69 protein-coding genes (2 of these 69 only partly in view) are annotated in these 53,413 nt (G+C 50.8%); 38 read left to right on the forward strand and 31 right to left on the reverse strand.

From position 1 onward, the window contains the following. The 3 genes from ACJJI8_RS10155 to ACJJI8_RS10165 form a co-directional block, all read left to right on the forward strand. Positions 1 to 140 carry the 3' end of an MlaA family lipoprotein gene (locus ACJJI8_RS10155; RefSeq protein ID WP_444934937.1) on the forward strand. Its footprint begins 763 nt before the window's first position, so only the last 140 of its 903 coding nucleotides appear in the window; the start codon falls outside the window, past its left edge; it ends in the stop codon at positions 138 to 140. A 38-nt stretch (positions 141 to 178) separates the two neighbouring features. Beyond that, the gene (locus tag ACJJI8_RS10160; RefSeq protein WP_413664484.1) at positions 179 to 1,357 is read left to right on the forward strand and encodes a PP2C family protein-serine/threonine phosphatase; all 1,179 of its coding nucleotides are present in this window, start codon (positions 179 to 181) and stop codon (positions 1,355 to 1,357) included. 220 nt (positions 1,358 to 1,577) lie between these two features. Beyond that, a complete protein-coding gene (locus tag ACJJI8_RS10165; protein ID WP_282934161.1) occupies positions 1,578 to 2,096 on the forward strand; it encodes an STAS domain-containing protein in 519 nt (172 codons plus the stop codon). A gap of 43 nt (positions 2,097 to 2,139) precedes the next feature. Here ACJJI8_RS10165 and ACJJI8_RS10170 read toward each other — a convergent pair whose 3' ends face one another. Genes ACJJI8_RS10170 through dusA form a run of 3 tightly spaced genes read right to left on the reverse strand, consistent with a single transcriptional unit; the run spans position 2,140 to position 4,596 of the window. After that, the gene (locus tag ACJJI8_RS10170) at positions 2,140 to 2,598 is read right to left on the reverse strand and encodes a tellurite resistance TerB family protein (protein WP_282934160.1); all 459 of its coding nucleotides are present in this window, start codon (positions 2,596 to 2,598) and stop codon (positions 2,140 to 2,142) included. After that, a complete protein-coding gene (tal, locus tag ACJJI8_RS10175) occupies positions 2,579 to 3,574 on the reverse strand; it encodes a transaldolase (protein ID WP_444912162.1) in 996 nt (331 codons plus the stop codon). The genes ACJJI8_RS10170 and tal overlap by 20 nt, the downstream gene beginning before the upstream one ends. Positions 3,575 to 3,618: 44 nt before the next feature. Further along, positions 3,619 to 4,596, reverse strand: coding sequence for a tRNA dihydrouridine(20/20a) synthase DusA (gene dusA / locus ACJJI8_RS10180; protein WP_444934938.1), 978 nt, complete (start codon positions 4,594 to 4,596; stop codon positions 3,619 to 3,621). Between the two features lie 42 nt (positions 4,597 to 4,638). Between dusA and ACJJI8_RS10185 the strand changes: the two genes are divergently transcribed. After that, positions 4,639 to 5,889 carry a tyrosine-type recombinase/integrase gene (locus ACJJI8_RS10185; RefSeq protein ID WP_444934939.1) on the forward strand — a complete coding sequence of 417 codons (1,251 nt, stop codon included), beginning with the start codon at positions 4,639 to 4,641 and terminating at the stop codon, positions 5,887 to 5,889. Here ACJJI8_RS10185 and ACJJI8_RS10190 read toward each other — a convergent pair. From ACJJI8_RS10190 to ACJJI8_RS10265, 16 genes are all read right to left on the reverse strand, one after another. Then, positions 5,807 to 6,061 (reverse strand): pyocin activator PrtN family protein, encoded by a 255-nt coding sequence (locus tag ACJJI8_RS10190; RefSeq protein ID WP_444934940.1) that lies wholly within the window; start codon positions 6,059 to 6,061, stop codon positions 5,807 to 5,809. The two genes, ACJJI8_RS10185 and ACJJI8_RS10190, sit on opposite strands and share 83 nt — an antisense overlap. A 17-nt stretch (positions 6,062 to 6,078) precedes the next feature. Beyond that, a complete protein-coding gene (locus ACJJI8_RS10195) occupies positions 6,079 to 6,993 on the reverse strand; it encodes a hypothetical protein (RefSeq protein ID WP_444934941.1) in 915 nt (304 codons plus the stop codon). Next, on the reverse strand, positions 6,990 to 7,655 hold the full coding sequence (locus ACJJI8_RS10200) for a hypothetical protein (RefSeq protein WP_444934942.1): 666 nt from the start codon (positions 7,653 to 7,655) through the stop codon (positions 6,990 to 6,992). The genes ACJJI8_RS10195 and ACJJI8_RS10200 overlap by 4 nt, the downstream gene beginning before the upstream one ends. Further along, entirely contained in the window at positions 7,655 to 8,101 is a 447-nt protein-coding gene (locus ACJJI8_RS10205) for a hypothetical protein (RefSeq protein ID WP_444934943.1), read from the reverse strand. Before ACJJI8_RS10205 ends, ACJJI8_RS10200 begins: the two co-directional genes overlap by 1 nt. Beyond that, positions 8,088 to 8,423, reverse strand: coding sequence for a hypothetical protein (locus ACJJI8_RS10210; RefSeq protein ID WP_444934944.1), 336 nt, complete (start codon positions 8,421 to 8,423; stop codon positions 8,088 to 8,090). Before ACJJI8_RS10210 ends, ACJJI8_RS10205 begins: the two co-directional genes overlap by 14 nt. An 81-nt stretch (positions 8,424 to 8,504) precedes the next feature. Beyond that, positions 8,505 to 8,759 (reverse strand): hypothetical protein, encoded by a 255-nt coding sequence (locus ACJJI8_RS10215; RefSeq protein WP_444934945.1) that lies wholly within the window; start codon positions 8,757 to 8,759, stop codon positions 8,505 to 8,507. A gap of 60 nt (positions 8,760 to 8,819) precedes the next feature. After that, positions 8,820 to 9,665 carry a DUF2303 family protein gene (locus ACJJI8_RS10220; RefSeq protein WP_444934946.1) on the reverse strand — a complete coding sequence of 282 codons (846 nt, stop codon included), beginning with the start codon at positions 9,663 to 9,665 and terminating at the stop codon, positions 8,820 to 8,822. A gap of 59 nt (positions 9,666 to 9,724) precedes the next feature. After that, a complete protein-coding gene (locus ACJJI8_RS10225) occupies positions 9,725 to 10,078 on the reverse strand; it encodes a YfdP family phage-associated protein (protein WP_444934947.1) in 354 nt (117 codons plus the stop codon). A gap of 89 nt (positions 10,079 to 10,167) precedes the next feature. After that, the gene (locus tag ACJJI8_RS10230; RefSeq protein WP_444934948.1) at positions 10,168 to 10,455 is read right to left on the reverse strand and encodes a phage antirepressor KilAC domain-containing protein; all 288 of its coding nucleotides are present in this window, start codon (positions 10,453 to 10,455) and stop codon (positions 10,168 to 10,170) included. Next, complete coding sequence (locus ACJJI8_RS10235) at positions 10,452 to 10,610, reverse strand: hypothetical protein (protein WP_444934949.1); 159 nt, start codon at positions 10,608 to 10,610, stop codon at positions 10,452 to 10,454. The genes ACJJI8_RS10230 and ACJJI8_RS10235 overlap by 4 nt, the downstream gene beginning before the upstream one ends. Then, positions 10,610 to 10,918: a DUF6378 domain-containing protein gene (locus ACJJI8_RS10240; protein WP_444934950.1), complete on the reverse strand. Its 309-nt coding sequence runs from the start codon at positions 10,916 to 10,918 to the stop codon at positions 10,610 to 10,612. The genes ACJJI8_RS10235 and ACJJI8_RS10240 overlap by 1 nt, the downstream gene beginning before the upstream one ends. Then, positions 10,915 to 11,217, reverse strand: a complete 303-nt coding sequence (locus tag ACJJI8_RS10245) for a DUF7673 family protein (RefSeq protein ID WP_444934951.1) — start codon at positions 11,215 to 11,217, stop codon at positions 10,915 to 10,917. The genes ACJJI8_RS10240 and ACJJI8_RS10245 overlap by 4 nt, the downstream gene beginning before the upstream one ends. Further along, positions 11,214 to 11,396, reverse strand: coding sequence for a hypothetical protein (locus tag ACJJI8_RS10250; RefSeq protein ID WP_444914662.1), 183 nt, complete (start codon positions 11,394 to 11,396; stop codon positions 11,214 to 11,216). Before ACJJI8_RS10250 ends, ACJJI8_RS10245 begins: the two co-directional genes overlap by 4 nt. Next, positions 11,393 to 11,734 carry a LuxR C-terminal-related transcriptional regulator gene (locus ACJJI8_RS10255; protein WP_444934952.1) on the reverse strand — a complete coding sequence of 114 codons (342 nt, stop codon included), beginning with the start codon at positions 11,732 to 11,734 and terminating at the stop codon, positions 11,393 to 11,395. The genes ACJJI8_RS10250 and ACJJI8_RS10255 overlap by 4 nt, the downstream gene beginning before the upstream one ends. Before the next feature lie 207 nt (positions 11,735 to 11,941). Further along, entirely contained in the window at positions 11,942 to 12,553 is a 612-nt protein-coding gene (locus ACJJI8_RS10260; RefSeq protein ID WP_444934953.1) for a hypothetical protein, read from the reverse strand. A 225-nt stretch (positions 12,554 to 12,778) separates the two neighbouring features. After that, the gene (locus tag ACJJI8_RS10265) at positions 12,779 to 13,453 is read right to left on the reverse strand and encodes a LexA family protein (RefSeq protein WP_444934954.1); all 675 of its coding nucleotides are present in this window, start codon (positions 13,451 to 13,453) and stop codon (positions 12,779 to 12,781) included. Between the two features lie 96 nt (positions 13,454 to 13,549). Between ACJJI8_RS10265 and ACJJI8_RS10270 the strand changes: the two genes are divergently transcribed. Together ACJJI8_RS10270 and ACJJI8_RS10275 are read left to right on the forward strand one after the other, a co-directional pair. Next, positions 13,550 to 13,819, forward strand: coding sequence for a transcriptional regulator (locus ACJJI8_RS10270; RefSeq protein WP_444927161.1), 270 nt, complete (start codon positions 13,550 to 13,552; stop codon positions 13,817 to 13,819). Positions 13,820 to 13,955: 136 nt separating this feature from the next. Beyond that, a complete protein-coding gene (locus ACJJI8_RS10275) occupies positions 13,956 to 14,168 on the forward strand; it encodes a hypothetical protein (protein WP_444919092.1) in 213 nt (70 codons plus the stop codon). A 17-nt stretch (positions 14,169 to 14,185) separates the two neighbouring features. Here the strand turns inward: ACJJI8_RS10275 and ACJJI8_RS10280 are convergent, their stop codons facing one another. Both ACJJI8_RS10280 and ACJJI8_RS10285 read right to left on the reverse strand, forming a co-directional pair. Further along, complete coding sequence (locus tag ACJJI8_RS10280; RefSeq protein ID WP_444919093.1) at positions 14,186 to 14,368, reverse strand: hypothetical protein; 183 nt, start codon at positions 14,366 to 14,368, stop codon at positions 14,186 to 14,188. A 176-nt stretch (positions 14,369 to 14,544) separates the two neighbouring features. Beyond that, entirely contained in the window at positions 14,545 to 15,672 is a 1,128-nt protein-coding gene (locus tag ACJJI8_RS10285) for an ISAs1 family transposase (protein WP_444932648.1), read from the reverse strand. A 103-nt stretch (positions 15,673 to 15,775) separates the two neighbouring features. On the opposite strand from ACJJI8_RS10285, the gene ACJJI8_RS10290 reads away from it, so the two are divergent. The 24 genes from ACJJI8_RS10290 (at position 15,776) to ACJJI8_RS10405 (ending at position 36,198) form a co-directional block, all read left to right on the forward strand. Continuing rightward, a complete protein-coding gene (locus ACJJI8_RS10290; protein WP_444934955.1) occupies positions 15,776 to 15,985 on the forward strand; it encodes a hypothetical protein in 210 nt (69 codons plus the stop codon). Then, positions 15,957 to 17,948, forward strand: a complete 1,992-nt coding sequence (locus ACJJI8_RS10295; RefSeq protein WP_444934956.1) for a terminase gpA endonuclease subunit — start codon at positions 15,957 to 15,959, stop codon at positions 17,946 to 17,948. The genes ACJJI8_RS10290 and ACJJI8_RS10295 overlap by 29 nt, the downstream gene beginning before the upstream one ends. After that, entirely contained in the window at positions 17,949 to 18,164 is a 216-nt protein-coding gene (locus ACJJI8_RS10300; RefSeq protein ID WP_252472065.1) for a DUF6148 family protein, read from the forward strand. Beyond that, on the forward strand, positions 18,164 to 19,645 hold the full coding sequence (locus ACJJI8_RS10305; protein ID WP_444934957.1) for a phage portal protein: 1,482 nt from the start codon (positions 18,164 to 18,166) through the stop codon (positions 19,643 to 19,645). The genes ACJJI8_RS10300 and ACJJI8_RS10305 overlap by 1 nt, the downstream gene beginning before the upstream one ends. A 9-nt stretch (positions 19,646 to 19,654) precedes the next feature. Further along, positions 19,655 to 21,706: a ClpP-like prohead protease/major capsid protein fusion protein gene (locus ACJJI8_RS10310; RefSeq protein WP_444934958.1), complete on the forward strand. Its 2,052-nt coding sequence runs from the start codon at positions 19,655 to 19,657 to the stop codon at positions 21,704 to 21,706. An 85-nt stretch (positions 21,707 to 21,791) separates the two neighbouring features. After that, positions 21,792 to 22,163 (forward strand): capsid cement protein, encoded by a 372-nt coding sequence (locus ACJJI8_RS10315; protein WP_444934959.1) that lies wholly within the window; start codon positions 21,792 to 21,794, stop codon positions 22,161 to 22,163. Between the two features lie 7 nt (positions 22,164 to 22,170). Further along, positions 22,171 to 22,470, forward strand: a complete 300-nt coding sequence (locus tag ACJJI8_RS10320; protein ID WP_444934960.1) for a head-tail joining protein — start codon at positions 22,171 to 22,173, stop codon at positions 22,468 to 22,470. Positions 22,471 to 23,361: 891 nt separating this feature from the next. Beyond that, positions 23,362 to 23,700 (forward strand): hypothetical protein, encoded by a 339-nt coding sequence (locus ACJJI8_RS10325; protein WP_444934961.1) that lies wholly within the window; start codon positions 23,362 to 23,364, stop codon positions 23,698 to 23,700. Positions 23,701 to 24,146: 446 nt separating this feature from the next. Beyond that, on the forward strand, positions 24,147 to 24,395 hold the full coding sequence (locus ACJJI8_RS10330) for a hypothetical protein (protein WP_444934962.1): 249 nt from the start codon (positions 24,147 to 24,149) through the stop codon (positions 24,393 to 24,395). A 709-nt stretch (positions 24,396 to 25,104) separates the two neighbouring features. Further along, a complete protein-coding gene (locus tag ACJJI8_RS10335; RefSeq protein ID WP_444934963.1) occupies positions 25,105 to 25,242 on the forward strand; it encodes a hypothetical protein in 138 nt (45 codons plus the stop codon). 173 nt (positions 25,243 to 25,415) lie between these two features. Continuing rightward, positions 25,416 to 25,736: a hypothetical protein gene (locus ACJJI8_RS10340; protein ID WP_444934964.1), complete on the forward strand. Its 321-nt coding sequence runs from the start codon at positions 25,416 to 25,418 to the stop codon at positions 25,734 to 25,736. Positions 25,737 to 25,979: 243 nt separating this feature from the next. Beyond that, positions 25,980 to 26,372, forward strand: coding sequence for a phage tail terminator protein (gene gpU / locus ACJJI8_RS10345; protein ID WP_444934965.1), 393 nt, complete (start codon positions 25,980 to 25,982; stop codon positions 26,370 to 26,372). Positions 26,373 to 26,423: 51 nt separating this feature from the next. Further along, positions 26,424 to 26,903 (forward strand): phage tail tube protein, encoded by a 480-nt coding sequence (locus ACJJI8_RS10350; RefSeq protein WP_444934966.1) that lies wholly within the window; start codon positions 26,424 to 26,426, stop codon positions 26,901 to 26,903. A gap of 10 nt (positions 26,904 to 26,913) precedes the next feature. Continuing rightward, on the forward strand, positions 26,914 to 27,273 hold the full coding sequence (locus ACJJI8_RS10355; RefSeq protein WP_444934967.1) for a phage tail assembly chaperone family protein, TAC: 360 nt from the start codon (positions 26,914 to 26,916) through the stop codon (positions 27,271 to 27,273). Between the two features lie 20 nt (positions 27,274 to 27,293). Beyond that, positions 27,294 to 27,557 carry a phage tail assembly protein T gene (locus ACJJI8_RS10360; RefSeq protein ID WP_444919120.1) on the forward strand — a complete coding sequence of 88 codons (264 nt, stop codon included), beginning with the start codon at positions 27,294 to 27,296 and terminating at the stop codon, positions 27,555 to 27,557. Between the two features lie 16 nt (positions 27,558 to 27,573). Further along, positions 27,574 to 29,844 carry a hypothetical protein gene (locus ACJJI8_RS10365; protein ID WP_444934968.1) on the forward strand — a complete coding sequence of 757 codons (2,271 nt, stop codon included), beginning with the start codon at positions 27,574 to 27,576 and terminating at the stop codon, positions 29,842 to 29,844. Next, the gene (locus ACJJI8_RS10370; protein WP_444934969.1) at positions 29,844 to 30,434 is read left to right on the forward strand and encodes a DUF2460 domain-containing protein; all 591 of its coding nucleotides are present in this window, start codon (positions 29,844 to 29,846) and stop codon (positions 30,432 to 30,434) included. Before ACJJI8_RS10365 ends, ACJJI8_RS10370 begins: the two co-directional genes overlap by 1 nt. Next, on the forward strand, positions 30,431 to 31,363 hold the full coding sequence (locus ACJJI8_RS10375; protein ID WP_444934970.1) for a phage/gene transfer agent baseplate hub protein: 933 nt from the start codon (positions 30,431 to 30,433) through the stop codon (positions 31,361 to 31,363). Before ACJJI8_RS10370 ends, ACJJI8_RS10375 begins: the two co-directional genes overlap by 4 nt. A 1-nt stretch (position 31,364) precedes the next feature. Continuing rightward, positions 31,365 to 31,799 (forward strand): NlpC/P60 family protein, encoded by a 435-nt coding sequence (locus ACJJI8_RS10380; protein ID WP_444934971.1) that lies wholly within the window; start codon positions 31,365 to 31,367, stop codon positions 31,797 to 31,799. Further along, the gene (locus ACJJI8_RS10385; RefSeq protein ID WP_444934972.1) at positions 31,787 to 32,704 is read left to right on the forward strand and encodes a hypothetical protein; all 918 of its coding nucleotides are present in this window, start codon (positions 31,787 to 31,789) and stop codon (positions 32,702 to 32,704) included. The genes ACJJI8_RS10380 and ACJJI8_RS10385 overlap by 13 nt, the downstream gene beginning before the upstream one ends. After that, positions 32,701 to 33,591 carry a hypothetical protein gene (locus tag ACJJI8_RS10390; protein ID WP_444933609.1) on the forward strand — a complete coding sequence of 297 codons (891 nt, stop codon included), beginning with the start codon at positions 32,701 to 32,703 and terminating at the stop codon, positions 33,589 to 33,591. Before ACJJI8_RS10385 ends, ACJJI8_RS10390 begins: the two co-directional genes overlap by 4 nt. 1 nt (position 33,592) lies before the next feature. Further along, a complete protein-coding gene (locus tag ACJJI8_RS10395; protein WP_444934973.1) occupies positions 33,593 to 34,174 on the forward strand; it encodes a hypothetical protein in 582 nt (193 codons plus the stop codon). A 7-nt stretch (positions 34,175 to 34,181) separates the two neighbouring features. Continuing rightward, positions 34,182 to 35,741 carry a phage tail protein gene (locus tag ACJJI8_RS10400; protein WP_444934974.1) on the forward strand — a complete coding sequence of 520 codons (1,560 nt, stop codon included), beginning with the start codon at positions 34,182 to 34,184 and terminating at the stop codon, positions 35,739 to 35,741. A 16-nt stretch (positions 35,742 to 35,757) separates the two neighbouring features. Beyond that, positions 35,758 to 36,198 carry a DUF2793 domain-containing protein gene (locus ACJJI8_RS10405; RefSeq protein WP_444934975.1) on the forward strand — a complete coding sequence of 147 codons (441 nt, stop codon included), beginning with the start codon at positions 35,758 to 35,760 and terminating at the stop codon, positions 36,196 to 36,198. Between the two features lie 20 nt (positions 36,199 to 36,218). Here ACJJI8_RS10405 and ACJJI8_RS10410 read toward each other — a convergent pair whose 3' ends face one another. After that, the gene (locus ACJJI8_RS10410; RefSeq protein WP_444934976.1) at positions 36,219 to 36,923 is read right to left on the reverse strand and encodes a hypothetical protein; all 705 of its coding nucleotides are present in this window, start codon (positions 36,921 to 36,923) and stop codon (positions 36,219 to 36,221) included. Positions 36,924 to 37,591: 668 nt separating this feature from the next. Here ACJJI8_RS10410 and ACJJI8_RS10415 point away from each other — a divergent pair. Then, the gene (locus ACJJI8_RS10415) at positions 37,592 to 37,921 is read left to right on the forward strand and encodes a DUF2793 domain-containing protein (RefSeq protein WP_444934977.1); all 330 of its coding nucleotides are present in this window, start codon (positions 37,592 to 37,594) and stop codon (positions 37,919 to 37,921) included. Between the two features lie 791 nt (positions 37,922 to 38,712). Here ACJJI8_RS10415 and ACJJI8_RS10420 read toward each other — a convergent pair. The 3 genes from ACJJI8_RS10420 to ACJJI8_RS10430 all read right to left on the reverse strand — a co-directional run bounded on the left by ACJJI8_RS10420 (position 38,713) and on the right by ACJJI8_RS10430 (position 40,794). Then, on the reverse strand, positions 38,713 to 38,973 hold the full coding sequence (locus ACJJI8_RS10420) for a hypothetical protein (RefSeq protein WP_444934978.1): 261 nt from the start codon (positions 38,971 to 38,973) through the stop codon (positions 38,713 to 38,715). A gap of 364 nt (positions 38,974 to 39,337) precedes the next feature. After that, on the reverse strand, positions 39,338 to 39,697 hold the full coding sequence (locus ACJJI8_RS10425) for a helix-turn-helix domain-containing protein (RefSeq protein ID WP_444934979.1): 360 nt from the start codon (positions 39,695 to 39,697) through the stop codon (positions 39,338 to 39,340). Between the two features lie 38 nt (positions 39,698 to 39,735). Next, a complete protein-coding gene (locus ACJJI8_RS10430; RefSeq protein ID WP_444934980.1) occupies positions 39,736 to 40,794 on the reverse strand; it encodes an RNA-guided endonuclease InsQ/TnpB family protein in 1,059 nt (352 codons plus the stop codon). A 305-nt stretch (positions 40,795 to 41,099) separates the two neighbouring features. Here ACJJI8_RS10430 and ACJJI8_RS10435 point away from each other — a divergent pair, with 305 nt between their 5' ends. Together ACJJI8_RS10435 and ACJJI8_RS10440 are read left to right on the forward strand one after the other, a co-directional pair. Further along, positions 41,100 to 41,297 (forward strand): hypothetical protein, encoded by a 198-nt coding sequence (locus ACJJI8_RS10435; RefSeq protein ID WP_444934981.1) that lies wholly within the window; start codon positions 41,100 to 41,102, stop codon positions 41,295 to 41,297. A 98-nt stretch (positions 41,298 to 41,395) separates the two neighbouring features. Next, on the forward strand, positions 41,396 to 41,794 hold the full coding sequence (locus ACJJI8_RS10440; protein ID WP_444934982.1) for a LexA family protein: 399 nt from the start codon (positions 41,396 to 41,398) through the stop codon (positions 41,792 to 41,794). Between the two features lie 887 nt (positions 41,795 to 42,681). Here the strand turns inward: ACJJI8_RS10440 and ACJJI8_RS10445 are convergent. Continuing rightward, complete coding sequence (locus ACJJI8_RS10445; protein ID WP_444934983.1) at positions 42,682 to 42,852, reverse strand: helix-turn-helix domain-containing protein; 171 nt, start codon at positions 42,850 to 42,852, stop codon at positions 42,682 to 42,684. A 111-nt stretch (positions 42,853 to 42,963) separates the two neighbouring features. Here ACJJI8_RS10445 and ACJJI8_RS10450 point away from each other — a divergent pair, with 111 nt between their 5' ends. Genes ACJJI8_RS10450 through ACJJI8_RS10460 form a run of 3 tightly spaced genes read left to right on the forward strand, consistent with a single transcriptional unit; the run spans position 42,964 to position 44,561 of the window. Beyond that, on the forward strand, positions 42,964 to 43,656 hold the full coding sequence (locus ACJJI8_RS10450) for a pirin family protein (RefSeq protein WP_444934984.1): 693 nt from the start codon (positions 42,964 to 42,966) through the stop codon (positions 43,654 to 43,656). 16 nt (positions 43,657 to 43,672) lie between these two features. Beyond that, on the forward strand, positions 43,673 to 44,296 hold the full coding sequence (locus ACJJI8_RS10455; RefSeq protein ID WP_444934985.1) for an isochorismatase family protein: 624 nt from the start codon (positions 43,673 to 43,675) through the stop codon (positions 44,294 to 44,296). A 43-nt stretch (positions 44,297 to 44,339) separates the two neighbouring features. Further along, positions 44,340 to 44,561: a hypothetical protein gene (locus ACJJI8_RS10460; RefSeq protein ID WP_444934986.1), complete on the forward strand. Its 222-nt coding sequence runs from the start codon at positions 44,340 to 44,342 to the stop codon at positions 44,559 to 44,561. A gap of 80 nt (positions 44,562 to 44,641) precedes the next feature. Here the strand turns inward: ACJJI8_RS10460 and ACJJI8_RS10465 are convergent, their stop codons facing one another. Both ACJJI8_RS10465 and ACJJI8_RS10470 read right to left on the reverse strand, forming a co-directional pair. Then, entirely contained in the window at positions 44,642 to 45,850 is a 1,209-nt protein-coding gene (locus ACJJI8_RS10465; protein ID WP_444934987.1) for a glycerol-3-phosphate dehydrogenase/oxidase, read from the reverse strand. Next, positions 45,834 to 46,526: a glycerophosphodiester phosphodiesterase family protein gene (locus ACJJI8_RS10470; protein ID WP_444934988.1), complete on the reverse strand. Its 693-nt coding sequence runs from the start codon at positions 46,524 to 46,526 to the stop codon at positions 45,834 to 45,836. The genes ACJJI8_RS10465 and ACJJI8_RS10470 overlap by 17 nt, the downstream gene beginning before the upstream one ends. 460 nt (positions 46,527 to 46,986) lie before the next feature. Here ACJJI8_RS10470 and ACJJI8_RS10475 point away from each other — a divergent pair, with 460 nt between their 5' ends. Next, positions 46,987 to 47,670 carry a fimbrial biogenesis chaperone gene (locus tag ACJJI8_RS10475; RefSeq protein ID WP_444934989.1) on the forward strand — a complete coding sequence of 228 codons (684 nt, stop codon included), beginning with the start codon at positions 46,987 to 46,989 and terminating at the stop codon, positions 47,668 to 47,670. A 61-nt stretch (positions 47,671 to 47,731) separates the two neighbouring features. Here the strand turns inward: ACJJI8_RS10475 and ACJJI8_RS10480 are convergent, their stop codons facing one another. From ACJJI8_RS10480 to ACJJI8_RS10490, 3 genes are read right to left on the reverse strand one after another with little or no spacing between them, the layout of a single operon-like run. Next, complete coding sequence (locus ACJJI8_RS10480; protein ID WP_444895100.1) at positions 47,732 to 48,679, reverse strand: hypothetical protein; 948 nt, start codon at positions 48,677 to 48,679, stop codon at positions 47,732 to 47,734. Next, on the reverse strand, positions 48,666 to 51,179 hold the full coding sequence (locus ACJJI8_RS10485; RefSeq protein WP_444934990.1) for a TcfC E-set like domain-containing protein: 2,514 nt from the start codon (positions 51,177 to 51,179) through the stop codon (positions 48,666 to 48,668). The genes ACJJI8_RS10480 and ACJJI8_RS10485 overlap by 14 nt, the downstream gene beginning before the upstream one ends. A gap of 38 nt (positions 51,180 to 51,217) precedes the next feature. Then, positions 51,218 to 51,745, reverse strand: a complete 528-nt coding sequence (locus ACJJI8_RS10490; protein WP_444912171.1) for a hypothetical protein — start codon at positions 51,743 to 51,745, stop codon at positions 51,218 to 51,220. Positions 51,746 to 52,021: 276 nt separating this feature from the next. On the opposite strand from ACJJI8_RS10490, the gene gltX reads away from it, so the two are divergent. Further along, positions 52,022 to 53,413 carry the 5' portion of a glutamate--tRNA ligase gene (gltX, locus tag ACJJI8_RS10495; RefSeq protein ID WP_444934991.1) on the forward strand. The gene runs 84 nt beyond the window's last position, so 1,392 of the gene's 1,476 nt are visible here — the first part of the coding sequence; the start codon lies at positions 52,022 to 52,024; the stop codon falls past the right edge of the window.

Consider the following 53,413-nt stretch of genomic DNA (forward strand, 5'->3'; position numbering starts at 1 on the left):
ATCGCTATGTACTCTTGCGGGATGCTTACCTGCAGCGCCGCGACTATTTGATTGTCGATGGTGAAATGGATGTTCAAACCGAAGAAGAGGCCGCAGAGGCAATTGATCAGGGTGAAGTGGAAGAGGCTTCCGACTACTGATTTGTCACCTAGGGCAGATAACTTTTTAGAGCCTTTATATGGCCGGCCCCAGTAGCCTGGTGCTTACCGACGATGAGCGCTCCCGCAATTTTTTGCGAGGGGCGCTTTCGCGTTTTGGCTTCCAGGTAAGTGTTGCCAACAACGGGGAAGATGGCATCGGCCAGTTCAGCCCCGGTGCTTTCCATATCGTATTGATTGATCGCTATTTGCCGGATATGAGTGGGCTGGAAGTGTTGCGGCGGATAAAGCGCATAGCCCCAGAAGTGGCTGCAGTAATTATTGCCTCAGACAGTGCTGCCGATGATGTACTCCAAGCGATGCGCCTTGGAGCCAAAGACTACTTGGTTAAACCCCTGGAAGAAGCAGCGGCTATTGATCGTATGATCTGCCGTATCAGCGGTGAAGAAAACCTGGCGAAGCAGAATCGCGAATATAAAGTGACCTTGGAGCGTCGCAACAGTGAACTGCGGGATCATGTCGAGCTGCTGCGCAGAGACCAGGAAGCTGGCCGTTTACTGCAACAGCATTTACTTCCCCGTACCCCCTATCACTACCCCAGCGGTGTGGAAGCATCCTACCGGCTGGTTCCCTCCCTGTACCTGAGTGGTGATTTTGTTGATTACGGCTTGTTCGGTGAGCGCTTTGTAGCCTTTTACCTGGTCGATGTGTCGGGCCATGGTGTCTCTTCTGCGCTGGTTACTGCCCTGATTAAGCACAGTATTATGCATCGCTTGCGGGAGCGCCCCTTATTTGCCCAGCTGGACTCCCTCAGTGATGACTTGTTGGATGTCCTTAATCTGGTCAATGGCGAGTTGTTATCCACAAAATTGGGTAAGCACGCCAGTATGTTTGTCGGGGTTGTGGATAGTAGTGCCCGGCAGTTGCACTATGCCGTCGCCGGGCAAATACCTATGCCGGCCCTGGTAAGTGAGGCAGGTGCAGACTGGTTGCCGGGAAAAGGGCGCCCCCTGGGTATATTTGAACGGGGTGATTGGCAAGTGATGCGTGCTGAGCTGCCGCCCGCTTGGCGCCTGGTCGCTTGTTCCGACGGTGTACTTGAATTATTACAGGGCGATCTGCTCGATAAAGAGGCCCAGCTTTTGCAGGCTATTTCAGAGAGTGGGGGAGAACTCGACAGGCTCTGTCAGTCTCTAAAAATGGATACTTTTGGTGCCCTTCCGGACGATATTACGATTCTCACTTTAGGCCGTCAGTAATGCCTAAAACTTCTATCGATAGTCTTCGACTATGAAGTCGAATTTTGTGCTTTATCGCACTTGTCAGTCTGCATAGTCAGGAGTAAGCTCCGCCCACTTTATGCACAAAATTGCACTAGGCGCCAAAAACGTCAAATGCTATTGTGTTCTCTACCAGTGAACTTTTGCCATCCGCCTGCACTTCTATCAAAAGGTGTATTCGGGTGAGCCAGGGGTTGTTATGCAGTCCGGGCAAATTATGGTTGGGGCCCACCAGGGCATCTACGTCATCAAGTTAGTAGGTGATGTTCGTCTCAACCTTTGTACCTCATTTGATAGCTTTATCGACAACATGTTTGCACGGGGTGACTTTGCCGGAGTGGCATTTGATCTCGGTGGTGCAGAAGGTGTCGATAGTACGACCCTCGGCCTGATGGCGAAGATTGCTATTCGCGCTTTGGAGCGGGGCTGTGATAAGCCGCTGGTATTCTCTGCGGGTAAAGGTATCCGCCATCTATTGGACGCTATGGGCTTTGATTCGTTGGTTGAAATCAGCGATACGGTCCACGATATGAGCGTACCCACCACGCCTTTGGTATGTAATAGCCCCGACGAGTGTGCTGCGCGGGAAAAGGTGCTGGAAGCTCACCGGGTATTGATGAGCATGAACGAGCAAAACGCCGAGACTTTTCGCGACTTGGTGCATACCCTCGAGCGAGAATGCTCCCCGGTTGCCAAATCTTCGGCGCATTATCACTAGCGCTTATTCTCTCCTAATCACCAGTCCTGGAAATCTCCCTTTCTTAGCAACGCTTCATATCCCTCGCTTCGGCGCGTGCCTTGGTGAAGAGTCCGTGTGGCAGATAAATTAGCTCTGCCACCCTGCGAATCAGGTGCTCCTCGAAAGCCTCGATAACATCATCTGAAAAAGCTACCTGCCACATCTGTAAAATCAGCAGGTATTTATCTCTCTCGCTGAACTGTTCATTCACCGCCTGGGTGAACTCGAACAGGGATGTGGCTCTGTCCCGTTGGCCAATAGCTTCACTGACTATTTCTGTGGCACTAGTCTGGTCGAGAGAGTAGTGCTGGCACAGGAGCTGTGTGAGCGTTTCACGCTCACACTCATCGAGCTTTTGATCGACAGTGGCGACCTCGACTAACAGCGCAGCGCTGATCATCCGCACGTCTTTTTCGTCACGTGCTTCAACATCAACGCTATTTCCTATCTGCTCAAACAGTTTACGGATTTGTTGCAGCATGAATTTCCTGCTGTCCCTTTACTCGGTTCTGTAACAATAGCTCTAAACGCTCCTGATCCTTCACGAAGTTCCGGATGCCATCGGCAAGCTTTTCAGTGGCCATGGCATCGCTATTCAATTGAAAGCGGAATTCGGCTTCAGCCAGATCCTGTGTCGGCCGGGATTTGGTTGCGGATACCGGTGGCAGGCCAGCAGCGAGAGGTGCCTCACTGTCCTCCAGGGCCTGTAGTAGCTGAGGGCTGATTGTCAGTCGATCGCAACCAGCCAGGGCCTCGATCTCCCCGGTATTGCGGAAGCTGGCGCCCATCACAATGGTTTTGTAGTCTCGGGACTTGTAGTACTCATAGATATTGCGCACCGAGATTACGCCCGGGTCCTCTTCCGCAGGGAATGACTCGCGGCCGCTGTTGGCGATATGCCAATCGAGGATTCGACCGACGAAGGGGGAGATCAGAGTTACCCCGGCTTCGGCACAGGCAATCGCCTGGGATTGACTGAACAACAAGGTCAGGTTGCAGTGGATTCCCTCGCGCTCCAGTACTGATGCGGCAGCAATGCCTTCCCAGGTCGACGCGATCTTGATCAATACCCGCTCTTTGGCAATACCTGCGCGTTCATAGAGGGCGATCAGGTGGCGTGCGTAATCAATAGTAGCGCGGGTATCAAAGGAGAGGCGAGCATCGACCTCGGTGGATACCACCCCGGGCACCAACTGCAAGATTTCCGTGCCGATGCTGACAGCCAGTTTGATGGCGGCCAGGCGTGCAATATTTTCCGCGTTCGAGCCACCCTGGTGGCTTTCGGCCCACTGAAGTGCCTCGGCGATATGGTTGTCGTACTGAGGTAGCTGGGCGGCCTTAAACAGTAGGGAGGGATTGGTTGTTGCATCTTGAGGACAATATCGGCGAATCGCTTCAATGTCTCCCGTATCTGCTACAACCTGGCTGCGCTGTTTGAGTTGCTCCAACTTGTTCATGGTTCCTCCCTTAATTATTTACTGGTCTACATATTGAAAGCGGTCTAAGCGGCTTGGGTGACCTGGGCCAGTGCCTGTTCAAGCACCTCGGGACCCGCCCCCGGCTTGTGGGCATTTTCGCTCAAATGGCGGCGGAAGCGCCGAGCACCAGGAAGCCCTTGGAATAACCCGAGCATATGCCGGGTGATATGATTCAAGCGCTGTCCGCGCTGCATTTCCTGCTCGATATAGGGCAGCATCTGCTCTACCACCTGGATGGCATCCGGGCCGGTCTCACCGCCAAATAATTGGCTGTCCACCTGGGCCAGGATTGTCGGGGTTTGGTAAGCCGCGCGCCCCAGCATAACACCATCCACGTGGCTTAAATGTTGCTGGCATTCCTCAATTGAATTGATCCCCCCGTTAATAACAATTTGCAGTTGGGGGTAATCTTTCTTCAACTGGTAAACCATGTCGTAATTGAGCGGAGGAATTTCGCGGTTTTCCTTGGGGCTTAGCCCTTTTAGCCACGCTTTGCGCGCATGGACGATAAAGGTATCCACACCGGCATTGGCCTGGGCCTCCACGAAGCGGGTCAGGCCTGGGTAGTCTTCCATATCGTCGATGCCGATACGGTGCTTGACGGTAACCGGAATAGATACCGCTTCCCGCATGGCAGTGAGTCCTGCGGCTACCACATCCGGTTCCGCCATAAGGCAGGCACCAAAACGCCCGGACTGGACTCGGTCACTGGGGCAACCACAGTTAAGGTTGATTTCGCTATAGCCCCACTCCTCGGCGATACGGGCGCATTCAGCCAGTTCTTGAGGGTCACTGCCCCCCAACTGCAGGGCGACAGGTTGTTCAGCTGCATCAAATTGCAAATGTCGCTGTTGGTCACCATGCAGTATTGCCCCGGTGGTCACCATTTCCGAATACAGGCGTGCATGCTTGCTCAGTAGGCGCCACATATAGCGGCAATGGCGGTCGCTCCAATCAAGCAGTGGTGCGGTACAAAAGCGGTGGGAACTAAAATCTGGCATAACTTCTTGATTTTACTGCATTAAACGGAATTGTAGGCGCTTGTGCGCAAGTCTTCAAAGGCGCCTAAAAACCCTGTTTTACCCTGTTTTTCTGATCTGTGTGGTACATTACTGGTACAGGAAAATGCTTGTACCAGTGAGGGAATGATGGCCACGATCAGGGCACGGAAGAATGCCAAGGGGGAGGTGCGCTATACGGCGCAGATCCGAATATTCAGGGATTCAAAGGTAGTGTATACCGAGGCCGAGACGTTCGGCAAAAAGGCCCTGGCTAAGGCGTGGGCGGATAAGCGCGAATCCGAGCTGCGCGACCCTGCTGAATGGCATAAAAGCCAACACCGTGGCATCACTGTCGGCCAGGTTTTACAGACCTATCTTGATGACTTTATTGACGTCGGAAACTTCGGGCGCTCAAAACTCTCCACTATTAAAATGCTGATTAAGCGGCCGGATATTGCAGACCTTGATGCCGTTAATCTGCGCCGATCTGAAATACTGAATTATCTTCGCAGGCGATTAAAAGAGGCCAAACCGCAAACCGTTAAAAATGACATCATGTGGCTGTCTGTTGCATTCAGAGCCGTTGCCGCTAGTCGTGAGTGGCCTGTTGCAGTGGGTGAAGTCAGCACTGCATTTGATCTGGCTGTACAGACGCGCATGGTTGCCAGAGCTGAAAAGCGAGATCGGCGACCGGAGTTAAAAGAGCTGGATACTTTTATCGAATACTGTCGGGCGAGTAGAAAGCTAAAAATGCCTATGGATGAACTAGTGCTATTCGCTATTTTTTCTGCGCGCCGAATGGAAGAAATTACTGAGCTGCGTTGGGACGATTTAGATGAGGAGCGCCAACAAATTCTGGTGCGTGATGCTAAAGATCCGGTGCGGCCTGTTTCTTTCTGGGCGCATTTACCGGATGAAGCGCTAGCAGTTATTCTGCGCCAGCCGCGCAAAGATGAGCGTATATTCCCGTACCTAACAAAGTCGGTGGGCGGGCGCTTTGGTGTGATTAATAAAGTGCTGGGAATTGCCGATTTGCATTTCCATGACTTGCGCCATGAAGCTGCCAGTTATTGGTTTGAGCGCGGCTTGGCAATCCAGCGGGTGGCCCAGATTACCGGCCACCGCACTTGGTCAACACTGCAACGCTATACCCATTTGTATGACTTTGGAGAGGTGGATAAATACGCGGGCTGGAAATATCGTCCTGTACTCAAGCGCTGTTCAGGCGCCGCCAGTCATTCATCGCCTCCTTGCGACATTGATCAATGTGCTCAGCCAGATCATTCGCATTGATTAACCATTCTGACTTCTGTGACCCGCCGCGATAGGCGGGCACAGGCAGCTGATGCAAGCGTGCGCGCTCCATTGCCTTCTTGGGCAACATACCGAAATACTTCTGGCAGCAATCCTTGAGCGGGATATCCACACTGCCGAATTCCGCCATTAATAAAAATACCGTATTCACTGTGGGCTCCTTTCCTTTTATCTCTGCACCAGGGCAAACCCCTGGCCATTGCGTTTGAGTGTGCCCGCCTGTTGCAGGGCGTCGAAAACGGGTTTAACGGTTCTATATCCGCCGGTGATGCCGTTGCTGATGTTGCGCAACACTGGCTCATTACCGAATTCACCGGCGCGGATACGTTGGGCGAGTTCCTGTTGCTTCTCGCTGAGGTGTGCGGTGTAGGCTGGCTGTTGTTCTACTGTTTCATGCTGTTGCAACAGCGTTGCAGACCGTTTACCAACCGTTGCAGCTGCGTTAAACGCTAGTAACGCAACCAATCCCACGATGTCTGTGATGATCGCTAGGGCAAGGAAGCCGATATGCTGAACCTTTGCCGGGTCTGCGTTGAGGGTGCTCGCCAAGCTGCTGAAAGCGCTGTGCGTGCTGGGTGTCTGTTCGATTGTGGATAGCTTTTCTATCAGCTGCGTGCGCTCAGTTTCCAGTGTGGTTAACTGTGCGGCGGTATTAATGGCGCGCTGGCGGTAGCCGTTGTTGGCGTCGGTGTTGATCAGGCCGTTTAGGGTGTTGATCTGCTGTTGCAAACTGTTTAACTGCTGTTGCAACGCTTGGTATTCCTGGCTGTTGCGGGTGCTGCGCTGTTGCTGTTCCTCGCTGTGGGTGGCGAGGAACCCAACGGTTGCGACAATGCTTATCACTACGAGCAGGGGCCACAGGGCGAGCAGGGCATAACCGCTCTTTTGCCCTTGGCTGCGCAACCATAGGCCCAGAGGGGCGAAGCTGAACTTGCACAGCTCCAGCGCCACCGCCGTGGCCCCGGCCACCACCTGTCCGGCGAGAACTGCGGGCATGGATACCCACAGCTGCACAGTAAACACGAGGCTGGTGCCGCAGAAAATTAGGGCGGCGATACCGGTGAGGGATTGCCAGAGTTTCACGCGGCGGCCTCCGCCTGCTGTTCTACTCGACGAAACTCAATAACCCATACCCAGGGGTTTTGGTCCCAGCTGTGGTCGCCGTAAATGGATTTCCACATCCGGCTAAATGCGGTAACTGGATAGCCACCTAAATTGCTATTCTGGTGATACGTTGGCCGCGCTTTAAAGCTGTCTATCCAAGATTGAATCCCTTCAGCATTGGCATCATCGCCGTTTATATCCTGAATGCGCTCGATGCGAACGTTGGTTATTTCTAAGCAGATACGGCTGGCCCAGCGGGGCATGTAGATTGAGGGGCGCCACTTCTCCCCAACCATTGAGCAGTCTTCCCCACATTCGTCCTCATTGAAAGGATTGAAGGGGTAATCGGCTCTATAGGTGACTTTGTTTTGGTGGCTAAGGTGATGTGTTTCACGCACCCATAAGCGGTCACTAGGTTTTCCAAGGGGGCAAGGGATATCCGCATACCCACTTCGCCAAGCTTGGTTAATTACCTGATGCAAGGAGAGTCTAGGGGGCAAACCACCAATTTGTTTGATGGCCTCTTCATCGCTTGCGCCATTAAATGGCTGCGGCTTTATCAGCCTGCGCGTCTGGGTTTTACGGCCATCCAGAATTGCACGCACCATTTCCGCATTAAATAAGATTGGTTTCTCTTTCACTACGCTGCTCTCCCTTTTTCCTGTTTCCGATTCGGAAGAATCTCTGCTTGCCAGCCGTGGTCTTTGTAGTGGTTGGGGTTGGCTTTGTTTTTAATGGTGTCTAATTCCGGGCGTACTAATTCGGCTAGGTCATTAAGGCGGACGCCGTAGGCTTCGAACTCGGTCGAGTCTTTATAGAAATCGCCTTCAGGGGTTTTGCACTCCACAAATACCGTTACCATCCAGTGGTGTTGCCAGTTCAATATTTCATGCTGGTAATCAGCACGGGCGATATCGCCCACGGCGCCGCGTTGGCGGCGGTGGGTGATCTTTAAAATAGGATCGCCATCGGTATCCAGGCCGGTACTGCTGCGCGCAGTGAGGAGCAAACCGGGTAGCCAGCGGTTTACCCGACGGGCGTGCAGGGCGCGTTGGCTCATGGGCTTGCGGGGTTTACGTTTGGGCACTGCTTTCTTCCTTTGGTGGGTGTCCTGCGCAGCGTCCAGTAGAGTCCATGTTTTGCGTTGTGAAGCGATGCGGGTAGATTTCCCTGTCTATACCCTCTTGATGCTCCTCATAGATTTCACGTAACTCCAACCCTTCACGCAGAAGTTCCAGCGCCTCGGCTTTAACTTTCTGTGCCTCGGATTCACAGCCCTTAAAATGGATTTCTATTGAAACTGCCTCGACTGCTTGAATACATAGTCCCAGCTGCTCACTGCCAAGTTGCGGAGCAAGAAGTCCGTAATATTTAATTTTTTTAAGCTTTGCCTTTTGTGCTGGTGTCATCACGTCACTCCCCCATTCCATTGATGTTCTTCTACCCACTTGGCCCGCACTGGGCGGGCTTAGAAAGTTATTGGCTGTGGGTCAGGCGGCGTTTGGTTCTGGGTGAGGGCAGTCTTGGGGTTTGTCCTCGGTGATTTTTTTATCGTCGATACGATAAATTTTTGCGGTGTCGGTTTTCTTATCGAAGATCTGGGCCCAGTGTGTGAATGGGTCTGTTTGGGCAATGCGCTCTACCTCTTGGTAGGCTTCTTCTTTAGTGGCGTAGGAGCGTTTGAAATCTTTGATGCCTCCCATTATTAAGTTATAAGCGCCGGTAAATAATGCGAATCTTTTCATGGGGATATTGGTCCTGTATTTGGGCCCAGTACCTGCGGCCCCGAAATTTATGGTTTGTTGTTAGGGGGAGAAGGAACCTATATAGGTTTCTATTTTTTGTTCGCTAGTATCTTCTGCCGAGAACGCATCAGAGAGTTTGGTTTCAAGCTCTCTGCCCATATCTTCCTGAATTGTTTCAAGGCGCTTAATCCGAACACTGAGCGCAGGGGCTTCGCGCCCAGTAATCACTGAAAGGCGCAAGTCAAAGGTGCGGAGACTAAGGTCGTTGTAAGGGGTGCATTCAAATTTAAAGCCGGCAGGTAAAACTTTCTCGCTGCGGGCCTCGATATTCTCTAGGTCACTGCGGCTGGATTTAAATTCTTGGACTTCGTAATCCTCTTTACGGGAGGACTCAATAGTTAGGTGACGTACTGCTGCGACAGCTTCAGTGATGGGTATTACTTCGCCAGCAGGGGAGTAACAAACAATATTTTCGGCGTAGTCCTCCAGGAACTCCGCCAATTGCTTTTGGCTAAGCTTTTGGCCGTTGATATCCAGGAGCGCTTTGAACTCTGCAGTTTGAACCAGGGTTACTCTAGCGGAGAAGTCAGCGTGCCCTGGCTTGGCATCGGTGCCGAGATTGAAAATAGTTTCAGCAGACATGCTTGCAGGATCGACAAAACACGCAGAATCATTATCTTTGCGGTGATGCAGGGAGTAGGAAATGAAGTCGAGCAAAACAATTGTTCGCATTGCTCCCCGAAACCGGGTTCTCCCTGGCAGATAGTCTTCGAGGTCGAGCAGTTTGAAATCAGTGGGCGTGGCCAAAACAGGTTTTTCAAGCTGCTTGCCATGGATGGCAGCATCAATCGCTGCTATCGCTTGAGACTTCTGAATTTCCTTTACTGCACTTTGGTCCATGGTCATAGATAAATCCTTATTTTCTTTTTGAGTTTTGTGGGTGGGTTAGAGGTTGATGGTTTCTGTTAGCCGTTGCTTTTGAGGGAGGCCACTTTGCCGCTACTGTCTTGATCAAATAGCGGTGGTTGCTTCTGTGGGTGGAAGCTCAGAGCGCCTTTGGTGCCGACGTACATCGGAGTAGATGTGGCATCATCTTGGATGATAGAGCCGCGCATGGTCGGCTTTTTGAATTTCAAGGTGTGCTCAATCTGAACCTGATCACTGTTTTGGATTTTGGATAATTTCAGATTGATACTGACCTCACCCTTTTTCTCGTGATCGGTAACTGCGCCGGCAACATCGCTGAGGATGTGGGCTAGTTTTTCTATAAATACTCCGCCGTCCAAATCGGCAAATACCTGGGTTACGTTTGTGCTCATGGGATGCTCCAAGTTTTTTAAAATTGGGCTCCGTACCGGCAGCCCTAACGGTTACAGCTGACTGATGCGCCTGGGGCGCGGGTAAATTTTTAACTAGCTTCGGGTACGGTTTGTTTTTCGATAAGGTCGCGCATCCAAACCATGCCGTTAGATGTAACTTTGGTATTGATGTAGGGCACTGCCACTGGTCCGCGTTTGTATTGGGCGTTTTGCGCAACGAGCAGGCCCTGTGTTGTGGCGAACTTGGTGGGTGAATTACGCATGGGTTCATGGCTGTGCAACAGGCCGTTATTCCGCATGAGTTCCATTAATTTATTTCTACCCATTCCCAACAGGCGGGCGGCTTGGGTGATGGTGAAAAGTTTTTCTCTGTTCACGCTGCCTCCTGATTTTCTTGTTGTGGGGCTTGGCCTTGGATGGCTTTGGTGAGTGTCGCGATTTGTTTGTGCATTCTCACAATTTCAACTTCTTGCAGCTTCACCTTGGCCAGCAGTTCTTCGTACAGCTCTAAGATTCGGCTGAACTCGTTCATCAGGCTGCTCTGACCTTTGCGGCGGCTTCGCCGGCTAGGCCGAAATAGGCGGCGCCGTCTTCGTAATCGTCCGCTACAAATACACCACTGCTTGCGCGGGACTGTTTGAGCAGGACCATAAACATCCAGCCTTGTTCTTCGGTGAGGGCGGTTCCGTATAGGACATTAAATGCTGATACGGTTTTGGTCATGGAGCGTTCGCCGCCTTCGCTATCGCGCTGCTCTGCACGGTCGCGCATGTGTTGGGCGCCTTTTTCCAGAAAGGCGGGGGCGCTGTAATCCGGTGGGGTAAATTCATTTGTGCTCATGCGGCTTCTTTCCTCTGAATTTCCAAGTGATTCCAGTCGCGGTAGAGGGCGTGGAATTTTTTCTCACCATCCGCAATGACGTTTTCAGGTGATCTGCCGTGGTAGCGCAGATTCATCACGTTGATTGCGTGTTGGAAGTTGTCGCCATCCAGTAACGCAAGGTCTGCTACGGGGACTGAAAAGTCGTAGCTATTCCAGGCGGAAAGCAAAACCAATGCGGCAACTTTGCTGGCTCCAGAATTTCCATTAGCGACGGTGAGCAGGGTTTCCACGCTGTGGGCTGGGTTGTTCTGGTTCATGCGGCATCACCTCCAAACGGTGGCCAGTTGTTATTTACTGGCTTTGCGGTGGTGGGTTTTGGCTGCACTAGGCGGGTGCCAATTTTGTGGACGGCGTTGGCAATATCGATGCGGCGCTTGAGGCGGTCGATATTGTTTTTGCTCATGGCCGTTGGGTGTACAAACACGGTGGCGGTCATGCGAGTCCCTCCAGGTTGTTGCGGATGCGAATGGTTTGTGAAGTAAGGCGGCGTTGGAATCGGGTGCGCAGTTGTTCTTGGTCTGCACCAATTCCGCTAACAATCGTTGCGATCAGGGCGATTTGGATTAATCCGTATTTGATCGCCTTGGCCACGGCGTCGGTGCTGTTGCGGGCGTGCAGTTTGTAAAAACACTCTGCGAGCAGGTTGCTGACGTTCGTCACTGAGCACCGCATCGCCTGGGCGGTTTCCCGGTTTGAGAGCCCTCGGGCGCGATGTGTGAGCGCTTCGGCCTGGCGTGGTGCCAGGGGTCTTAGGTGGCTTGTGGCGGTGTCCATGTTGGGTGCCCTGTCCGTGGTTGGTATACAAACAGTAGCTGAAAGTTAATAATATAGTCAATAGCCAAAAGTTAATATTTAGTTTGATGGTCACTGAGGGAGATTTGAAAGGCTGAGAGTGTGGGGGGGCCGAATGATAGCTGGAGAAGTTATGCCGGCTTGTATAGTAAAGGGCTCGCTTGGTTGTGAGCCCTAATCTTCAAATCATCAATGTTGAGGTTGAGTATTTACAAAGATACTGGGGTTATCTTCGTAGTATGAAAGTGGCGACCAGTTACCGTCATTATTAGCGTCAATGGTCAGGCAGGGATTTCCTGCCCAGTCAGGCTTCGCGGTGGTACCGACTTTTTTTGTAAATCCATAAACATGCTGGCAGCAAATATTGTGGCCTTTTACTTTTAGTGCGCCAGCTACCAGTGTTGCTAAGCCTGGGCTATCGTTGTCTCCTTTTCCGGCAAAGCAAGCCCATAGCACTATTTCACATTGCAGATTGGGTAACAGAAGCCCAATTAATCGATCAGCAATTTTTGTTTGATTAATATGTTCAGATGGATGTGAGTTGCTGCCAAGGATTTTCATTCCAGTGAATGTATGGCCGATTATGTAAATTCTATCGCCGGCCTGGACGGCACTAAGATTAGAAGGGTAAGTTGAACGAGCGCCATCAAAAGCGAAAATGAGACCTATATTTTTTAGAACTGCATGTCCTGGTTGAGGTTGTGGAGCCGCCCCAGGTTGCCCAATTATTGCTGGAATCAGGGGATCTAAAACAGCTTGCCCGTGTCCATCGTTGAATGGATATATTAAGTAGGTAGTCATAGATCTGATCCTTTTTTGGATTAATCTTATCTTTTTGGTTATTTATTTTTTGTATAAGAAAAAGATAGCTGCAATGACCGGGTGGTTAATTACAGTCAATTACGAAAGTTATGAAATAGCAGAAGAAGTGCGTGGTTGATGATGAAAATAGCGGTTTTAAGGTGGCTAAGTTAAAACTTGCTAGCCTTTTTGAGTTTTTAGTGGAATAAAATTAGCAATAATTTTTTAATCAGGAGTATATGAGCCCAGTATAACTCCGCAGAAGCTAACATCCATGCCAGTAATATCCATTGATGGGTAACTAGGATTGATTGGGCGTAGGAAAGTGCGCCCCATATCCTCTGCATAAGTTTTGAAAGTCACCTCATCATTAAGTTTGGCAATTACCCGGCAGCCGTTAGTAAGAGGTTTGTCGGGGTCGACAAAAATAATGGTTCCCTCAGGGTAAGATCGCTGGCCAGGGTAGGGGCTGGTCATGCTATCTCCATAAACCCTTAACGCATAGGCACGGTCTGAATGTGTTGCGGGGCAGGGAAGCCAAGCTTCGGCTTCACCAGGCTCAAGTAAGTCTAAAGCCTCACAAAAAGCTCCTGCCTGTACCCAGCTTATCAGGGGGATTCTCCCTTGAATCCGAGGTCCCTGAGTAACATTGCTTCCCTCCTCAGTATTCCCTTCACCTGGATCTTTACCTGTGCCAGTGAGTAACCAATCAACAGAAACTCCAAGAGTTTCTGCAATTCGTGTTGCGGTGCTCATACGAGGCAGTTTTTCGCCGTTGCGATAGCTCCATATTGTTACGGTGCTCACCTGAAACAGGCGAGCTAATGCCTCCTGCGTGTCTTCTACGCCGGCATGAGTAACTGCCCGTTTAAACCGCTTTGCAAAGTCAGGATGTTTCATAGCGACATGTTAGCTATAAGTTAATTAATTATCGGCTATTGATTTTCAGTAGCTGAAAGTTAATACTCTGGCTTCTGATGACAAGGAGCAGCCGCAATGATGCAGGAAACGACAGATTCTGCCCTAGATATCGCGATCAAGCTGGTCGGATCACAGGCCAATCTTGCAAGGGCCATAGGGGTAACCCCGGTCTTTGTCTCCCAGATGCGTAATGGATTAAAGGCGATACCGCCAAAGCTTTGCTCAAAGATAGAGCTGGCTACTCAGAGGAGGGTTTCTCGGGCCTGTCTTCGCCCTGATGTTTTTGGGCCGTTGGATGATCAGATTGGTGGACAAGCCATGCCAGAAGTTCGGCAGGCAAGTTAAGGCCGTGCGGGTTCGTTTCAGAAACCAGAATAACGATCATTTTCAATTTCCCATTTTATTGTCCTGCCATTCTGCGGTTTTTGATGATCGGGATTAATTCATTGCCGTATATGGGGATTTATACAGGAGAGTGTAAATGGCTAAGGAGGTAGAGAAGTCCTTAATTTCAGAGCAGGGGGAAGCGCAGGAGACTGGTAACTCAGCAGGGCTTGGTCCAAAAGTAATTCTGACACGTGAGCAGATATTCGAGCGGGCAATGTGTCTCACAGAGACGCATGGTGAGGATGTGGAATTTTGGGTTAGTTCGATCCAGGGAGCAATTCAGGCAGTAAATGGGGCCCAGCTTTAACTGGGCCAATAGCCGGATTACTTCTGTTTACGTGCGTTGTGTACTGCATCAAAAATCGTTTGGTAGGCAGCTGTAACATTTTGTGTGGCTCGGTCAAGTTTATCGCCTGCAAGCTTCTCCAATTTGTTAGTGCTTTCTGTATTTGTGCCAATCATGGCGATAAGTATGTCTGCGGCAATGCGCTCATCTGAATCGCTCATAGCAAATCTCCGTTGCTGTTGGTGTAGGAGCTTTCAGCATACCGAGAAACCCGTCACCTGGGTAGTGGTGAGGCGGCCGGGGCTGTCCGGTGTTTTTCTCAAGGATAGGTATAAGAATATGAGCAACTTATTGTTTTATAAGGGGTATAGGGCAGGGCTGTCCCATATAAATCAGTCTAAATGGTGGCTGTAATTATCTTGTCCAAGGTTTCATTATCCCAGCCAGCCTTTTTCCGAAGCCTTTTAATGCTCATGTCTTTTTTAAAGCTGGGCTTTGCCGCTTGCAACTGATTGAGTGCCGAATGCCTCAAGATCGCCATGTTTTCTGGTGCATTTCCTGATCTGAAGCGACTATCATCCTCACGAAAAACCACATCTAAAATCCAGTGTAACGAGTTTTCAACACCCCAGTGAGAGCGAATAATATGATTAAGTTCTGCTGAGCACGGCTCTAAACTACTGATATAGTAGCGCGTTTCGCAACTAGTTCGCCCATCTACAGTTCGCTTCGCCTGGACTGCGATAACACTTCTTAGACCGTGCCATTGCTCTTTACCTCCGAGCCAATCAATACTGTTAGTAGAGAGACATTTTCTGGATTCTATTCGGCCTCGGCTCACCTCTTCCACACAATCAGTATCGACATCCTTGTGGTACTGCATATCGAACAAATTATTAAAATGCGTGGTAATTTGCTGGTGCAGTTTGTCCTGATTGCCCTTCACAGCAATCACATAATCGCCGCCTCGTTCGATAATTTTCTGGGTGATCGTTTTCTGGCAGCCCATGGCGTCAAGCGTAATAATCGCACCATTAAGATCAAGAACCTCCAGTAACTTCGGTATGGCCGTAATCTCATTCGACTTTTCTTCTACTTTTTGCTGAGCAAGGACAAGTCGCGCCTCGGACGCAAAAGCACTCACCATATGTATAGGAGATCGCTTGCTGGCCTGATCGAAGCTGCGCCTTAGCGCCTTGCCATCGATCGCAATTACGTTACCGAGTTCTTGCTGAATACCTTGGACCCACTGCAGAAAGCAGCGCTTAAATTGTTCGGGGTCTAAGCTTGAAATAACACGGCTAAAAGTGTTTTTTGAGGGTATTCCGCTATTTAGCGGGGTGAATCGTTTTAGGTAATCTATTTTAGATTCTGCGAAATCGACAAAATCTCTACAGCTTTCAGCACCACAAATAACACCGCAAAACATGATAAGTAAAATATCGGGCAGGGCGTGCAGCTTGTGCCGATCAACTCGAGGATCTTCCATGTCGTCAAAGTGATGTAAAAGGCTTACGCTATCCATTTTGTCTGAAAAACACTCTATTTATCAAAAAAGATAGCTATTCTAGGTCTATTTTGTTCGTTTTTACACCGATTTATATGGGACAGCCCTGGTACGTAAGGTGATGGTGGAGTGGTCCACCATTGGTAAGAATGAATTTTTAGGAGCGGTAGAAAGCATCCTTATTGCTATCGAAAGTCAGCATGCCATTACCGTCGATCGAGAACCCTTACAGCCTAGTATTGACGCTGCCCTCAGAGCTATTGGTAGTTACGAGATCGAATCTCTCGCGCCTGGTGAAGGAGGTGCGGGAAACCTGGATACCGCAGCCTAAAGTCCCGCTGATTGAGTGGTTGCCGGAAAATATCAAACTGCCGTCTGAGGATAGCGATAACGCGGGCTATTACCGCAACGATTATGTGCCTTATTTCTGGGGTGTGATGCACGCGCTGGATAATCCTGTGTCGTGGATGGTGGTGATGCAAAAGGCCGCGCAGATCGGCTGGACGGTTCTGCTGGCTACCGATATCTGCAAGGTTGCCGCTACTGAGCCCGCCCGCATCCTGATGCTGTTTCCCAAGGATGAAAAGGGCCGGCTGTTTATGGATGAAAAGCTGGTGCCGATTATCGAAGGCTCACCAGCAGTGAATCGGGTGATCGATGTCACCACCAGCCGCAAAGGCGGCAGCCGTTCAACACGGAAAAAATTTCCCGGTGGTGAGGTGCGCACCATTGGTTCCAACTCCATTTCCAATGTGAAATCTACATCAGCCCGTCGGGGCTATGTAGAAGAGCCTGACGATACCAACAAAGATGTCGGTGATCAGGGCGACTCCATTCGCCACCTGCGCGAACGCCTCAAGCGTATGCGCAATAAAAAGTTAATTATCGGCGGCACCCCAGCGGTTGCCGATCTCTCCCAGGTGGAGCACTACACCAAGCTCGGCACCATGCGCGTGCTGCCGATTACCTGTCACGACTGCGGTGAGTCCCATGTACTGGACTGGGAAAACGTCAGTTGGTTAGAGAAAGAGGGCGGCACACCGCACCCGGTATTCGGCCTGCACCAACCAGAAAGCGCGGTGTATGGCTGCCCGCACTGTGGCAGTGAATGGGATGACTACCGCCGCCAGGCTAATATTTTGCAGACCTGCAAAACCGCGCAGGAAAATGGCGATGACTTTGCCGGTTGGGTAAAAACTCAATGCGGCGAGGATTATTCTGAGGATGAAATCGAACCGATAGAAACCTTTATGGAGCTATCGGAGCTTTATGTGTGTATCCCCGGCACCGGCCTTGCCGATGTAGTGCGGGATTTTCTTGAAGCCGAACACGAAGCGAAAAGCGGCGATGAATCCGCCCGCATTGTTTTTCAGAACAACAAACTGGGCCGGCCCTACCAGTACGCCGCCAGTCGTTTGCTGGACCATGAAAAGCTGCAAGAGGCCGCCGAGGATTACCCGGAATTAGTGTGCCCAGCCGGCGGCCTGCTGGTAACGGTTGGCATCGACGTTCAGCACGACCGACTCGCAATCACCATTCGCGCCTTTGGTCGCAATGAAGAATCCTGGCAGATGTACTGGGGCGAGATCGATGGCGATACCGCCGATAAAAAAGATGATTGCTGGTCAGCTCTGGATAAGCTGGTGTTCCAAAGTTTTGAGCATGAGCGCTTCGGCGAAATTCGCGCAGCGGCGGTAAGTATCGACTCCTCCGATGGTGGCACCAGTAACGCGGTGTATCACTGGGTACGAACCCGCGATAAAAAATATCGCGGCGTGCTGGTGATGGCGATTAAAGGTGACAGCAACGACTTCGGCACCAAGGAAATCTTCAACCAGCCCCGGCAGGTGGATTTTAACAACCCCAAGCGCCGCACCAAGGCAGACCGCTTTGGGGTAAAGGTATATATGGTTGGCACCCACAAAGCCAAAGACCTGATGGCCAAGCGGCTTCTCGGCACCAGTGCTTATATGCACAGCTGCAAGCATGTGCGGCAGGATTACTGGGAGCAGGTCACCGCTGAAGTCAAAGCCCCCAGCAAGAAAAATAAAGGCCGGGAAACCTGGCAGCCACGCCCAGGCCGACCCAATGAAGGCACGGATACCGAGGTCTACGCCCTGCACGCCGCCCACGCCATGGGCATGCACAAATACAACGAGAAAAAATGGTCCACCATCGAATCGCGCCTGGGCCAGCGCACGCTATTTAGCGAACCTCAACAAACTACAGAACAGCCCATCGTTAAAAAACCAAGGCAGCCCGCGCAGCCAGCCGGCTCTCTACTGGATAGTTAAATGTCTAAAACCGCACAAGAGATGGTCGACCTCTATATCGAGGCCGAGATAGACGTGCTCGCCGGAAAAACCACGGTCATTAACGGCCGCCAATTTACCGCCGAGAACCTGCAGGAAATCCGCGCGGGCCGTCAGGAGTGGGAGCGCCGCGCAACGGCTGAAACCTTAAAGGCCGCCGGCAAACGCCCTGGGCCCGCCTACGCGAATTTTAATTAATGAATAAATTAGATTCTGTCATCGGGTTTTTTGCACCCGAGGCTGCCTTGCGCCGTGTACAAGCCCGGCGTGCCCTGGAGATCGCCGCCGCCTATGAAGCCGCGCGCCCCAGTCGCCTGCGCAAAAACCCCGGTGATAACCGCAGCGGTGATCTGGTGCTGGAAGGCAGTGTGGAAACCCTGCGCGGCCAAGCCAGGCACCTGGAGCAAAACCACGATTTTGCCTTTGGCATTCTCACTACCCTGGTGAACAACATTGTTGGCCCGCGCGGAATCGATGTGGAGTTCCAACCCAAAACCTGGGATGGCGATATCCACGATGGTTTTGCCAGCCAAATGAATGATGCCCACAAGGAATGGGCGCGGCGCCCGGAATGTACCCGGCAATTTAGCTGGGGCAAAGCCCAGCGGCTTTTGTGCAATACCTGGCTGCGCGACGGTGAAACTTTAATGCGGCACTTGCAGGGCACAGTGCCTGGATTAAAGCACCGCACCCCGGTGCCTTACACCATCGAATGCCTGGAGCCGGATTTCCTGCCGGTGGATTACAACGACCCCAGCAAGCGTATTGTGCAAGGCATTCAAAAATCTGCCTGGGGCGAGCCATCAGGGTTTTGGCTGTATGACGAACACCCAGGGGCCTCATTTAACTGGCGTATGAAGCGCAGGCTTCACAGCGCCGACAATATCGAGCACCTCAAATTTGTACGCAGGCTGCACCAAACCCGTGGGGTATCCATTTTTGCAGCGGTGATGAATCGCCTTACCGATATTAAAGACTATGAAGAAAACGAGCGCGTTGCCGCCAAGATTGCCTCAGCCATGGTGGGCTTTATCCAAAAGGGTAGTCCAGATGATTACTCGCAGAACGACGTTGATGATGAAGGAAATCGCACCCTGGATATTCGCGCTGGTGCTATCTACGACGATTTACGCCCTGGGGAATCTGTCGGCACCATTCAAAGCAATCGCCCCAGCGGTCTACTAACGCCATTTTTAGAAACCATGCAGCGCATGACTGCCGCCGGCACCATGGCCAGCTTTAGCAGCATCAGCAAAAACTACAACGGTACTTATAGCGCGCAACGCCAGGAGCTGGTGGAGCAGTGGGGAAACTACGAAACCCTCAGCCTGGAATTCTGCGAGGAAATTGTAGAGCCGGCCACCCGTCGCTGGGTGCAGATGGGTTTACTGGCGGATGCCTTCAAAGTGCCGAGTGATGTCGATCCATCCACATTAATGCATGTCGATTTTATTACCCCGGTGATGCCCTGGATTAATCCGGTCCATGAAGCCAGCGCCGATGAAACCCTGCTGGAAAATGTACTGGCCAGCCCACAGCAGACCATCCGCCGCCGAGGCAAAAAGCCGGACGATGTGATAAAGCAAACCGCTGCCTGGCAGCGAAAGCTCAAACAAAACGACATTACCACCCCAACCAAACGCGAAGCCGTACCCGCGCAAGAAACTGAATCTGAATAGGAGGCAGCTATGCCGAATAAATCCTGGTACAGCATGACCGCTGCCGCCAATACCAGTGAAGCTGATATCTATCTGTATGACTCTATCGGCGGCTGGGGCATGACCGCAAAAGATTTTGCCCGAGACCTGAAAGCGCTCGGCGATGTCAGCAAGATCAATCTACACATCAACTGCCCCGGCGGGGATGTGTTCGACGGCACGGCTATTTATAACCTGCTTAAAGACCATAAAGCCGAAGTGGAAACCTGGATTGAAGGCATCGCAGCCAGTATGGGCAGCGTGATCGCCCTCGCCGGGGATACGGTCCATATTGCCGAGAACGCCTATTACATGGTGCACAACCCCAGTGCTGGTGTTCGCGGTGATGAGCGCGCTCTGGAAAAAACCAAGAGCCTGCTGGCCAAAGTCAAAGCCACCATGAAAAGCCTGTATTCCTCCCGTTCCGGAATGTCGGATGAGGAAATCAGCCAAGTGATGGATGACGAGACTTGGTATACCGGCACCGAAGCGGTAGAGGCCGGCTTCGCCACCGATACCACCGCAGCCATCGAGATGGCAGCCAGCTTGAGTGCTGATCACTTAAATCAATTTAAAAACACCCCTCAAGCCATTAACGCATTGGTCATGCAGGGGCCCGCTGAATTTAGATTTCCGTCTGCGGTTGCAGGCAATCCAACCCAAACCCAAACCAAGGAAGCGCAAGCCATGCCTAAAACCACCTCCACCACGCCAGCTGCAACCGCTGCGCCCGAGGTTACTCCAGAAATGAAAGCGCAAATTGAAGCCGATGCCAAAGCACAATTTGCCGCCGATGAGAAAAAGCGCAAAGACGATATCACGGCCGTATTTAAAGGCTTCGAAGCGCACAGTGTTGTGATGCAGGAATGTCTCAATGATATGGACTGCAGCGCCGAAAAAGCCAAAGACAAACTGCTCACAGCCCTCGGCAGCCAAACCCCAACCCCCGTGCAAAGCTACAGTGTGGTAGTGCAGGAAGGTGAAGGCATCAAGCGCATGAAAGCCGATGCCGAGAATGCGATTGCTGTACGTGCCCTCGGTGAAAAGCGCACAGAGGGCAATGAACTCAGTGGCTACACCATGATGGAGATTGCCCGCATCCTCATGCAGGCCCACGGCCAAAGCTTGTCCGGACTCGACAGAATGGGTGTGGTCGCTGCAGCCTTTACCCATAGCTCGGGTGACTTCGCAACGGTGCTCGGCAATATCGCCAATAAATCCATGCTGAAGGGCTATGAAGAAGCGCAGGAAATCTTCCCGCGCTTTACCAGTGTCGGCAACCTCAGTGACTTTAAACTAACAACCCGCACGGACCTGGGCAGCTTCCCCTCACTGCGCCAAGTCGCACCGGGGGCAGAATTTAAATATGTGAGTATCGGCGAACGGGCCGAGACCGCCGCACTGGCGACATACGGGGAACTCTTCTCTATTAACCGCCAAGCCATTATTAATGACGACCTGGGCGCATTCACCCGCATCCCACAAAAGATGGGCCTTGCCGCCGTGCGCACCGTGGGGGATCTGGTATTTAGCATCCTGCTCAATAATCCCAATATGGCTGACGATAAGCCCTTGTTCGACGCAAGTCATGGCAACCTCGCTAGCGCAGCGGGAATCAATACCAGCAGTATTGATATTGCGCGGGTATTGATGGGCAAGCAGAAGGATGGTGAAGCAGTGCTCAACATCCGGCCCAAGTTCCTACTTTGTGATATTGCGGATGAAGGCAGCGCAAAGGTTGCCCTGGAATCTGAATTCGAAGTGGGCGCATCCACCAAAAACAACACCACTCCGAACAGCGTACGCAACATTGCCGAAGTGCTCTCTGATGCGCGCCTTAGTGGCCACAATGCGTGGTACCTCAATGCCGACCCAGTAGCGCATGACACTATCGAAGTGCTCTATCTGGATGGCCAGCAAGCCCCGGTGTTAGAAGAGCAAAATGGTTGGAGTATTGATGGGGTGGAATTCAAAGTGCGCCTGGATGCTGCAGCCAAAGCCTGGGACCCCAAAGGCATGGTGAAGACCCCAAAAACCAGCTAACAGCTAGTTCTAACAACATCCATTGAAAAGGCTGCATCGCGCGGCCTTTTTGCTTTCAGTTACAAACCCAATTGAGGGAAAGAGAATGGCTACTAATTTTGTACAAGATGGGCGCATGTTGGATTACACCAATAACTCCAGTGCGAAGATTACCTCTGGTCAAGTGGTGGTAGTAGGCGCGGTGCTGGGTGTGGCGATGGATGATATCGCGGTAGGTGAGTCCGGCGTGATTGGTATTGATGGCGTATTCACCGTGCCCAAGGTATCCGCCGCAGAAATCAATCAGGGCGAAACCCTCACCTGGGTGGTCGCCTCCAGCTCATTCGATAGTAATGCAGCCACCGCAGCCACTGGCGATATCACCGGCTCCACCGCCTTCGCCGCAGAGGCCGCCGGGAATGGCGTTACCAGTTTTGCTGTGAAGTTTACCGGCGTACCGGGCACCGTGAAGGCATAAGTGACTCATGGACCTGGACCAGAGAGCCGCAGAACGCGCGTTCCGCAAATGGGGCAAGGCCGCTACCTATACCGATGGTAGCGGCGCTGAGCCTATTGATTGCAAGGTGATCTTTGAGCAGGAGATCGACGAGTTCGCAGAGGAGGAGCGGCTGCGGGTAGCGCGTATTGAGTTGAGCCTTCTGGTGAGTGAGGTGGGGGCTTATAACCCTGATGCGGTGATTGTGTTGGGTGGTGTCGCCTATACAGTGCGTAAGCGGCTGGCGGATGATGGGGTGGTTTGGCGAGTGCAGGTAGTTGATTTATAAGATACGTTTTGGTGCGACTTTATAAATAAACGCGAAACAGAGATAATGGAAGGGCTGTACTGAAATCGATTTATATTAATTATTCTTTCTGTATATCAGAAAGTATCGACCGTTTTTTTTAGTTTATCTAAGGGGGCGAGACATAAGATTGATATATGTAAAGAGGTTTCTGAGAGTATTCCGTTATTTTCTTTTGAGTGTGAGTTATGAAATACGTTTTATTTTTTATCTTTTATCTTTCTAATTTTTCATGGTCAGGCATCTGCCGATTGGATATACAATACTAAAATTGTCGATGTTCGCTGGTATACAGATTACGGTTTTATTACCGTTGAAGATGACGATGCCACTCAATGTCCTGGGGCGGAGCGAACAAAGCACAAAAGACTGCTTAAAGGTGATGAAGGTGGTGATGAGAAAATCATTAGCATGGCGCTAGCGGCCATGATGGCAAACAAACAGATAGATTTAAATGTAAAGGGTTGTTTTACGGATGAGTTCGGTAAGGAGTACCCGTTGGTCACTGGTATTGTTGTGAAATCGTAAAACCTAAAGGCGTTGTAGCTCAAACATGTCGATTAAGAATTAATTTAACAAGTAAAGTGGTGGGCACTTTTTATTCAGTGTTTAATCACATGAGGTACGGCGATGATAGTTATAAGCCCTAGAGCCCGAGTGTAACACCGGGCTCTTTTAATTATGGAGCGATCTTCTAAGAAGATGTCCTCTGTATACGCATGAGCGGAAGTGCAGACTTACAGAGGAAAGTGAAATACCGTGTTGGTTAACCCATACTAAAAAAGGCACCCATCAAGCGTTCAAAAATTCATCGTTTAAGAGTATAGTGAGGTCTTGGCTAAAGTCATCAATCATATAATAAAGGGGGTATATATGAAAAATTTACTTTCAATTTCAATTTCAATTTCACTTTTGGCTAGCATTTCAATTTCTGTGAGTGCTGAGACTACTGAATGGCTTGACGCTGATAGTCTTCAGGAGTTCTTTCCGGATGATGGCGGTGTAAATGTGGTTTTGGACACTGTCACATCAAATTATTCGTCATGCAATAATGGGCGTAGATTCTATCTACCAATGACCCATCCAAATTATGAAGTTACATCTTCAACGCTTCTAACTTCATTTGCCAGCGGAAAAAAAGTTAAGCTCGTGATCAATCAAACCTCGGCTTGTGCTCCTGAGATACAGAAGGTTGTTCTCGTTAATTACTAGATTCGTTAATTTGATTGTCATAGTGCTGAAGCCACCCTGCTGCAATGCCCTCTGAGGGTACTAGTATTGCGTGCAAAGACGAGAGTAAATTGATAGTTAGTACATTGTGACTCCGTCCTATAGCCAACACCCAAACCCGCATTAGCGGGTTTTTTTATGCCCGAAATTCCTGGAGCGATCCCCAATAACCCAGCGCATAACAATCCGCGATGCCGCGCTAAACAAACTAAAAACCCTAACCGGCTACAACTTCTCCTCAGCGGGAAGCACTGAAGGTATCGAGCGGGAAAAGCTGCCGGCTATCCTTGTGGGGTTTGCTACAGAACAAAAAGAACAAGAATTCTCAGGTACTACCCGCCGTCTGGATCTTGTTATGGCGGTGGCGGTGCAATCCGGCGGGATATCTATGAACTGCTGGGTAAGGCTATCTGGGAAAATCGTACCAGATGAGTGCCCGAGAGTTCAACGCCATCCTACAGCAGATGGGGCTCCAGAAGCATGTGGAATACAAACCGCGCAAGAAACGCTGGGAGCTAACCCCCAAAGGTGAGGAGTTTGGCCGCTACTGCGATACCGGCAAGAATCACTCCGGCGGCGCCCCAGTGCAGCAGCTCAAATGGCGTAAGGCAGTATTGGAAGATGCCGAACAGCTCCGCGACAAGTTGCCTGGGGGCTCCTTCCTCAAAGTAGTTTAAGTTTCACGGCGGCCATGAGCGTGAATACAATACCGCAAGGAAATAGCGCTCGCCCACTTTTCATTCTCCTTTGGGTGTTCAATGGCTGCCGCCTTTTTAAAGGCTTTCTAAGGTGATATAAAGGGGTCTCTATTGAATAGACTATTAGAGATTAAGGGATTTAAGCACATGGATAGAAAAAAATTAGTGCAGTAGCTTGGGCAATTTCATCATGTATATTTTTATGGCTTTTTAGTTTGGTTCAAGCTGAAGGACTGTCAAGCCCTCCCGGTAGTGATGAGTTATTTAAATCATTTTGTTTATTTTCTTTTATGTTGCTTGGAGGTGGTGCTTGCTATCACTTTCTCACAGAAATTATTTTTAGTCCTTACACTTCAGAGAATGCGCATTTGTGGGTGCGGCTGTCTAAATATATGGTGTCTCTGATGTTGGTTTTAATTAGCATGCCTTCGTTAATGTTAGTGTTCAGAGAGAATCTACATTTATCTACAGCATGGATTCTATCATTCTTTTACTTGCTGACTGGTTATGGAGTCTCGGCTTGGTTGGGCACAAGAATTAAGCCCATTTTTATCGAAATACGTTCTATGGGTTCATTGCAGACGGTCGATAATATGGCAGGCTGATAGATAATCATTAAAAACCACAACAATTACCTAAACCCGCACCAGCGGGTTTTTTTATGCCCAAAATTCCCGGAGCAATCCCAATGACCCAACGCATCACCATCCGCGATGCCGCGCTAAACAAACTAAAAACCCTATCCGGCTATAACTTCCCCTCAGCCGGAACCATCGAAGGCATCGAGCGGGAAAAGCTGCCGGCAATCCTACGTTACCATAAGTAAAATTCAACCTCGCTTACATATCGACGAAAATTATTAACTTACTGATGTTAAAGCGCTTTCCAAAGTGGAAAAAAGCGCGCAAAATACTGGAGTAGAAAGAGGCTGCTTTATACCTATTTTGGTAAATTGGTGCCAGTTATTCACAAAACCATAAATTTTACGAAGGTTTGCATATGTTAAAAAAATTAAGTGCGTTTGTTCTGTTGTTTGGTTTTTCAGCAATTGGCCACTCTGAGACAATAGCTACAACTGTTGAAGAACTTGGATGCTACTCAGATAAGGAAATTTGTTTTGCTTATGTCAGTACAGATTTGCCATCCGGTACTTGCGTCTCGAATAACTCACTTCGATGGAATGGTATTACTGACGAGTATGGTAAGGCACTGCTGTCAATACTGCTGACGGCTCAAGCATCAAACCAAACTGTAGTCTTTAATGTGAGTGGGTGTTATGAAAACAGGCCTACATTTGAGTGGGCAAAAATTAAAGGATAGTTCATTTAAAAAACTATAATGAAAACCTTCATGAATTTGACTAAGAAAACAGATAATCCCCACGGGATGTGCACTGAGTGTTAAAGCTAAAGACTTGATAAGTACATTTTGATTTTTAAGATTCATTGAGGCTCAGGTAGCCATTGCAAAAAACGGTTGATGCAAAAGCACGCTTTGCTACTATCGATACATAAACCCGCATCAGCGGGTTTTTTTATGCCCAAAATTCCTGGAGCAATCCCAATGACCCAACGCATCACCATCCGCGATGCCGTTTTAAGCAAACTAAAAACCCTATCCGGCTATAACTTCCCCTCAGCCGGTACCACCGAAGGCATCGAGCGGGAAAAGCTGCCGGCCATTCTCGTCGGCTTTGCCACGGAACAAACACAGCAAGAGTTCTCTGGCACCACCCGCCAGCTGGATCTTGTGGTAGCGGTGGTGGTGCACAGCCGGGGGGATATTTATGAATTACTGGATCAGGCTACTGAGGATGTTGAGAGTGTCCTGCAGGATCGAACCCTGGACGGTACTTGTGAACTCTTCGCTATATCACAAACCGATTTCGCCCTGGATCAAGACCACCCCTTGGGCGAAGTGCGCCTGACCTACAGCGCCCAATATTCCACTGAATGACGCACCCCTGCGTCGATTATTAATTTTCATTAAAGCGACTGGAGATTCCCTATGTCCCAATTGGCTCAGGGCACCAATATCTATTTTATCGACCCGGCAGGTTCTGGTGATACCGTGAAGGTGATCACCGGGGTAACCTCATTTAATCCCGGCGGCAGTCCCGCCGACCAGCTGGATGACACTTCCCTGGAAGACCTGGATAAGAAGTTCAAGTGCGGCCTGCGTACACCGGGGCAGGCGTCGGTAGGGCTCAAAATAAACCCGCAGAACGCGGTGCATAAGCGCCTGCATGAACTGTCCCAGGATGACACGGTGGATAGCATTAAGTGGGCGGTGGGTTGGAGTGATGGCACTGAAGCGCCCACCGTAACCACCGGCGAGTGGACACTGCCCACCACACGCACTTGGTTCACCTTTGAGGGCTATGTGGCTGACTTCCCCTTTGATTTCCAGCTGAACACTTTGGTCAGTGGTGAAATGTCGATCCAGCGCAGCGGCGGTTCTGCCTGGACGCCCAAAAATATAACGTAAGGGGTAGCCCATGGAGTTATCGATTGAATCCCTGCAGCAGCAGGGCAGCTTTTCCGGCGCGCCGGTTAAGCGTTCCATTACCTGGAAGCAGGGCGATGAGGAGTTCACGGCGACAGTTTATATTCGCCGTTTCTCCTACTACAGCGCCGTCAATGATGTGGAGGCCTTGCGCGGTAAGGTCGATTTGGTTGCCGGGCGTATTGCCGCCTGTGTTGTCGATGCCGAGGGCAAGCCGGTATTTACCCCGGCAGATGTTACCGGTGAGGCAGACCCGGAGCGTGGTCCCCTTAATGAGAATCTGACCCAGGCGCTGCTAATGGAAATCGGTGCGGTCAATAACCTGGGAAAGGTGAAAAGCTCAGCGAGCTAGAGGAACTCTGGCACGAGCTGGTGCTAAACGGCATCGGCGGTTGCACCATCGAAGAGGCCCAGCGGCGGCTGAGCTATCAAGAAGTACAAAGCTGGGCGAAATATCGTGAGCTGCGCGGCTCCCTTCACCCGGGAATGCGCACTGAAAGATCCACGGCATTACTCGCCACCCTCTACGCCAATACCCATCGCGGTAAAGGCGCCCCCGCAAAAATCACAGACTTTATGCCCCATGAGAAGGAGCCGGAAATCTCGCTGGAACAAGCGATGAAGACCTGGCACTAAGGGGCGGTGGATCGCTATGTCTAATAAAAACCTGGGCACATTAACGCTGGACCTGATCGCCAAAGTAGGAGGATTTCAAAAGGGGCTGGATAAAGCTGAGCGCGGCACCGAGAAATGGAAACGGCAGGTTAAGAAAAATGTCGCTGCCGTTGGCAAGTCGTTTGCTGCGGTTACTGCCGCCTCGGCTGGCGCACTAGCGGTAATGACCTCGCGGGTGATTGAGCAATCTGCTGAGATTGAAAACCTGTCTGCGGTGGCCAACACCAGCACCTTGGAATTCCAGCGCATGTCCTACGCTGCGCAGCGCTACGGCGTTGAGCAGGATAAGGTTGCAGATATCCTCAAGGATACCTCGGATAAGGTCGGTGACTTCCTGCAGACCGGCGCCGGTCCGATGGCGGACTTCTTTGAAAATATCGCCCCGCAAGTGGGCGTCACTGCGGAGGAGTTTCGCCATTTATCGGGCCGTGATGCGCTGGGGCTTTATGTCAGTAGCCTGGAAAAAGCCAATTTATCCCAGAGCGAAATGACCTTCTATATGGAGGCCATTGCCAGTGATGCCACCTTGTTGCTGCCGCTGCTGCGCAACAACGGCAAGGAACTTGGCCGGCTGGGGGATGAGGCCGAGGATGTGGGCGCGGTGCTGTCGGACCTGGATCTGCAGCAGTTGGGTGAGGTGCGTGAGGATCTGGATAAACTCAAGGGCGCGCTTGATGGATTCGAAAAGGAAGTTGTAAAAGGCGCACTGCCGGCGATCAAGGATTTCACAGAGTTAATTGCAGACCCCAAAACCAGAGATGCCTTCGCATCACTAACCACGGCAATTATTAAAGTGGGATCTGCTGCGGCTTCTGCGGTGGTGGAGCTGGTGGAGTTCACTCAGGAAGTCGGTAAATCCGTGGCCCGTATGACGCACGGCGAACCGGAAGTTATGAAGCTGGAGCGTTCGCTGAAACAGCTGAGCACAACGATTGATAGCGGTGTGATCGGTGATGGCAAACTGCTCACGGGTATTCGCCTGGCTACCGGGGAATATATTCATCAGGGTACTTCTGTCGATGACTTGCGGGAAAAGCTCGCGGAGTTACAAAAGCAGCGGGATGATTTCTTTGGGACTAGCACACCCACGAAAACCAATGCTAAAACTCAATCAGAGATCACCATCGAGGGGCCGTTGCTCGGCGATGATTTCCATCAAGCGCTTGCTGAAGCAGAGAAAGAATTAAAACTACAGGCAGCCATCGGCGATCCCTGGGAAACCTTCTCGGATGTATTGGGGGATATCGAAGGCGAACTGGAAAAAGAGGCGGAACAACGCGAGCGAATGCTGCGCGCACAGCAGGCTTTTAATTCACTGGTTTCAGACCTGCAAACCGATGAAGAGCGCAATCTGGATTTATTGCGCGAGCGCCTGGATATTCTCGAAGCCGTAAAAGATATCACCGACGAACAGCGCCAACAGACGCTCGGCCGTATCGCCGACGCCGCCACAGAAGACTCCCCCGCACTCGGCGGCCTCGATAGTGGCTCCGATATCGAATCCGCGCGCACCGAGTTGGAAGACTGGTATTCCACCCAGCTCGATATGTTGGAGCAATTCCGCAGCGAGCGCGCCGACCTCAATGCCACCTGGGATGAGGAAGAGCTGGCCATTCGCCAGCAGTATGAAGAAAAGCTCACCGAAATTACCCAAGCCAATGAAGATCTGCGCCGACAGCAGCAGCTGGAGGGCTACAACCTGTTGATGTCGGTGGCCTCGGAATATTACTCCGGTATGGAGGGCGAAGAGGCGGCCTATATGCGCGCGGCGCTGGCCATCGGCAGTACCCTGCTGGATGAGAAAAAACGCAACGCACTAACCAGCATTATTGCCAATACCAATGATGCGGCCATGGGCGCCTACAACGCGATGGCCTCTATTCCCTATGTGGGCCCGGTACTGGGTGCAGCAGCGGCCGGTACCGTGTATGTCACCGGTGGCCTGGCTGCGGCAAAGCTTACCGGCATGGCTCATGACGGCCTTGATGCGGTACCTGAAACCGGCACCTGGCTGCTGGAAAAAGGCGAGCGTGTCACCACCTCAGAAACCAGTGCAAAACTGGATCGCACCCTGGCCATGATTCAAGCGGATATGCACGGCGGTGGCCGTGGTGGTAGCTCGGGTGGAGCTGCACCCTTCACCCAGAATATTAGCGTTTCCGGCAAGTTGGATAATCGCACTACAAAACAATTAGCTCGCGAGAGTACACGCCAGCAACGTATCAACCGCAGGAGGCTTGGCTCTTAATGTTTAATGAAAGTCGATTGCTGGAGCGTGTGGCTTATGGCTCCGAGTATGGCCACCGCTACAAAACGGATATTCGCGAATTGCGCAATGGGGTAGAGCGCCGCAATGCGGAGTGGGAGCGCCCGCTGGGCCAGTATTCGGTGATCTTCAAAAACCTGGATTATGAAGACCACCAGATAGTGATCGCCGCGCACCACGCCTGTGCCGGGGCCCTGGTGGGGTTTCGCTTTAAGGACGCCAGTGATTTTTTTGCAGACGGTGAGGTGATCGGTTACGGCAGCGGCAGTACCGAAACTTACCAGCTAATAAAAAGCTATAAGTTTGGCTCGCTGTCTTATCAGCGTGAAATTGTTAAACCCGTCAATGGGACGGTAAAGATTTTCGCTGATGGTCAAGAGGTGGCCGCTGCGATTGATTACACCACCGGCCAAGTGGAGATCAGCGCGACTGCCGGTGCAGAAATTACCTGGCAAGGTGAGTTCGATGTGCCGGTGCGCTTTGAGGATGATGTCAGCTTTAGTATTGAAAATCGCCATAGGGGCCAACCGGTGTGTAGTGGGAGTGTCGAGCTGCTGGAGATTCGCCTGTGAGATACATTCCCGGCGCACTGCAAGCCCACTACGACAGCGGCGTAACCACCACTTGCCGCCTATTAAAAATCACCCTCGCTGATGGCCGGGTGTTTGGTGCCACCACGCTGGACCGCAATGTCGAATACAACGGGATTATCTATTACGCCCAGAACGGCTTCGACCCCAGTGTGATTGCCAGTGACACGTCTTTTGATGTGGACAACGCCGAGGGTTATTCCCTGTACTCCACCGACGTGCCCGGCATCACTGTTGAGATGGCCGAGCGCGGTGAGCTGGATAATGCAGAGTGGGTGATGTACGAGGTTAATTACCGCGATTTATCCATGGGCGCTATCGAGCTGGACGGCGGTGATATTGGCGAAGTAAAGACCGTTCGCAATACGGTATTTATCCCTGAACTGCTGAGCTACATGATGCGGCTGCGCCAGTCTGTCGGCCATGTGGATTCCGTCACCTGCCGGGCCATATTCGGCACGGATGCGAATTCGCAAACCGGTTGCGGCGTAAATGCAGATGCGCTGTGGCAATCGGCCACGGTCACCGCCGTTAATAGTGACGAACCCAAAGTCACCTATCTGGTAGATGATATTGCCTCACTGTCTACGACGGCCAACCGCTGGCGAGTGCGCTGGAAAACCGGTGATAACGTCTCCGCGCGCCTATATCAGATCGAGGCGGTAGACACGGCCACCGGCCAGATTACGCAAATAGAACCCCTGCCGTTTGCGGTCGAAGTGGGTGATGAGTTGGAGATTCGCCCGGACTGCGACAAGCAGTACACCACCTGCCAAGCCTACGGCAATTCACTGGATTTCAAGGGTGAAAACCTAATTCCCATCGGCCAGGCCTCCGACACCCCCGGCGCTAACGTCTCCGGCAGCGTCGGCGGCGGCAGCTCCCTGCCAGCAAATACACATCAGGTTTGATATGAATCGAGCGAGACAAACCGCACTGGCCCACGCGCGGGGCCTGGTGGCTAAGGGTGTGCGCTGGCGCCATCGAGGCCGTACAGACTGGGCGGTAGATTGCGTGGGCCTGATCGTGCTCAGCCTGCGCGCTGCCGGTGTCGATATCGAAGATGAAAAGCACTACGGCCGCGAACCCTGGAAAGATGGCTTGCGGCAAATAATGCAGCGGCGTTTTGGCAACCCGGTGGCAGAACCTTTGTGGCAACCGGGGGATATTGCGGTATTTAAATCGCCGCAAAAATCCGACCCCAGCCACGTCGGTTTTTTAGGGGATTATCCCCAAGGTGGATTCTCTCTAATCCATGCCCACGCCGACCAAGATTGCCGCGAGCATATTTTAGATAAGCGCTGGCGCCGCCTATTGGTGGAGGTGTATTCCCCATGGGTAACTTAATTTTTGGTACCACGACTATTGAGGGACGCACCTTTGACGATATTAAAGTGCAGACCTCCAAGGCCGGCGTACCGCGCCCGATTATTTTCGGCAAGGTGCTGCCCGTCATCGGCAATATTATCGCCACCACCGCGCCAAAGATTGTTAAGAAAAAAGAAAAGCAAAAATCCGGAAAGGGCGGCGGCTCGACAGAAGTTGTCAACGAGGAGGTTTACCGCACCTACGCGATAAGAATTGGCGAGGGGCCTATCACTGGTATCTCTCGTGTCTGGCGCAACAACGAATTGGTGTACGACCGCGATAGCATCGACAGCACGCAAGCCACCAACAATCTCGCCTTTTTACGCATTGCCGAATTCTTTCTTGGCGACTGGGATCAGATGCCCAGCGCAGTGATGCAAGCCGCCTTTGGGGTTAGTGAAGTGCACGCCTATCGAGGCACCTGTTACATGGTGATCGACAACGAAAACCTCACCAGCACCGGCGGTGCCATTCCGCAGTATGCGTTTGAGGTGGAGCGGGCTGAGGGTTACACGCTGACCAGTCGGCCCTATGCGCTGGAAGGCAGTGACAGTTTTACGGCGGGATACAGCCGATTTGATGCCCAGGCTATGGGCGCAACCGTTGAGGCCATGGCCCCCAGCTATAGCGGCTTTTTCGCTGAGCTGCGCGCGGTAAGAAAAGACAGCGGCGAATATCAAGAGGCCCTGGCCCCGGCCTATAGCGGGCTCAGTTTTGAATTAAAAACCCTAGCCCGTAACTACGCCGAAAACCCCGAGAGTATGGCCCCGGCCTACAGCGGATTTAGTTTTGAATTAAAAACCGTTGCCCGCTTTTACAGTGAAGACCCTGAATCAATTATCCCGGCCTATGCCGGGTTTAGTGCCGAATTGGAGAGCGTATGACCCCCAATATTCCCATTGCATTTGCCGGTCGCTTTAAAGTGGAGAAGCGCCGGCCCGGCGGCAAGCTGGTATCAGCGGCAGGCTGGCAAAATAATCTGATTTTAGATAACGGCCTGGAGATGTTCGGCACCCTCACATCGGGCAGTATTCTGTCCTACTGCCAAGTGGGTTCTGGTACTGCTACGCCGTCCGTGAATGACACAACCCTGACTGGCTATCTGGCCACGTCGACAGATCTCGACCAAACAGAGGGATATACCACAACGCCAGGGGATCGCTATTTATGGGTGCGACGAGTGTATGAGTTCAGCGCGGGAACGGCTACAGGTAATATCTCCGAGTTTGGTATTTCTCCAAACACTTCCGGCAACCTATTTTCCCGCGCCTTAATCAAAGATGAGCAGGGCAATCCCACCACGGTATCGATTCAGGCGGATGAAATTTTGGTAGTGACTTATGAGCTGCGCATGTATAAACCGGAGGTCGATGTGGTGGGCTCCAGTAATGGGTATAGCTATACCGCCCGCGCCGCCTATGTGGACGCGCCCAGCGAATGGGCTATGCCAACGGGTGAACTGGTATTCCCGGAGCAAAATTTCTCCTCTTACGCCTACTCTGGAGGCATCGGTAGTATCACCAATATCCCCGGGGGCGATGATTCTGAAGAGGCAACCAGAACGAATATTTTTACCGATGACTATGTGCCGGGTTCCCACCAGCGCAGCGGCGGGGTGGTGTTTGAGATCAGTGAGGCCAATTTCGATATTCGGTCATTTAAGTTCGATTTTGGCACTATGTCCTTTCAGGTGGAAATAGACCCGCCTATCTCAAAAACCAGCGATCAGGAATTGACTGTTAGGCACACGGTTAGTTGGGGCCGGGTCTGAGATGGCGCTGCCCGATAATACGCTATCGACACAAATCGATAGCGCCCCCTTTACCGGCGCCGCCCAACTACCGGTGCGCTCGCTGATTGACTACGAGAGCGGCGGTATTGCGATTCAAGATCCGTCAGAAGGGCTGCTGTATCAGACCTGGCGGGCGCGTATCTTAAATGACGGCACTGAAATTGTGCTGGATGCGCGTGAGGTGCCGGCATTCACGGCTATCACCGGCAGTGATATTAGCGAAGTGAGTCTGGCGTTTGACCAGAATATGCACCCGGTGCTGGCCTATGTCGAAGCGGGCCTAGCCAAACTGTATTGGTATGACACCACCCAGGGAAAGCAGGTCACTGACGAGTGGCCCGGCGTAGTTACCCCGCGTGTCACCATGGACGATAAGCGGCCTCTGCAATCCACAAAGAGTGATGTGATTTTTGCCTATTTAAAATCGGGGAACCTCTACTGTCGGCAGCAGCGCGACCGCTATCAAACCGAATACCTCTTACAGGAAAACGTGAATCGTTCCGGGCTGATTAAAGTCAGCATGAATCGCCATTTTAGGCTGCAATTTTTATTAAAACCCTAGGCTCTCTATGTCTTCCGCATATCCCCTCTACGCCGTCGTGGCCGAGATCTGCGAGCGCGCCGGCGTGCCCTACGATAAATTCGATACCACTTTGCTGGAGGGCTATGTGCAGGGGATGCAGATCACCAATGAATCCCCGGCTTACGAACATATCCAAACCCTGGCCCAGGTCTATTTTTTTGATCCGGTGAACCGCAGCGGCACGGTCACTTTTGTCCCGCGCGGCGGTGAACCGGTAATGGAAATCGATGAGAACGATTTAATCGGCGATAGCGACGACGAAAAAACTCGTCGCTCCCCCGAGGAAATCGTTCAGGTATTAAACCTGAATTATTACGATTCTGTCGGCGGTATCGATACCTGTAAACAAACCTCAGACCGCAGTATCGACACTCGCGGTGAAGGGGAAAAAAGTATTGAAACCCCCGTGGTGCTGGAAACCGATCAGGCCGCGCAGATCGCGGTGATTATGCATAAGGTGATGATCGAGGAGCAGCGCGGTGATGGTGAAATTACTTTGCCGCGCAGTTACCTGGGGCTCACCGCTGGCGACGTGGTGCTCTATCTTGGCGACCGCCTTCGCATCGATGAGGTGAATATTGATAGAGGCGAGCAAAAATACAAACTGATCCACGACCGCAAAAGCGCCTACCAAAGTCAGGCCCTAGGCGTGGCCCCCATGGCCACACCGGACCCAGTGCCGCTAGTGGCCGGCGCCACCTACATCGAATTTATCGACGCGCCAATACTGTCCAGCGGCGACGATACCCAGCTGGGCTATTACATCGCTCTCGCCGGCAGCAACAGCGCCTGGAGCGGTGCCACTGTCGCGCTCTCTTTAGATGGTGGAGAAAACTATAGCGAGTCCGATACCACCGACGTTGAGGCGGTAATGGGTGAGCTGGTCACTGCACTTGGCACCCACAAGCGCGAGATCCCCGACAGCCACAACCGAGTGCAAATCCAACTCTACGACGACGGCGACGCGCTCGAATATCGCACCCTGGCACAGCTACTTAACCGGCAGAACCGAGCGCTGATCGGTAATGAAATAGTGAGCTTTGGCGAGGCCGACGAGATCAGCCCCGGCGTCTGGGAAATTGGCTACCTGCTGCGCGGGCGCCTGGGAACCGAAATAACTCAGCACTCAGCGGGGACGCGCTTTGTCCTGCTGGATCGCAACACGCTCAACTATATCCCCACCGAGCGCTACAACTTAAACCAGACACTCACCTTCCGCGCCACCAGTTCCGGCAGCGGCGAGGAGACGACTACCGACGGCACCTACACTGGCGCCAGCCACAGTGAACCCGCACCCACCAGCCTGCGCGCCTACCGCAGCGGCGGCCAGCTCACCATCGAATGGGTTGGGGTAGGGTACCTCGGCGGCCGCGCCGCCTACGACCAAAGCCAGTTCTTTACCGGCTACCGGGTAACGATCAATGGCCAAAGCACCGATACCACTGCTACCAGCCTCACCATCACCGATCCAGGCACCGCCACCATCCAAGTGAGCCAAATCAACAGCATCACCGGCGCAGGCCCGGCAGCAGAAATTACGGCATAAACAGGATAAAAGGACCATGAGCAACACACCCAACAACGCCATACCCTACGCCGACGAAGGCACCCTCGACCCGGCGGCAAGCCTCAATCAAGCCCTGGACACCATCGACGCGCTGCTGCAGATCGAAGTGCTGGGGATCCAAAACGATCCCCCCGGCTCCCCCAGTGATGGCGACCGCTACCTAGTTGCCACCGGTAGCAATGAGTGGGCAAACCAAAACGGTCAGCTGGCCCGCTATGTGGCCGCCCCCGGCTACTGGCAATTCTTCCCGGCCAAGGTCGCACTGAATCAGGCGGACGGCTTGTTATATATCAACGGCAGTAGCGGCTGGCAGATAGCCAACCGCCCGGCGACATTGCCGCAGATCACTGGGGATACCGGTGCGGATCTGGCGGGAGTGGTAGGGCAGATGCTGGGGGCATTGGATGGGGTGCTTTGGGATAGTCAGGCTAGCTGACTTTAGTTAAGCACCATTAATTACTTAACTTTTCTAATTACAGACATGTTGTCACCAAAAATCACTATGGATCTACGGAGGTTTGGGTCAGTTGGATCGTAAGATAAAAATAAGTTACCACCGGCTTCGCCTTCAAAAAAATTGGCTGTAAATATTTGCCACTCCTCATCACTCTCCACTCGAGATTCAGCTGCACATAATGTTTCGTTGCAAGAAAAATTGCTTTCTACATTGATGTTAAGGTCGGCGGAAATGGATTTCGCCATCTGATTAAATTCCTCAGATTTCATAATGTTTTCTGAGGATAATCCAGAAATAGACTTCATCACTTCTTTATAGTTTTTACTGCCGAGAATAATGCCGGCTTCATCGGCTTTCGTAACATTCAATTTTTTATCTATTAAGAGTTCACTTAAGTTTACATTGATATCTATATTGCATGAGTGATGGTCCATTTCATCAATGCAGAGCAGTTTTTCTGGGGTGAGTTCATGTTGATCAAAATTAGAATCGGAGTAATCGTGGTCGTGGTCGTGGTCGTGTGTTCCGCTATCGCGATGTTGTATTTCGGGTTCTGAAGAAATTTGCCTTATTTTTTTACTGTTCGTTGTGGTTGTTTCTAGTGAGGAGGGGGCAGTGCTCGCTTGTGCTTCTAAATAAAAATAAGAAGTTGCTGCACCTGCACCTGCTGCTAGAATAAAAAATAAGATATAAATCTTTGGCATATTTTTTCCATGATCCTTTTGGTGTAATTGGGTGGATGAGAAGTTTTTTAAAGTTATGTTATATGTTTAAAGTTATTTGATACGTTTTTTTACTTGCTGGTATCTACGGCAGTGTCATGAGGCAGAAAAACCGTAGTCACTCTTCCTCCGCAGCAATCTGTAATGGTAGTGACTCCTGTTACTGGGTTTATTGTTGTAACGCAGGCATTAGTACAGCTGGTTTCACTCATATGAGTCGCATAGGCGGTAAGCGAGAAAAGTGTAAAAGAAATCAGAGTTAGTAAAATTAATTTTATTTTTGAGGGTGTTTTCATTACTGTTCCTTAGTGATTTTCTCATCCGGTTGAAATATACGCCTCTCTAATAGTGTTTTCTAGCTCAAATTGACAAGAGTTTTGCATTGAATCAGTTAAATTTAATTAATTGTTATGTTTGTCATTTTTGATTAAATAGCTTAATTTGAATTTATTTAACTTTTTGGCCCTTGGTCAATAAGGGTTATCTCTCTTTATTCTCTGCTAAGGGTTTCTCGTGAAACTTCCTCTATGTAGGCAGCTTTAATTAAAGAGGGTGCTATTCGGTCGATGCTAGTGGGCACAGCTGCTCAACCGGCAGAACCGGGCATTAACCAAGCCCTGGATACCATCGACGCGCCATTATAGATCGAAGTGCTGGGCATCCAAAACGATCCCCCCGGCTCCTCCAGCGATGGCGACCGCTACATAGTTGCCACCGGTAGCAATGAGTGGGCAAACCAAAACGGCCAGCTGGCCCGCTATGTGGCCGCCCCCGGCTACTGGCAATTCTTCCCGGTCAAGGTCGCACTGAATCAGGCGGACGGCTTGTTATATATCAACGGCAGTAGCGGCTGGCAGATAGCCAACCGCCCGGCGACATTGCCGCAGATCACTGGGGATACCGGTGCGGATCTGGCGGGAGTGGTAGGGCAGATGCTGGGGGCATTGGATGGGGTGTTTTGGGATAATTTGGTTGGCTGAAAGTAGGCGGCACAACTGTGTGTGTTGTTACCGCACATACCTAAATTATACCTCGATTCTATCCACGTATTCTTTCAGCGCTTCAGTTATCTGAATACTTGCAACATCCCCCAAGTCGTATTCTCTGGGGATACCTGGGTGGATTTGGCCCATAACGCGTTCCACTCGAATATAACGAAGCCTTTCCAGTTCATTTATAGCCGGCCGTAGATTATTGGGCGGGTTACTTCCCCATAGATTAACTAGCTCGTCTCTATTTGGCCCAACCTGCTTTTTTGCCGAGCCAAATTCTTTTCTAAGCAAAGATGCTAAAGTCCAAGCGTCCCTAGATGGCATTGAAACTCTCCTTATAGAATCTAAAATAAGTGTGACAAGTTAAACAGTTCAACTTAATTCGACATTAAACAGCTTCCGGGCTTCAAAAATTGCAGTGCCAACGTAGGGCTTTAGAGTTTTTAGATCAATCTTCGGACCGCAATTAAGTATTACGTCAGGTGACCAGTTACAGCCTTCGGAGTCCGGTGATGCTAGTGGGTACTGGACGCTAACTTTGGACCCTTCGCACTCCGGGTTACTGCAAACTTTCTCTGTTATCCATTGGCTCAATTCATCTATGCTTATCCTTGTTCTTTCGGACACTTCTATCTCCATGAGTGATCGCACAGGCACTCTATTGATTCTTACGAGCACCTATAAAAGTAAAGGTTTTTAATCTGAGTAACATGCCGAGGGGGCTTTGACCTAGCGTGCTAGGATTTTACGGTTACGCCATCAGGCGTGTATCGCTGTTGTTACTCTAGATTACCGTCACCCTCCTTCTTTTTAGGCTTCCCATAATCCTTGGCAGCCTTGGAAAATGAGGCTGGCTTCTCTTTCTTGTACGGTCGTGCAAGAAAAGTTTTTACCCAACCATCAAAGTATTTCAGGTACTCTTTAGGTACCTTTTTCGACATCCACGTAATAAACATCAAGTTAAGAAACGGTCTCGCCTCTCTGTATATGCGGTACGTTAGGTATGCCGCTAAGTTAGCAGCCAATATTGATGTGTCCATAATCTATTCCTATATGGATTTGTTACAGGCACTCATGTTTTTGAAAAAAAAGTTTGTAATTCTTCGAACGATAGTTGTATCATTCGAAGAACAAATAAGTTTACTAAAATAAAACATTCTTCATGAGTGTTGTATCATTTAGTTAAATGCCTTAGCTGTGCCACCAGCTTAAGCGCCGAAAAAAAGCAAAGCCCCTCGGCTTCCTGCTTTCCCAAGTATGTAACCCTGCCCTCGAAAGTTGGCGGGGCATACTTTTTGGGATCGAGAAACTTATATCACGTTCGTGTGCGCGTCAAGTTTTCCTGTCGGCCGACTTTAATAGAATTTTTTTCCTTAGCGGCTTTCCTTCTCTCTGCTCTCTTGATTAGCCCCGCTTTGTAGGATCTTTTGCTTTCTTTAGTGCTTGAAAAGTACTCTCTATTGTTCGCTGAATATGTAGCTGCCATTCCTTGGTTAGCTGAGAGTAGAGCCGCGCAATAAAAGGCGGAAAGGGAATCTGCGCAAAGTGGTGCAGGTTCTCCACCCCGTACACCTTCGCCAAAGTAATCCCCACCGCCTCACACCATACCGGCAGCAGGTCCGCCGGTATTCGTTGTACGCCTGTTTCCATTTTCGAAATTTGAGATGACACAAGCCCCAGCTGCTTTGCCAGCTGTGCAACCGTCATCCTCTCCCGTTTCCGTGCGTTGCGCAGGCGATCGCCTAGTGATCCGGCCTCAAACATCGAGCCGCGTTATACGCCCTCTTGACATCCTCCCCACCCTAAAGGACGGGGATTCCTACAGCTAGACGGCGATGCCCCGCCGCAAGAATGTTCTTAGCCGCATTTATATCGCGGTGGTGCTCAGCTCCGCACTCTGAGCAAGACCATTCTCTTATTCGCAAACCCGCTCTACCTTTCGGACTACTGTCGGGAATCGTCCCGCAGCTCGAACAAGTTTGGGTGGAGTAGACTTCGTTGACCTCTTCAAAAACTATGCCTGCGTGATCGCACTTGTATTCCAGCATGGTTTTGAGTGAACTCCAGCCCGCATCCAAAACAGACTTAGCCATCTTGGTCTTCGTGAGGGCTTGGCTTGATACGTTACCAACGAAAATTGCCGCATTCTCATTGACGAGAGTCCGACTATATTTGTGCAGACTGTCTTGCCTGCGATTTCTGATTTTTGCGTGTATGGCTTTTACACGCTTTTGATTTCTGGCTCTTTGAGAGATACCCAGTTTGGCTTCCAGTTTCCGATACTCACGACCTCCAACACCTTCACCATTGGAGTCGGTAGCGGATTCCTTGCAGCCGAGATCGATACCTACAGAACCTTTACCAGCTGATTGCTCAACCTCAATGGCTACAACCACGTTGAAGTACCAGCGGCCCCTGGCGTCCTCATTGAAGCTGGCAGATCGGAACTTGAATTGGCTCAGGCCAAAGGAGTCCCAAACAGAAAAGAAGCTACCGTTGTGAAAGACTTGCCCGTTCTTCCACTTGGCTGCACCGGTGTTCACTGGAACCCAGCCAAGCGAACGGCGCACACCGCCTGATTTGCGCCAGTTCAGGCGGGCTTTCTTGAATTGCTTTCTGCGGGTGACGTACTCTGAAGCTACCGACTGGAGTGTCTGACTATGCAGGCCAAGTTCTTTGCCCGCGCCTTTGGTGTACGGGTGCAGGTCATAGGCAGACAAAAACTTTCCGTGCTCCTTGATTGAGCGAGAGCTGAGTTCGTTGATGTAGTTCCAAACAAAATTCACAGAGCGAGCCATCTCATTGAGCAGCCTTGCATGTTTGTCTTTAACTCGAACTTTCAGTGTTTTTGTTTTCTGCATATTTTCATCTTATCAAGTGCTTGGTTAAAGAAATACTGTTGATCAAAGGGAGCCTTCGGCTCCCGCGCTTACATCCCCGCACTAGAAGTACGGGGTTTTACGCGTATTCGATAAAATCAAAGTATTTCGAAAATCGAAACATTCCCGCATTCTACCGTGCTAAATCAGAAAGCTTTCAGCACAACTGTTCATGAAATGTGAATTTGGTAGTAGCGTTTGGCGACTTGTCGTCATAAGGCAGTACAGATAACTGGCGTTAGGTGACACAGGGAAGAGATAGGACTAGCAGTTAAAAGGAGTTGAGCATGCCTATGAAATCGCAAATGGAGCAATTGCAGCGGGTCGCAAGTCTGTGTGTGGCCCTGGAGTGGGTAGCAGCCTACCCAGATTTAGCGGGAAGGGATGCCGTATTAAAGCTAATAGGTGAGGAAGTGAGCACCACTATCCAGGGGGTGATTTATGCGGTCGAGTCAAAAGGAGGTGGCGGCGCAGAGATGGCCTGAGCTTAGCAGCCTGTGCGACGTCCAAGTCGCGCAGGTAACTTGCTTTAAAGGGAGTGTCGACAATAAACTGTATACATATACAGTATTTGGTGCGGCACATGAACTTAACCCCACTCTACACTAGCGGCGTATCTTGCGGCTTTCCCTCTCCGGCTGATGACCACATAGAACAGCCTCTCAGTCTGGATGAACATTTAATCACCAATCCCCCGGCCACATTCATGGCCCGCGCTAACGGCGACTCAATGCAAGAGGTGGGCATCTTTGACCGAGATGTGCTGATTGTGGATCGCTCCCTCACGCCGGTGAGCGGCGATGTAGTCGTAGTCGCACTGGATGGGCAGCTAACCTGCAAGATCTTGGACCTAAAGCGAGGACGGCTATTGTCCGCCAATGGCAGATATAGGCCCATACCTATTTGGGAAGGGCAGGAGCTGATTGTGGAAGGGGTGGTTAAGGCGTCGGTGAGATATCACCGGGCTGTAGTAGCTTCGTAGATAAGAGAAAGATTCTAGATTTGTGGTACGAGACTGGTACACAAAAAAATAGACTACGATAAATTATTGATTTTGTTTAAGTTTTTTAAGTATAGATCCAATCAAGCAGCGGAGCGGTACAAAAGCGATGGGGGCTAAAATCGGACATAAACTACGGTGTAACAGACTAATAAAAACAGAGTAGCCCGCCATTATATGGGATGTAAAACGTAGACCCCATGTGGAAATGTATCTGGATGAGGGTATTTTGACCTCTTGAGCATTTATTGTGCCCAACTGTTGTACCGGTTGCATGGGGCTGACAGCTGTCCCACTGGGCAACGTATGCTTGCTGGGCTGGTTGTGTAGCTCCAGAACCGGGGCCTCTTTTGGCGAATACTTAGCGCTACTAGGCTCGCCTAAGTGGTGAGTAACTGGGATAAGGTCAGAGTATTATCTTGTCATCAGTTTATTGAAAGCATGGACCTTGTATGGCTTTATTAAATAGCAGCTTCTTTGTTTAAATATCTCAGAAAGAGCCCCCTAAACGCACAGATTTAAGTAATCCTGATTCTATTTTATGGGTGTGGTGTATAAATGACCTTTCTTTCCATGCTCTAACTTTGTAATAGATTGGCAACAGTGCCTTGATTAATAATTTAGAAGTCATCCGAAAAACTTAGACTTATATTTTCTCGAGCACCTATTTCATACTGCGAAATTATGGGAAGGATCTTACCAGGACGCTAATTAAATAACTTTCGATGATTCTCCTAACCTTTAATTTTCGTAGGAGTTTCATCTTTTAAGGTGAGCTGGGTCGGTAATGAACCTGTAGGATTTCAGACACTTCCCCTTCGGTCAGTATCATCTCTTCTTCAATACGCAGACAGTGATTTAAATACTTCCTACCTACTTCCTTTAAGGTTTGAGAGCCTGACTGATAGCTGACCCTCCAGGTGGGCGACTTTCTTGCTTATGTTGGCTTTTGGTATAGCCAGGCGATTTGCGGCTTGGATAAAGCTAGCTGTTTCCACTACGGCTAAAAGCACCTTCATATCTTTGAGGTCTTGGCTCATAGAAATCTATTGTTGTTGAAAGTGGGATAGTCATATCCTGATTTTGGTATATATCAAACAATAAGTTGTACCTAAGATACCTCCATCGCTTACATATTTTGGAGGCACATCATGAAAATCCTCAAACGTGACTCACTACCACTTGGCGGTTTTGCTGGACTTACCGAGCACAGGTTGGTCACGGATAGCCAGGTGTTCGGTCCGCACAAACATCCACATACCTCTGAAGGGCTCGATAATTTTGTTTATCTGGCCGATGCCCGCTTCAATCCGAAAGGCGAAACAGGCATGCATCCTCACCGTGAGATAGATGTGATCTCGGTCATGGTGGATGGACGAATACAACATGAGGGCTCTTTAGAGCATGGCAAAGGTTTAGATAAAGGAGGAGTGCAAGTCCAGCGAGCTGGAGGCCAGGGGTTTACACACAACGAGGTGAACCCGGATAGCAAAAAAAATCGAATGATCCAGTTATGGGTCTTACCAACTGTCTCTGGTCAAGCCGCAGGCTACAAGTATTACATGCCCCGCCAAAATAAGGTCACCCGGGTTTATGGGGGCCGCGATGATCAAACAGTGACCTTTGATAACAGTACGATTATCGAGATCGCCAATTTAAATGCAGCTGAGCAAATTTCATTTAATGGCGAAATTCTGGTTTACCTAACTAAAGGCTGGGGAGTCTTTTCTGAAGCTGGGCAAAAAGAAAACGTGAAGGATGGAGATTTAATTAGGAGTTATAGCGGTAAGTTAATTGCAGATGTTAATACAAGTGCAATTGTTATTAGAAAGTTAAAACATTAAATAGGTAGGTAGCACCGTGAATAAGTTTTCAGAGACCTTAACTAAAGACAATTCTGTGTTGGCATTAATTGATCATCAAACGGGACTATTGGTGAGTTGTCGGGATCTGGACCCGCATCTGATGACGGAGAACATAAAGGGATTGGCAAATCTTGCGAAAGCAGTAGGTTTACCCACTGTTGTTACCGCGAGTATGCCTGAAGGCCCTAATGGTCCTATTATGCCAGAGATAACAAACATCTTGGGCAGTGAAATAATTGAGCGTGAAGGTGAGATAAACGCATGGAAAAGTCCGGAGTTTAAGCGAGCTATTGAGGCAACCGGGCGTAAAAAAATAATTATGGCTGGCATCGTTACGGATGTCTGCTTGATGTTTCCCGCTATCTCTGCTGTAGCCGAAGGGTATGATGTATATGCCGTAGTGGATGCTTCTGGTACTTGGAATAGTACAGTAACACAAGCTGCTATGCATCGTATGACGCAGGCGGGTGTTAAAGTTGCTACCTGGTCATCCGTGTTGGCAGAGATGATGGATGATTGGCGGAGTGATCACGGCACGGAACTTGGGGGCATATTAGCTCAACACACGACCTATCGATGGGTATATAACAGCTACCTTACTGCAGCAAACCAAAAGTAATTCAAAGCCCCTCTCATTTTACGGGAGGGGCGGGAGTATATCTATGGTTAATCACAATAAGCATTTTGCTACATTAATTACATTTTTATCCTTGATTCCTTTGGTTTATTTTATTCCCGACAGCTTAGCCCTAATTTTGCCAGATCATAAATTGTTACAAGTAATTGCTGCTGTGGCGATTATAGTACCGATTATTAGCTATTTGATTATACCGTTCGCTTTCTATTTGGTTGGGCACATTTACGGTAAAAAGGTGAAGAGATAAATTATTTATCAGATGATTATTTGGGGTTGGTATTCAAGTGACTTGAAGTCGAAAAATTAAACTGCACATTCAAAATGTATTTAAATATTTCGCTCTCTTTCGGAGGAACTATCTTCTGTTTTGGTCGGGGTATTTTTTGTGGCAATCGATCGACCAGCCTGGAGGGTGGGCTCCAGTTTTTTCAGTATCTTGCGGGCAGTAGCGCGGTAGCTGGTCAATTTGCCGCCTGCTACGGCCAACATCCGTGGCTTCTTATCGTCATCGCAGCAAATAATGGACTCCCGGGATCGCGCGAAGGGGCTCTTCTCCATTTCAGGAAGTACTCGCAGCCCCGCATAACTCTCACAAATGTCCTCGCCGTTCAGCCCTCGGGCTTGCGCAAAATATTCCTGTACGGCCTGTAAGAGATAGCTCTCTTCCTCGAGAGTCGGTGTTACGTCGCGAGGATCGCCGAAATAGGGCCGCTCTGTGGTCCCTACCAGGGTTTTGTCTTGCCAGGGCATTACAAAAATTGCGCGCCCGTCATCAGCTTCGACGTAGTAGATTTTGTCGCCCAGTGATAGAGGCAACAAGATATGGGTGCCTGCAACCAAGTCGATAGGTGGAATATCCACTGGGGGCGTACAGCGAGCATTGGTATTGGCTACCCAGGGGCCACTGCAATTGACCAGTGCACGGGTGCGCAGGGTGTTGAGCTTGCCGTTTGCTACATAATCAATCCGGACATGGTCGCGGGTGACTTCTGCGCCTACCAAACTGCCAGGGCAAATTATTTGAGCCCCTTGAGCGACTGCCGAAGCCACAACGTCACGGGTTAAAGCGGCATCGTCGGTTTGTGCATCGTAGTAGCGAAATACAGCCTTCAGGCCTTCCCGATTCAGGCCCGGCAAGCTGTCCCATTGGGATTTAGGGACTTTTCGAAAGCGGGAATCGCTGTTGTTTATTCCCGACAACAGGCTGTAGAGGCTCAACCCCAAGCGGACCAGCCAGGCCGGTCTCCTGCTGTGCTGGTAGATAGGGATATAAAAAGGGACCATTCTCACGAGTTCAGGCTTGTTATCCAGTAGCCACTTTCTCTCCCGCAGGCACTCGTAGACCAAACGGAACTGGCCGCTCTCCAGGTAACGCAAGCCGCCGTGAATGAGTTTGGAGGAGCGAGAGGAAGTGGCGGCGGCGATACCCAGCTGTTCGAGTATCACCACGGAATAGTGATTTGTGGCCAGAACCTCAGCGGCTCCCGCTCCCTGTATACCTGCGCCGACTACCAGGACATCAAAATCCGTAGACATCACTCGCTTCCCGGGAGCGCATCAGCAGCGGCAAGTTGCCGGTGAGAATATGGTGAGCACCGCGCTTGCGCCAGAGTACTGCCTCTTCTGTTGAGTTGATTTCATAGACAACCCATTGCCAGGGGCCTGGGGGCAATTCGTCACATTCAACCTGGCTGTCGCGAATTAGTAGATATTCTGGCGCCAAAGTAACAATGTCGGCAGATAGGCACCGGGAGACACTATTGATCTCAAGGGCAACCCGATGCCAGCCCATATTGCGGGCGGCTCTGAGGCTGCGGCAGTCTGCGGTGAGTAGAGCGAATGACTCATTCTCAGTGTGCATCAGCTCCATTAACTTTTTAACGGCGGTGACAAATCCAGTGGCGGCGATATTGGCAGGTGAGATACCGATAAACCAATCCAGGTGGCGATGGCAGCTGGCCCAGTCTACCAGCTCGATAAAGCGATTGATCGACTGGTGGTGTAACTGTGAGTCCCTAAGGGAGTGGAAGACCTGGGACTGGTCATTGCCGGGGATGTGCAGGCTATCCTCGTGGAAGCACCAGGGGGTGCCGTCGGCGCTGAAGCGGATATCGCACTGAATAGCGCAGGCCCCCAGATTATGGGCCGCCTCGAAAGCGGCAATCGTATTCTCTGGTTGGCGGGTCTTGTCGCCGCGATGAGCAATTAACATGTGAATCTGGTCCGAAAAGCGGGTGTTATTGTCGTCTGGAATTGGGCGTAATTTGGCCTTTGCCCAGAGATGAACCGGACCCTGGCTGGAGCCGGGTCATACAGGAAAAATAGACGGTGCCACCGCTGTTGCAAGGTTCACGGGGAGGAAATATGGGACCAGAGGGCTATCAATGGAGGGCTGGGGTTTTTACATAGTGATGATGCTGAATCGATTGCATACTGCCCATATGGATAGCGCGCCACTGAGTGAGCTAGCGGTATGTCCCGTCAGGATGATCTATTGCGTTGGCAGTGTTTTACTTTTCAGGCGGTGTAGGGCAAATCAGTATTGCTTCTTATTTACTAGGGGGGCTGGTGATATTGATTTAAGGGAGGCTCATTAGGTTCCGATTTGACTTGTGGATAAAACAGCCCGATATTGCGCTTACTATAAGAAGTTCTAAGAGTACCCGCTCTTTATGAAAAAAGTACTGCTTTCACTGCTATTCTTTGTCGTCCAGCCAGTAATGGCAGCTATGTCTGTGGATAAAATTGTCCTTTACCTGGAAGATACTCCCAGCGCCCGGGATGATGTTCTCGTCAGCAATCCAGATAATGAGACGCTATATATCCAAACTGAAATATTCCGTGTGGATAACCCCGGCCATGATAATGAGAGCCGAGTCAGGGTGATAAATCCTGATGAATTTAAACTCCTTGTCAGCCCCGCAAGAGCTGTCCTGGCTCCCGGAGAGAGAAAGCGCTTTCGCTTAATGGCCTTAGATAGAGATCTTGAAGAGGAAAAAGTCTACCGGGTGACTTTTAAACCTGTTGTAGGTGATATCAAGAGTGACAGAACGGCACTAAAAATCCTTGTAGCTTATCAAGCATTGGTATTTGTGCAGCCAAAAGGCGGAGCTTATAAAATTGATTTAGTGGCTGAAGGGGATCATTACCGACTCACGAATAGTGGCAATATTAATGTAGAAGTCGTGGAAGTACGTCATTGTGTGACTGAAGAGAAGTGTGAAAAACTTGAGGCCACCGGTCGGTTATACGCTGGCACCAGTATCGAAGTAACGGGTAAACCCGTTGGCGGCGAGCTGGAAGTTTTACTGCGAGGGCAGCAGAGTGAGCGGGTTCGTTTTCCTCTTAGTGGCTAATTAGAATTGGTTGCTTGCCTATAGCAGGCTGGGCGGATTAAAGGATTATTTTGTATTTAGCTCACTGGCTGCTCACCGTTACTGTGAGTACATCGGTGTAGAGAGGTTCGCCCGCGTTTTCCCAGTCTGAGGGCGCAATGGAAATATAAATTCGCGCATTATCAGAAAGGCAGTTTTCATCCGAAGTTCGGCTAAAACTGCCGGAGATATCGCCAAGGCTATCCGGGGAAATGCCTGAAGTTGCAGCCAGATTGTCTGAGAAGGCTACGCTGTAGGGGATTTGTTCACTGTTTCCCCCCAATTCATAGGCACTGCTGCCTGATCCCCCGGTGCTGCCATTGGCGCTGGACAGGTTTACTGTGTAACCGCTAAATCCTATACCGCCAACACAAAAGTCCTCACTGCCCTCAATGGCCTGTCCAAACAGGGTGCCACTGTTGCTGAGGTCAATATCACCCAGATTGCGAATGGCGATGTTTGGCTCTACGTCCAGCACAATGTCAAACTGAACTGTTTCGGTGCCGGCAGTCCAAATAATAAAATAATTATTCAGTGTCATCTCAAAGCTGGCGGAGTAGCGGCTGGAAGAGGGTATTTGGCTGCTGTCCAGCTCGATCACTAAATAAGTATCTGCATCGTCGCTGGTGCCGGCAAAAGTAGCGGACTGAGTTCCTGGACTGAGTGTTTCCGTGGTGCCGTTATTGGCTCGAAATGAAATATCAATATCCAGCTGTTCACCACTGTCCGCAAATAGTGCGAAAGTAGATCCACTGAGCGGGCTCACTTCTACATCGTAGCGCAGGGTCCAGCTTCCCAGCAGGCTTCGGGTAGTGAACTGAATTTCTTTAGGTTCTGATTCGTAATCAATAGTGTGTGAATCTTCCAGGCCACAAACTCGCAAATCGTTATTGCTGGAGCAATTTACCTGGGCTTGTACTGGTATATTAAATAGCGGAATCAACAGCGCAGAGGCCAGGCCAAGTTTGTGCAGCTTCTTAATTACGGACACGGCTTACCTCTGCTATTTGCCCAGTCTGGCAGTTGGCCTCTGACTCTTCTATGGTTCCCAGGTTGAGCCAGCTATCGCCCGATGAAGCGGCTTCGATTGAGGCTTTACAATTTCCCCAGCGAACTTCTGTATTTAGGATGGTGCTATGTTCACCGTGGAATTCCATTTGGAAAACACCATATTGGTCAGTTTGCGCTGAGTGTTCGCCAATGATTATTTCTGTATTTGCCAGCCCCTGGCCAAGGCTGGTCAATCGGCCCAGTACCAGGATTTGTGGCAGTATCTGGTAACTGCTGGCGCCCACATTGCCCGGATACAGGGTAATCGTTTCGGAGGTTTCCCGGTAATCGAAAAAGCCCTCTTCCAGGGGCCGGAGGGAAAGGTTGTAACTGCGATAAGCCGGTAAATTAATCACTGACGTTGTGCCGCCTTTGGCGTATCCACGGCGGCTGCCATTAACCAAAACTTCAAAATCTTTATCTTCACTGCCTTCGATATTTACGATAACCGCGCTCTGGAGATTTTGCTCACCGCCCCAATTGAGGGAATTTTTTGTGGCAATCAGGTTGGTGCTGAATCCTCCGAGGTAGTTGATCGCACGGCCTTCATCATCATCATAAAGACCAACTGCAGTATTCAAGTATCCGTGATGTCCCGCTAAATGCGTACGGGCCTCCAGGTAATTGGCTTCTGGGGATGCTTCCACAGAAAGCTGCTGCTCAAATTCAGCCGCCCATAAATCCCGGTCGTACCAGCGGCTTTGTAGTGCAAATCGCTCGCTGCTAGTGCTTTGTTCGCTGTTGTCGCTATAGAGATTAGCGGTGTGTTGCCAGTGTTTGGAGCGCATTCGGAACTGGAATTCCAGACTGGTGTACTGCTCGCCGTCTGCATCACCGTGGGACAGAGTGGCGTTGCCGAGCCAATGGGTGCTTTTAAAAAAGGGGTGGCGGAACTCCAGGGTTTTTAACTTCTGGGCACTGCTCAGTGAATCGCCATTGTCGATGCTGCCGGGGAGTTGGTTTTGGTCCCGCTCGCTGAATCTTAGGGATAGCTGTCCTCCCAGTACCGCTGTACGCAGACTCAGACTTGTTTGGGAATAGCTGCCCGGCAGCAATGTATATTTATCGTTATTGAACGGTGTTGTATTGGCATCCAGCTCGGTTTTTACTGCACTAAAAGTCCCGTAGGGCATTTTAAGTAATGCCTGCAATCGGTATCCGCTGCGTCCATCACCGGATGTGACCAAGCTTGGGGATACTTCAACGCCTTCGCCAATCCAGCGACCGCCGATTTCCAACAATTGCTGCTCCTCGGTTGCGGCGCCAGAAACAAAAAGACCCAATCCGGTCGTTAAACGGCGTGCGACAGAGGCAGTAGTAATTCCTTCTTCGTAGTGGTCCGGCAGAGTGTCGTCCCAAAAACTGCGGGTGGGCAAGCCTGCCTGCAAGCTCCAAAACCATTCGCCGGGGGCCGGCAGTAGCGAATCCTTGGCAAAGAATTCGATATGCCGGCTTAATACCCGCCCCGCTTCATCGTAGGTGCGCACCTCAATATCGTAGGCGCCGTGGGGTAGGGTAGAGGTATTTAATAGGCGGTTGCCGGCCTCCAGTAGTTCGGTGTGGATAAGTCGTTCATCCCGATATACCTCGACTCTACCGCGCACCGGCATATTAATTTCAACCGGCGCTCCCTGTTGATAACTGATATCGGTTCGGGTGCGCTGGGAAGTGCGTAGCTCTACGCCATAGATCGCTTCCTGGGGCCGGAAATAGCCAAAGCCCCCTTGGGGTTGTAAAAGGCCGGCCGAATAGGCTTGCCCCTGAAAATCCCGACTCCAATATAGATTATGGATCCGGCTGTCCTGCTCTGAGGCCACTGACCATTGTGAATGCAGAGCGCTTTCACCAAAGCTCACTATGGTGTTGCCATTTAATGCAGCGCTATAGCTGTCCGGGCCCCAATCACTTTCAACCCCACTCCAGGAACCGCTCAGGTTTTGTACGACAGAGAAGTCAGAACTCGCTTCCGGCAAATAGGGGTCATTGATTGCCGCTTGTTGCGGTAACAGATCTTGTGAGAAAAAAAGATCCAGCCGGTAGAGCTGCTCATCGTAAATAACGGCAAACTCCGAGGGCATTAAGTAGCCACAGCCAATCTGCCGGTTTGAGCGGCATACATGGTGACTGTTTCTTGTTTGCGGTCGTTCGAGGATGGAGTGAATTCGCTCGGTATCGCGAACCTCGGGCAATAGTTCGAGTACCTCAGACGGGGAGTCAAAGCGAACAAAGCGCGGGTCAATTGTGACTTGCGCAGCACCAATTTCCCGGCCGCCGTAGTAGAGATCCACCACGAGTTGCTGGGGTTCGGTGAGATCATCAAACCCTTCAGGAGCAGAGGTTTCCAGCAGGAAAGTCGCTGCGGTCGCTGCAAGGGCATCGGGGCAGGAGACTTGCACCAGACACAAAGCCAGCGCAAGGCGCCCCAGATGACGTCCTGCCATATAGAACTATGGCTGGCAGGGCCAGCCACTCTTTACTGTTACTCGGAGGCGACAGTGATCAGCAGGGTATCGGTATAGGTGGTGCCATTTAGCACAGTTGCAGTTTCCCAATCGCTGTTGGCCACAGTGATTTGGAAGCGCGCATTATCGCTGGAGCCACAGGAAGCGATATTCCGGGTTTGGCCTGTCAGCGCATCGCCTTCGGTAACAGTAGTAAAAGTACCGGAGGTGCTGTTATCAAAACCAACACTGTAAGGGACATTGTTGGTGCCGTCAGTGAGGGTGAACTCAGTGTCATTTACTGTGTCATTACTGTCGAAAGTAATGCTGTAGGTGGAGAACCCGAGGCCGCCCACACAGAAATCTTCGGTGCCTACGGCATCGGTACCCAAAGTGGGATCGGTAATCGTGAGGTTGTCTACACGAGTGATCTCAATAGTGGGAGTGAAAGAGAGGGTGATATCACTGCTTGCACTATCAGTAGCGGCCATTGAAGCGGCAGAAATGCTGAAAAGGGTACCTGCTGCAATAGCAGAAAACAGTGTGCGAACTACATTTTTTTGCATGGTATGCCATCCTGAGCGATTAATTTATCGTTCTTAGGGAGAAGCTGCTCGCGGAAACCCCTGCAAAATTTGGGGTAATACGTTAGTCAAGCCATTCCTTCTTTATGGCCGCAATAATACTTTTTTCGTGATGTATGTCACGTCATTAGCTCACAATAATGAAGTTATGGCGCGTAAATATTCTTATTGAGGAGAAAACCCCGCCTGTGCCAAGAGGCTGGCCAGCGCTATAATCCTGCGGTTTAACGAGTCCTCCATTTATCAATCAGGTTTATCATGACCGTAAGAACCCGAATCGCACCGTCTCCAACCGGTGATCCCCACGTTGGTACAGCCTATATTGCCCTCTTCAACCAGTGCTTTGCCCGCGCTCAAGGCGGCCAGTTTGTATTGCGTATTGAAGACACCGACCAGCAGCGCAGTACCCCGGAATCGGAGAAAGCCATTCTCGACAGCCTGCGTTGGCTCGGGCTGGATTGGCAGGAAGGACCGGATGTCGGCGGCCCTCACGGCCCCTATCGCCAGAGTGAGCGCGGTGATATCTACAAAACTTACTGCGATGAGCTGGTACAAAAAGGGCACGCCTTCCACTGCTACCGTACGGCGGAAGAACTGGAGCAACTCCGTGAAGGATTGCGCGAAGCGGGGCGTACTTCACTGAAGCCCAGTGACCTGGCTCTGCCGGAAGAGGAAGTTGAAAAGCGTCGCGCTGCCGGAGCACCTTATGTAGTGCGTATGAATGTGCCTGAGAGCGGTACTTGTGTGGTGGAAGATCTGCTGCGCGGTACTATTGAAATTGATTGGGCCCAGGTAGACGCACAAATTCTGCTCAAGTCCGATGGTATGCCCACTTACCACTTGGCGAATGTGGTGGATGATCACCTGATGGAGATCACCCATGTTCTTCGCGGTGAGGAGTGGATCAACTCCGCACCTAAGCACAAACTGCTGTACGAATACTTCGGTTGGGAAATGCCGGTGCTCTGCCACCTGCCGCTGTTGCGCAACCCGGACAAGACTAAGTTGTCCAAGCGCAAGAACCCCACCTCTATCCTGTATTACCAGCGCGCCGGCTTTATGCCCGAGGCATTGCTGAACTACCTGGGCCGTATGGGTTGGTCCATGCCGGATGAGCGCGAGAAGTTCTCCCTTGAAGAGATGCTGGAGCACTTCGACATCCAGCGTGTCTCTCTGGGTGGCCCGGTATTCGATGTAGAGAAACTGTCCTGGTTGAACGGCCTGTGGATTCGCGAACTGGAAAACGAGCAACTCGCCGATCGCCTGACCGAGTGGATGTTTAACCGCGACAACCTGCTTAAGGTTCTGCCCCAGGCGAAAGAGCGCATGGAAACCTTCGGTGACTTTGCTCCGCTGGTTAGCTTCCTCGCCTCTGGCAAACTGCCCCTGACCGAAGACAGCTTCAGCGGTAACAAGCTGCCCCTGGATGACCAGAAGAAGCTACTCCAGTTTGCCCTGTGGCGTTTGGAAGCCCTTCGCGCTTGGGACAAGGACAGTATCTTCCAGGCGGTGAAGGCGCTGTCCACGGCCATGGAAATCAAGCTAAAAGACTTTAACGCTCCACTGTTTGTCGCCATCAGCGGCACCACTGCGTCCTTCTCCGTGATGGAAGCCATGGTGCTCCTGGGCCCCGACCTCAGCCGCGCCCGC

The organism is Microbulbifer maximicatervae (SeqCode), assembly GCF_052467695.1.

Excerpts from the sequence above, each read along its gene's own strand:
- ACJJI8_RS10160 (WP_413664484.1), top strand. The coding sequence starts at position 179 with ATGGCCGGCCCCAGTAGCCTGGTGCTTACCGACGATGAGCGCTCCCGC.
- ACJJI8_RS10165 (WP_282934161.1), top strand. The coding sequence starts at position 1,578 with ATGCAGTCCGGGCAAATTATGGTTGGGGCCCACCAGGGCATCTACGTC.
- ACJJI8_RS10170 (WP_282934160.1), bottom strand. The coding sequence starts at position 2,598 with ATGCTGCAACAAATCCGTAAACTGTTTGAGCAGATAGGAAATAGCGTT.
- tal (WP_444912162.1), bottom strand. The coding sequence starts at position 3,574 with ATGAACAAGTTGGAGCAACTCAAACAGCGCAGCCAGGTTGTAGCAGAT.
- dusA (WP_444934938.1), bottom strand. The coding sequence starts at position 4,596 with ATGCCAGATTTTAGTTCCCACCGCTTTTGTACCGCACCACTGCTTGAT.
- ACJJI8_RS10210 (WP_444934944.1), bottom strand. The coding sequence starts at position 8,423 with ATGACACCAGCACAAAAGGCAAAGCTTAAAAAAATTAAATATTACGGA.
- ACJJI8_RS10215 (WP_444934945.1), bottom strand. The coding sequence starts at position 8,759 with ATGAAAAGATTCGCATTATTTACCGGCGCTTATAACTTAATAATGGGA.
- ACJJI8_RS10220 (WP_444934946.1), bottom strand. The coding sequence starts at position 9,665 with ATGACCATGGACCAAAGTGCAGTAAAGGAAATTCAGAAGTCTCAAGCG.
- ACJJI8_RS10225 (WP_444934947.1), bottom strand. The coding sequence starts at position 10,078 with ATGAGCACAAACGTAACCCAGGTATTTGCCGATTTGGACGGCGGAGTA.
- ACJJI8_RS10235 (WP_444934949.1), bottom strand. The coding sequence starts at position 10,610 with ATGAACGAGTTCAGCCGAATCTTAGAGCTGTACGAAGAACTGCTGGCC.
- ACJJI8_RS10240 (WP_444934950.1), bottom strand. The coding sequence starts at position 10,918 with ATGAGCACAAATGAATTTACCCCACCGGATTACAGCGCCCCCGCCTTT.
- ACJJI8_RS10245 (WP_444934951.1), bottom strand. The coding sequence starts at position 11,217 with ATGAACCAGAACAACCCAGCCCACAGCGTGGAAACCCTGCTCACCGTC.
- ACJJI8_RS10250 (WP_444914662.1), bottom strand. The coding sequence starts at position 11,396 with ATGACCGCCACCGTGTTTGTACACCCAACGGCCATGAGCAAAAACAAT.
- ACJJI8_RS10255 (WP_444934952.1), bottom strand. The coding sequence starts at position 11,734 with ATGGACACCGCCACAAGCCACCTAAGACCCCTGGCACCACGCCAGGCC.
- ACJJI8_RS10260 (WP_444934953.1), bottom strand. The coding sequence starts at position 12,553 with ATGACTACCTACTTAATATATCCATTCAACGATGGACACGGGCAAGCT.
- ACJJI8_RS10265 (WP_444934954.1), bottom strand. The coding sequence starts at position 13,453 with ATGAAACATCCTGACTTTGCAAAGCGGTTTAAACGGGCAGTTACTCAT.
- ACJJI8_RS10270 (WP_444927161.1), top strand. The coding sequence starts at position 13,550 with ATGATGCAGGAAACGACAGATTCTGCCCTAGATATCGCGATCAAGCTG.
- ACJJI8_RS10275 (WP_444919092.1), top strand. The coding sequence starts at position 13,956 with ATGGCTAAGGAGGTAGAGAAGTCCTTAATTTCAGAGCAGGGGGAAGCG.
- ACJJI8_RS10280 (WP_444919093.1), bottom strand. The coding sequence starts at position 14,368 with ATGAGCGATTCAGATGAGCGCATTGCCGCAGACATACTTATCGCCATG.
- ACJJI8_RS10285 (WP_444932648.1), bottom strand. The coding sequence starts at position 15,672 with ATGGATAGCGTAAGCCTTTTACATCACTTTGACGACATGGAAGATCCT.
- ACJJI8_RS10290 (WP_444934955.1), top strand. The coding sequence starts at position 15,776 with ATGGTGGAGTGGTCCACCATTGGTAAGAATGAATTTTTAGGAGCGGTA.
- ACJJI8_RS10300 (WP_252472065.1), top strand. The coding sequence starts at position 17,949 with ATGTCTAAAACCGCACAAGAGATGGTCGACCTCTATATCGAGGCCGAG.
- ACJJI8_RS10305 (WP_444934957.1), top strand. The coding sequence starts at position 18,164 with ATGAATAAATTAGATTCTGTCATCGGGTTTTTTGCACCCGAGGCTGCC.
- ACJJI8_RS10310 (WP_444934958.1), top strand. The coding sequence starts at position 19,655 with ATGCCGAATAAATCCTGGTACAGCATGACCGCTGCCGCCAATACCAGT.
- ACJJI8_RS10315 (WP_444934959.1), top strand. The coding sequence starts at position 21,792 with ATGGCTACTAATTTTGTACAAGATGGGCGCATGTTGGATTACACCAAT.
- ACJJI8_RS10320 (WP_444934960.1), top strand. The coding sequence starts at position 22,171 with ATGGACCTGGACCAGAGAGCCGCAGAACGCGCGTTCCGCAAATGGGGC.
- ACJJI8_RS10325 (WP_444934961.1), top strand. The coding sequence starts at position 23,362 with ATGAAAAATTTACTTTCAATTTCAATTTCAATTTCACTTTTGGCTAGC.
- ACJJI8_RS10330 (WP_444934962.1), top strand. The coding sequence starts at position 24,147 with ATGAGTGCCCGAGAGTTCAACGCCATCCTACAGCAGATGGGGCTCCAG.
- ACJJI8_RS10335 (WP_444934963.1), top strand. The coding sequence starts at position 25,105 with ATGACCCAACGCATCACCATCCGCGATGCCGCGCTAAACAAACTAAAA.
- ACJJI8_RS10340 (WP_444934964.1), top strand. The coding sequence starts at position 25,416 with ATGTTAAAAAAATTAAGTGCGTTTGTTCTGTTGTTTGGTTTTTCAGCA.
- gpU (WP_444934965.1), top strand. The coding sequence starts at position 25,980 with ATGACCCAACGCATCACCATCCGCGATGCCGTTTTAAGCAAACTAAAA.
- ACJJI8_RS10350 (WP_444934966.1), top strand. The coding sequence starts at position 26,424 with ATGTCCCAATTGGCTCAGGGCACCAATATCTATTTTATCGACCCGGCA.
- ACJJI8_RS10355 (WP_444934967.1), top strand. The coding sequence starts at position 26,914 with ATGGAGTTATCGATTGAATCCCTGCAGCAGCAGGGCAGCTTTTCCGGC.
- ACJJI8_RS10365 (WP_444934968.1), top strand. The coding sequence starts at position 27,574 with ATGTCTAATAAAAACCTGGGCACATTAACGCTGGACCTGATCGCCAAA.
- ACJJI8_RS10370 (WP_444934969.1), top strand. The coding sequence starts at position 29,844 with ATGTTTAATGAAAGTCGATTGCTGGAGCGTGTGGCTTATGGCTCCGAG.
- ACJJI8_RS10380 (WP_444934971.1), top strand. The coding sequence starts at position 31,365 with ATGAATCGAGCGAGACAAACCGCACTGGCCCACGCGCGGGGCCTGGTG.
- ACJJI8_RS10385 (WP_444934972.1), top strand. The coding sequence starts at position 31,787 with ATGGGTAACTTAATTTTTGGTACCACGACTATTGAGGGACGCACCTTT.
- ACJJI8_RS10390 (WP_444933609.1), top strand. The coding sequence starts at position 32,701 with ATGACCCCCAATATTCCCATTGCATTTGCCGGTCGCTTTAAAGTGGAG.
- ACJJI8_RS10395 (WP_444934973.1), top strand. The coding sequence starts at position 33,593 with ATGGCGCTGCCCGATAATACGCTATCGACACAAATCGATAGCGCCCCC.
- ACJJI8_RS10400 (WP_444934974.1), top strand. The coding sequence starts at position 34,182 with ATGTCTTCCGCATATCCCCTCTACGCCGTCGTGGCCGAGATCTGCGAG.
- ACJJI8_RS10405 (WP_444934975.1), top strand. The coding sequence starts at position 35,758 with ATGAGCAACACACCCAACAACGCCATACCCTACGCCGACGAAGGCACC.
- ACJJI8_RS10410 (WP_444934976.1), bottom strand. The coding sequence starts at position 36,923 with ATGCCAAAGATTTATATCTTATTTTTTATTCTAGCAGCAGGTGCAGGT.
- ACJJI8_RS10420 (WP_444934978.1), bottom strand. The coding sequence starts at position 38,973 with ATGGACACATCAATATTGGCTGCTAACTTAGCGGCATACCTAACGTAC.
- ACJJI8_RS10425 (WP_444934979.1), bottom strand. The coding sequence starts at position 39,697 with ATGTTTGAGGCCGGATCACTAGGCGATCGCCTGCGCAACGCACGGAAA.
- ACJJI8_RS10430 (WP_444934980.1), bottom strand. The coding sequence starts at position 40,794 with ATGCAGAAAACAAAAACACTGAAAGTTCGAGTTAAAGACAAACATGCA.
- ACJJI8_RS10435 (WP_444934981.1), top strand. The coding sequence starts at position 41,100 with ATGCCTATGAAATCGCAAATGGAGCAATTGCAGCGGGTCGCAAGTCTG.
- ACJJI8_RS10440 (WP_444934982.1), top strand. The coding sequence starts at position 41,396 with ATGAACTTAACCCCACTCTACACTAGCGGCGTATCTTGCGGCTTTCCC.
- ACJJI8_RS10445 (WP_444934983.1), bottom strand. The coding sequence starts at position 42,852 with ATGAGCCAAGACCTCAAAGATATGAAGGTGCTTTTAGCCGTAGTGGAA.
- ACJJI8_RS10450 (WP_444934984.1), top strand. The coding sequence starts at position 42,964 with ATGAAAATCCTCAAACGTGACTCACTACCACTTGGCGGTTTTGCTGGA.
- ACJJI8_RS10460 (WP_444934986.1), top strand. The coding sequence starts at position 44,340 with ATGGTTAATCACAATAAGCATTTTGCTACATTAATTACATTTTTATCC.
- ACJJI8_RS10465 (WP_444934987.1), bottom strand. The coding sequence starts at position 45,850 with ATGTCTACGGATTTTGATGTCCTGGTAGTCGGCGCAGGTATACAGGGA.
- ACJJI8_RS10470 (WP_444934988.1), bottom strand. The coding sequence starts at position 46,526 with ATGTTAATTGCTCATCGCGGCGACAAGACCCGCCAACCAGAGAATACG.
- ACJJI8_RS10475 (WP_444934989.1), top strand. The coding sequence starts at position 46,987 with ATGAAAAAAGTACTGCTTTCACTGCTATTCTTTGTCGTCCAGCCAGTA.
- ACJJI8_RS10485 (WP_444934990.1), bottom strand. The coding sequence starts at position 51,179 with ATGGCAGGACGTCATCTGGGGCGCCTTGCGCTGGCTTTGTGTCTGGTG.
- ACJJI8_RS10490 (WP_444912171.1), bottom strand. The coding sequence starts at position 51,745 with ATGCAAAAAAATGTAGTTCGCACACTGTTTTCTGCTATTGCAGCAGGT.